General features: G+C 52.5%; 49 protein-coding genes and 1 pseudogene (1 of these 50 running past the window's edge). 12 read left to right on the forward strand and 38 right to left on the reverse strand.

Features of this window, described 5'->3' with window-relative positions; all coding sequences use genetic code 11:
- Positions 1-522: 522 nt before the first annotated feature.
- On the forward strand, positions 523-894 hold the full coding sequence (locus ACNA05_RS00005; protein WP_415809288.1) for a VOC family protein: 372 nt from the start codon (positions 523-525) through the stop codon (positions 892-894).
- Between the two features lie 196 nt (positions 895-1,090).
- Here ACNA05_RS00005 and ACNA05_RS00010 read toward each other — a convergent pair whose 3' ends face one another.
- From ACNA05_RS00010 to ACNA05_RS00025, 4 genes are all read right to left on the reverse strand, one after another.
- A complete protein-coding gene (locus ACNA05_RS00010; protein ID WP_415809290.1) occupies positions 1,091-2,362 on the reverse strand; it encodes an amidohydrolase family protein in 1,272 nt (423 codons plus the stop codon).
- Positions 2,359-3,774 (reverse strand): amidohydrolase, encoded by a 1,416-nt coding sequence (locus tag ACNA05_RS00015; protein ID WP_415809292.1) that lies wholly within the window; start codon positions 3,772-3,774, stop codon positions 2,359-2,361. Before ACNA05_RS00015 ends, ACNA05_RS00010 begins: the two co-directional genes overlap by 4 nt.
- Before the next feature lie 77 nt (positions 3,775-3,851).
- Positions 3,852-4,463, reverse strand: a complete 612-nt coding sequence (locus ACNA05_RS00020) for a 2-hydroxychromene-2-carboxylate isomerase (protein WP_415809294.1) — start codon at positions 4,461-4,463, stop codon at positions 3,852-3,854.
- A gap of 18 nt (positions 4,464-4,481) precedes the next feature.
- Positions 4,482-5,219 (reverse strand): SDR family oxidoreductase, encoded by a 738-nt coding sequence (locus tag ACNA05_RS00025; RefSeq protein ID WP_415809296.1) that lies wholly within the window; start codon positions 5,217-5,219, stop codon positions 4,482-4,484.
- A 571-nt stretch (positions 5,220-5,790) separates the two neighbouring features.
- On the opposite strand from ACNA05_RS00025, the gene ACNA05_RS00030 reads away from it, so the two are divergent.
- From ACNA05_RS00030 to ACNA05_RS00040, 3 genes are read left to right on the forward strand one after another with little or no spacing between them, the layout of a single operon-like run.
- The gene (locus ACNA05_RS00030; RefSeq protein WP_415809297.1) at positions 5,791-8,028 is read left to right on the forward strand and encodes an RHS repeat domain-containing protein; all 2,238 of its coding nucleotides are present in this window, start codon (positions 5,791-5,793) and stop codon (positions 8,026-8,028) included.
- On the forward strand, positions 8,025-8,444 hold the full coding sequence (locus ACNA05_RS00035) for a hypothetical protein (protein WP_415809298.1): 420 nt from the start codon (positions 8,025-8,027) through the stop codon (positions 8,442-8,444). The genes ACNA05_RS00030 and ACNA05_RS00035 overlap by 4 nt, the downstream gene beginning before the upstream one ends.
- Before the next feature lie 20 nt (positions 8,445-8,464).
- Complete coding sequence (locus ACNA05_RS00040; RefSeq protein WP_415809300.1) at positions 8,465-8,884, forward strand: hypothetical protein; 420 nt, start codon at positions 8,465-8,467, stop codon at positions 8,882-8,884.
- Between the two features lie 70 nt (positions 8,885-8,954).
- Here the strand turns inward: ACNA05_RS00040 and tpiA are convergent, their stop codons facing one another.
- Positions 8,955-9,686 carry a triose-phosphate isomerase gene (gene tpiA / locus ACNA05_RS00045; protein WP_415809301.1) on the reverse strand — a complete coding sequence of 244 codons (732 nt, stop codon included), beginning with the start codon at positions 9,684-9,686 and terminating at the stop codon, positions 8,955-8,957.
- 95 nt (positions 9,687-9,781) lie between these two features.
- Here tpiA and ACNA05_RS00050 point away from each other — a divergent pair, with 95 nt between their 5' ends.
- From ACNA05_RS00050 to lexA, 6 genes are all read left to right on the forward strand, one after another.
- Positions 9,782-11,707 carry a SurA N-terminal domain-containing protein gene (locus ACNA05_RS00050; RefSeq protein ID WP_415809303.1) on the forward strand — a complete coding sequence of 642 codons (1,926 nt, stop codon included), beginning with the start codon at positions 9,782-9,784 and terminating at the stop codon, positions 11,705-11,707.
- Positions 11,708-11,732: 25 nt separating this feature from the next.
- On the forward strand, positions 11,733-13,202 hold the full coding sequence (gene trpE, locus ACNA05_RS00055; RefSeq protein WP_415809305.1) for an anthranilate synthase component I: 1,470 nt from the start codon (positions 11,733-11,735) through the stop codon (positions 13,200-13,202).
- Positions 13,203-13,394: 192 nt separating this feature from the next.
- The gene (locus ACNA05_RS00060; RefSeq protein ID WP_415809307.1) at positions 13,395-13,985 is read left to right on the forward strand and encodes an anthranilate synthase component II; all 591 of its coding nucleotides are present in this window, start codon (positions 13,395-13,397) and stop codon (positions 13,983-13,985) included.
- A complete protein-coding gene (trpD, locus tag ACNA05_RS00065; RefSeq protein WP_415809308.1) occupies positions 13,982-14,998 on the forward strand; it encodes an anthranilate phosphoribosyltransferase in 1,017 nt (338 codons plus the stop codon). Before ACNA05_RS00060 ends, trpD begins: the two co-directional genes overlap by 4 nt.
- 161 nt (positions 14,999-15,159) lie before the next feature.
- Entirely contained in the window at positions 15,160-15,972 is an 813-nt protein-coding gene (gene trpC / locus ACNA05_RS00070; protein WP_415809310.1) for an indole-3-glycerol phosphate synthase TrpC, read from the forward strand.
- A gap of 325 nt (positions 15,973-16,297) precedes the next feature.
- Positions 16,298-16,966 (forward strand): transcriptional repressor LexA, encoded by a 669-nt coding sequence (gene lexA, locus ACNA05_RS00075; protein WP_415809312.1) that lies wholly within the window; start codon positions 16,298-16,300, stop codon positions 16,964-16,966.
- Positions 16,967-17,165: 199 nt separating this feature from the next.
- Here lexA and ACNA05_RS00080 read toward each other — a convergent pair whose 3' ends face one another.
- Positions 17,166-19,304 (reverse strand): ComEC/Rec2 family competence protein, encoded by a 2,139-nt coding sequence (locus tag ACNA05_RS00080; protein ID WP_415809314.1) that lies wholly within the window; start codon positions 19,302-19,304, stop codon positions 17,166-17,168.
- Positions 19,305-19,332: 28 nt separating this feature from the next.
- Here ACNA05_RS00080 and gltX point away from each other — a divergent pair, with 28 nt between their 5' ends.
- Entirely contained in the window at positions 19,333-20,733 is a 1,401-nt protein-coding gene (gltX, locus tag ACNA05_RS00085; protein WP_415809316.1) for a glutamate--tRNA ligase, read from the forward strand.
- Positions 20,734-20,790: 57 nt separating this feature from the next.
- Positions 20,791-22,092, forward strand: a complete 1,302-nt coding sequence (locus ACNA05_RS00090; protein WP_415809317.1) for a citrate synthase — start codon at positions 20,791-20,793, stop codon at positions 22,090-22,092.
- 21 nt (positions 22,093-22,113) lie between these two features.
- On the opposite strand, the gene lpxB is transcribed toward ACNA05_RS00090, so the two are convergent.
- The 32 genes and pseudogenes from lpxB to nuoG form a co-directional block, all read right to left on the reverse strand.
- The gene (gene lpxB / locus ACNA05_RS00095) at positions 22,114-23,259 is read right to left on the reverse strand and encodes a lipid-A-disaccharide synthase (RefSeq protein WP_415809319.1); all 1,146 of its coding nucleotides are present in this window, start codon (positions 23,257-23,259) and stop codon (positions 22,114-22,116) included.
- Positions 23,252-24,082: an LpxI family protein gene (locus tag ACNA05_RS00100; RefSeq protein WP_415809321.1), complete on the reverse strand. Its 831-nt coding sequence runs from the start codon at positions 24,080-24,082 to the stop codon at positions 23,252-23,254. Before ACNA05_RS00100 ends, lpxB begins: the two co-directional genes overlap by 8 nt.
- A gap of 1 nt (position 24,083) precedes the next feature.
- On the reverse strand, positions 24,084-24,881 hold the full coding sequence (lpxA, locus tag ACNA05_RS00105) for an acyl-ACP--UDP-N-acetylglucosamine O-acyltransferase (RefSeq protein WP_415809323.1): 798 nt from the start codon (positions 24,879-24,881) through the stop codon (positions 24,084-24,086).
- 12 nt (positions 24,882-24,893) lie between these two features.
- On the reverse strand, positions 24,894-25,361 hold the full coding sequence (gene fabZ, locus ACNA05_RS00110) for a 3-hydroxyacyl-ACP dehydratase FabZ (protein ID WP_415809325.1): 468 nt from the start codon (positions 25,359-25,361) through the stop codon (positions 24,894-24,896).
- Entirely contained in the window at positions 25,358-26,374 is a 1,017-nt protein-coding gene (lpxD, locus tag ACNA05_RS00115; protein ID WP_415809326.1) for a UDP-3-O-(3-hydroxymyristoyl)glucosamine N-acyltransferase, read from the reverse strand. Before lpxD ends, fabZ begins: the two co-directional genes overlap by 4 nt.
- Positions 26,375-26,428: 54 nt before the next feature.
- A complete protein-coding gene (locus ACNA05_RS00120; RefSeq protein WP_415809328.1) occupies positions 26,429-27,007 on the reverse strand; it encodes an OmpH/Skp family outer membrane protein in 579 nt (192 codons plus the stop codon).
- A gap of 2 nt (positions 27,008-27,009) precedes the next feature.
- Positions 27,010-29,574, reverse strand: a complete 2,565-nt coding sequence (gene bamA / locus ACNA05_RS00125; RefSeq protein ID WP_415809330.1) for an outer membrane protein assembly factor BamA — start codon at positions 29,572-29,574, stop codon at positions 27,010-27,012.
- Positions 29,575-29,586: 12 nt separating this feature from the next.
- A complete protein-coding gene (locus ACNA05_RS00130; RefSeq protein WP_415809332.1) occupies positions 29,587-30,783 on the reverse strand; it encodes a M50 family metallopeptidase in 1,197 nt (398 codons plus the stop codon).
- 92 nt (positions 30,784-30,875) lie between these two features.
- Complete coding sequence (gene dxr, locus ACNA05_RS00135) at positions 30,876-32,048, reverse strand: 1-deoxy-D-xylulose-5-phosphate reductoisomerase (RefSeq protein WP_415809334.1); 1,173 nt, start codon at positions 32,046-32,048, stop codon at positions 30,876-30,878.
- A 4-nt stretch (positions 32,049-32,052) separates the two neighbouring features.
- Positions 32,053-32,892: a phosphatidate cytidylyltransferase gene (locus ACNA05_RS00140; RefSeq protein WP_415809336.1), complete on the reverse strand. Its 840-nt coding sequence runs from the start codon at positions 32,890-32,892 to the stop codon at positions 32,053-32,055.
- A 17-nt stretch (positions 32,893-32,909) separates the two neighbouring features.
- Positions 32,910-33,638: an isoprenyl transferase gene (locus ACNA05_RS00145; protein WP_415809337.1), complete on the reverse strand. Its 729-nt coding sequence runs from the start codon at positions 33,636-33,638 to the stop codon at positions 32,910-32,912.
- A gap of 2 nt (positions 33,639-33,640) precedes the next feature.
- Positions 33,641-34,198: a ribosome recycling factor gene (frr, locus tag ACNA05_RS00150; protein WP_415809339.1), complete on the reverse strand. Its 558-nt coding sequence runs from the start codon at positions 34,196-34,198 to the stop codon at positions 33,641-33,643.
- 58 nt (positions 34,199-34,256) lie between these two features.
- Positions 34,257-34,973, reverse strand: coding sequence for a UMP kinase (pyrH, locus tag ACNA05_RS00155; RefSeq protein WP_415809341.1), 717 nt, complete (start codon positions 34,971-34,973; stop codon positions 34,257-34,259).
- Positions 34,974-35,179: 206 nt separating this feature from the next.
- Entirely contained in the window at positions 35,180-36,103 is a 924-nt protein-coding gene (gene tsf / locus ACNA05_RS00160; protein ID WP_415809343.1) for a translation elongation factor Ts, read from the reverse strand.
- Between the two features lie 394 nt (positions 36,104-36,497).
- A pseudogene (rpsB, locus tag ACNA05_RS00165) lies at positions 36,498-37,313 on the reverse strand (30S ribosomal protein S2); the annotation flags it as partial.
- 235 nt (positions 37,314-37,548) lie between these two features.
- On the reverse strand, positions 37,549-41,007 hold the full coding sequence (dnaE, locus tag ACNA05_RS00170; RefSeq protein ID WP_415809345.1) for a DNA polymerase III subunit alpha: 3,459 nt from the start codon (positions 41,005-41,007) through the stop codon (positions 37,549-37,551).
- Between the two features lie 339 nt (positions 41,008-41,346).
- The gene (locus ACNA05_RS00175; protein ID WP_415809347.1) at positions 41,347-42,051 is read right to left on the reverse strand and encodes an ABC transporter ATP-binding protein; all 705 of its coding nucleotides are present in this window, start codon (positions 42,049-42,051) and stop codon (positions 41,347-41,349) included.
- Positions 42,052-42,060: 9 nt separating this feature from the next.
- Positions 42,061-43,359 (reverse strand): ABC transporter permease, encoded by a 1,299-nt coding sequence (locus tag ACNA05_RS00180; protein ID WP_415809349.1) that lies wholly within the window; start codon positions 43,357-43,359, stop codon positions 42,061-42,063.
- The gene (gene proS / locus ACNA05_RS00185; protein WP_415809350.1) at positions 43,356-44,681 is read right to left on the reverse strand and encodes a proline--tRNA ligase; all 1,326 of its coding nucleotides are present in this window, start codon (positions 44,679-44,681) and stop codon (positions 43,356-43,358) included. Before proS ends, ACNA05_RS00180 begins: the two co-directional genes overlap by 4 nt.
- A 101-nt stretch (positions 44,682-44,782) precedes the next feature.
- Entirely contained in the window at positions 44,783-45,055 is a 273-nt protein-coding gene (locus ACNA05_RS00190; RefSeq protein ID WP_415809351.1) for a DUF1467 family protein, read from the reverse strand.
- A 12-nt stretch (positions 45,056-45,067) separates the two neighbouring features.
- Positions 45,068-45,472 (reverse strand): methylmalonyl-CoA epimerase, encoded by a 405-nt coding sequence (gene mce / locus ACNA05_RS00195; protein WP_415809352.1) that lies wholly within the window; start codon positions 45,470-45,472, stop codon positions 45,068-45,070.
- Positions 45,469-47,163, reverse strand: a complete 1,695-nt coding sequence (locus ACNA05_RS00200; RefSeq protein ID WP_415809353.1) for a ribonuclease J — start codon at positions 47,161-47,163, stop codon at positions 45,469-45,471. The genes mce and ACNA05_RS00200 overlap by 4 nt, the downstream gene beginning before the upstream one ends.
- Positions 47,164-47,207: 44 nt before the next feature.
- Complete coding sequence (locus tag ACNA05_RS00205) at positions 47,208-47,987, reverse strand: type III pantothenate kinase (protein ID WP_415809354.1); 780 nt, start codon at positions 47,985-47,987, stop codon at positions 47,208-47,210.
- Positions 47,988-47,995: 8 nt separating this feature from the next.
- Entirely contained in the window at positions 47,996-48,724 is a 729-nt protein-coding gene (locus tag ACNA05_RS00210) for a biotin--[acetyl-CoA-carboxylase] ligase (RefSeq protein WP_415809355.1), read from the reverse strand.
- A 12-nt stretch (positions 48,725-48,736) separates the two neighbouring features.
- Positions 48,737-50,173: an NADH-quinone oxidoreductase subunit NuoN gene (gene nuoN, locus ACNA05_RS00215; RefSeq protein ID WP_415809356.1), complete on the reverse strand. Its 1,437-nt coding sequence runs from the start codon at positions 50,171-50,173 to the stop codon at positions 48,737-48,739.
- Between the two features lie 2 nt (positions 50,174-50,175).
- Complete coding sequence (locus ACNA05_RS00220) at positions 50,176-51,720, reverse strand: NADH-quinone oxidoreductase subunit M (protein ID WP_415809357.1); 1,545 nt, start codon at positions 51,718-51,720, stop codon at positions 50,176-50,178.
- 1 nt (position 51,721) lies between these two features.
- Positions 51,722-53,794, reverse strand: a complete 2,073-nt coding sequence (gene nuoL / locus ACNA05_RS00225; RefSeq protein ID WP_415809358.1) for an NADH-quinone oxidoreductase subunit L — start codon at positions 53,792-53,794, stop codon at positions 51,722-51,724.
- Between the two features lie 4 nt (positions 53,795-53,798).
- Positions 53,799-54,125 carry an NADH-quinone oxidoreductase subunit NuoK gene (nuoK, locus tag ACNA05_RS00230; RefSeq protein ID WP_415809359.1) on the reverse strand — a complete coding sequence of 109 codons (327 nt, stop codon included), beginning with the start codon at positions 54,123-54,125 and terminating at the stop codon, positions 53,799-53,801.
- A 9-nt stretch (positions 54,126-54,134) separates the two neighbouring features.
- Positions 54,135-54,737 carry an NADH-quinone oxidoreductase subunit J gene (locus ACNA05_RS00235; RefSeq protein ID WP_415810093.1) on the reverse strand — a complete coding sequence of 201 codons (603 nt, stop codon included), beginning with the start codon at positions 54,735-54,737 and terminating at the stop codon, positions 54,135-54,137.
- Between the two features lie 50 nt (positions 54,738-54,787).
- Positions 54,788-55,276 (reverse strand): NADH-quinone oxidoreductase subunit NuoI, encoded by a 489-nt coding sequence (gene nuoI, locus ACNA05_RS00240; protein ID WP_415809360.1) that lies wholly within the window; start codon positions 55,274-55,276, stop codon positions 54,788-54,790.
- A gap of 12 nt (positions 55,277-55,288) precedes the next feature.
- On the reverse strand, positions 55,289-56,377 hold the full coding sequence (gene nuoH / locus ACNA05_RS00245; RefSeq protein WP_415810094.1) for an NADH-quinone oxidoreductase subunit NuoH: 1,089 nt from the start codon (positions 56,375-56,377) through the stop codon (positions 55,289-55,291).
- A gap of 8 nt (positions 56,378-56,385) precedes the next feature.
- Positions 56,386-57,671, reverse strand: the 3' portion of a protein-coding gene (gene nuoG, locus ACNA05_RS00250) for an NADH-quinone oxidoreductase subunit NuoG (RefSeq protein ID WP_415809361.1). The gene runs 817 nt beyond the window's last position; only the last 1,286 of its 2,103 coding nucleotides appear in the window; its start codon lies beyond the right edge, outside the window; it ends in the stop codon at positions 56,386-56,388.

Here is a 57,671-nt window from a genome sequence, read left to right on the forward strand (position 1 = left end):
TGGCGGCTTCGGAAATGGGCCTGCGAGGCCTGTATCATCCCGCGGACATGCCGCCGTAATTGGCGGGCAAGAGCAAGGGCAGCGTCCGGATGAATAATCGCGGCGAGGAGCTGCGCACAAAGAAGCGTATATTGCGTCCGTAGCGGCGCGAGGTCAGGAAGCGGCTCCCGTAGCGATATGCGGTCCTCAAAGGTCACGGAGGTGAGTATAGGCGCAATTTGCAAAGCGGGGACGGGGTTGTGGAAAGCGGCGTAAAGTCAGAAGGTTGAGCAGGAATAAACGTGAATTATTGCCTCCTCTTCTTCCTAGCGGATTTCAGTAGTGATCACGCAGCCTCAAAAACACAAACCAGGCCACCCCGTCATCCCCCGGTCAAGCCGGGTAATGACGAAGATTAAGAAGGAGAACTATGAAGAAGTCAGGGCTTCATTTTTAACTGCCAACACTCTCGAAAATTTGAGTTGAGACTGCCGCATTTAAGATTAAGCAAGGTCTACGTTAATTTTGAAAAGAGAGACGATTATGATTGGATATACAACTGTCGGCGTTGCAGACATGGAAAAGGCAAAGACATTTTATTGCAAACTTTTCGAAGATCAGGGCGCCAAAGTGCAATTGGACGGAGGCCGGATCGCCATGATCGGCGCGTCTAAATCAGAACCTATGATCGCGGTATGTAAGCCGTATGACAAGGAATTACCGACCCCAGGCAATGGCGTCATGATCGCCTTTCCCGCCAAGTCGAAAGAACATGTCAGCGAGATGTATGAAAAGGCGCTTGCGCTCGGCGCAACAAGTGAGGGCGAACCCGGACAACGCGTACCGGGCGTATTTTACGGCGCTTACGTCCGCGATCTGGATGGCAACAAGCTGGCGTTTTTTGTCTTTGAATAGGTCAGAACGAAACCCACGCCATCCTGTCATCCCCCGGCTAGACCGGGGGATCCATTCGGTGTTCTTGTCGTGTTGGGACTTTAAGCGTTAGGTATAATCTTCCAGCTTAGGGGTAATTGCGAACTGACCAAAGACTGAAAGAGCGCCGCATAGATTACCCGATTAAATCGGGTAATGACGGCTTTGAAAGGAAGCCCTACCGATATTTATGCGGCATATCGCTTTCGTTTAGCGGATTATAGCGATCACGTAAGAGCGATTGACGCGACTCGAGGCTTTGTTCCTCTCCATCAATCCAGACCTTTAGAGGCGCGGACGTGGCTTCAAGAGGATCTCCGTCCCAGACAACCAGATTGGTAATTGGGCCTGTTGCGATATCCGAGCTAGGCAAATCGAACCAGCCTGCGGGCGTTGACGTAATTGCGGCAAAGGCTTTGTCCCAGGACAGACCGTTACCCACAGCGTTCCCAGCATGTTGTCCCAGAGCGGCCGGTTTCGTGACGCGGAAGGAGGTCAGGTTTGAGATGGCGTAATCCACGCCAGCTTCGTCTAGCAAGAGCACGTTTTCATAGCGCGCGCCAAGGTCTTCGAATTTCGAAGGCAAATCCTGAACCGGGTCTACAATGACCTTGATGTCCGCCGCAGCAAGCGCGTCGGCGACTTGCCAGCCTTCTGTTGCGCCAAGAACGATTATCTCTAAGCCCGGGTATTCTTCCTTGAGGCGAACAATTCCCAATAAATCAGAGGCGCGGCTGGCCGCGATTATCATCGGCACGTCGCCTCGAACCGCCGGAGCCAAAGCCGCAGCGTCCTGACGGGAGAGCGTGTCTCCATCTGACGGAGAGCGGTATCGGCTAGGGTATCCTTGGGCATCGTCAAGAGCCGCCCGAAGCTGCGCAAGGGCCGCGCTGCGCGATCCACCGGCGCGGCTAGAGCCTGTTTCGCCCAGAGCCACATGGACAAAAGCGCTGTCATTGACAACCGATTCAAAATCACCCGTCGTGCTTACAATTAAGCCTATGCCGGCAAAAATCGACTCGCCAGAGGGAGACGGACTAACGACGGCATGAGTCACGCCGCGCCGCCGCGTATTCGCAATATGGGCTGTGCGCGGATTGAAGCTGTCTACGGCGCGCTCGCTGACGGAAGTACCGGCATCGGAGGCGCTCATATCATTTGTCGAACTCTCAGCAGCCACATCGACGAGTCCAAGCGTTGAAAAACTGGAAAACAGTCCGGGCGTCACCCACTGCCCTGCCCCGTCTAGAACGTCCATGCCGTCAGGCGCGGTAAGGTCAGATCCGATTTGCGCGATCTGGCCGCCGCGGATGAGGATGTCTGTATCGGCCTGCTGCCCTGCTTCGGTTACAACAGTTGCGTCTTGAATGAAAAGGTCTTGCGCGAAGGCGGGCGCGCACATGAGAGCAGCACTTGCGACAGAGAGAAGGATTTTTAAACGCTGACTCATAGCTCTTCTCCTGCATTTGTCGGCTGTTGTGTCATGGCTCTCGGGGCCTCTCCCTGCCCCAAACGGAAATCGCTTTTAGGCTCAAGGCCGCTTTCCCGATCAAAGACGGTTGCGCCGTCAATCATCACCGTTTCAGGCCGCGCGTAAGTTGAAAACGGATCAGCAGACCAAAGCACAATATCAGCGCGTTTGCCGACTTCCAATGTGCCGGTTTCATCCAGAATGCCCAGCGCTTTGGCGGGATTGGTCGAAAGCCATTTCCACGCTTCGGCTTTAGAGATGTTAAGTCCGGCGCGATTGCCGTCCGCCCAGGTTTTCGCCACTTCCTGATTGAGCCGCTGGATATTATTGTCATCATCGGAATGGATCATGGCGCAAGCGCCGGCGGCATGAACAAAGGGCACATTTTCCCGAATGCCGTCATAGGATTCCATTTTAAATCCGTACCAGTCGGCCCACATCGCCGCGCAGGTTCCATTTTCTGCAAGAATGTCCCCGATTTTATACGCTTCAACCGCATGATGGAATGTCGTAATTTTGTAATCAAACTCTTTGGCGATATCCAAAATCTGAACCATTTCATCGGCGCGATAGCAATGCATTTGCACCAGAATTTTACCATCTATTACGTCTGCCAGCGTTTCGAGCTGAAGATCACGTACGAAGTCGTCGCCGTCTTTTTCCCGCTTCTTTTTATACTCCGTCGCGCGAATCCAGTTTTTACGATAGCCAGCGACATTGCCCATGCGAGAACCCGGTCCGCCCTTGTCGCCGTAAACGCGTTTCGGATTTTCACCGCACGCCATTTTGAGCGTCTCAGGTGCGTCGGGGAATTTCATGCCTTGAACGGTACGAGACGCGATATTGCGCAGGGTCACGCCTTTACCGCCAAATAGGTTTGCGGAGCCCGGCAGGATATGAAGCGTCGTGATGCCGCCTTTTAGCGCTTCGTCAAAGCCGGGGTCTTGCGGCCAGACGCCGTGTTCGGCGTCGACTTCTGACGTGATAGGGCTGGTGACTTCATTCCCGTCGCTATGGGCGTTGACGCCGGGTGAGGCGTAATTGCCGAGGTGGGAGTGAATGTCGATAATGCCGGGCGTGACAAAGCGGCCCTGCGCGTCAATTGTGTTTGCCTCGCTCGGGAAGTCTTCCGGCGCGTCGCCCGCCCCAACGGCGACAATGCGGCCGCCCTGAATATAGACACTGCCCGCCGCGATCTCGCTGCCCGTGCCATCAATGAGCTGCGCATTGGTGATAACCGTCGGCTCTGACGCCAGAGGCGCGTAGGTGGACGGGAAAGCGTTTTCGACTTTCGCGTCTTTTTCAGGCTTTGCCTCCGATTTGTCAGAGGCGGCAGGATCGCAGGCCGTGAGGAGCGCTGCGGCGGAAAGGAGGAGGAGACGATATTTCATAGAAGCTTATAAGGCCTAAATTTTGTGCAAATTCAAGCGCGCAATCGTTTATCCTCGGGATAATTTTTTGCGTTCGGTCAAACAGGCTGTTTCGTTAAAGCTTCCTCGACTTCGCGCAGGCGGTCTTTCCCGAAATACATCTCATCATCCACGAAAAATGTTGGGATGCCGAAGACGCCCTGCTCCACGGCGGCGGCGGTGTTTTTGCTCAACTCCTCTTTGATGTCAGGTTCTTGCGCCGCCGCCAAGAGAGCCGGCCCGTCAAAGCCGCCTTGGGTCATCACGGATTTGAACACCTCTGAGTCATCCATTTTTTTGCTATCCTCCCACATCGCCTTCATCGCGACCTCGATATAGTCTTCGAGCCGCCCGTCGCGCTCCGCCGCAATTGCCGCGCGCATCATGATAAGCGAATTTACCGGAAAATGCTCATTCATGCGAAAGCTTTGGAGGCCATGCCTTTGAATAAAGCGCCGGATTTCCAGCATTTGGTAGTCGAGCTTTCCCTTTACATTGGAAAAGGCGACCATCGGCGCTTGATTGCCTGTCGCTTTGAATATTCCGCCGAGCAAGCACAGGCGGTAATTGATTTTCGCGTCGTGGCGTTTGGCGATTTCAGGGAGAACCTTATACGCAAAATAAGCGTTCGGGCTCGCGAAATCGAGGATGAAATCTACGGTTCTGCTCATTTTACCAACTCTCTCTTCTTACCAATTTTCTTTCCAGGGGCGCAGGTCCAATTCATGCGTCCAAGCTGTGCGGGGTTGTTTATGTAACATGACATAGCTCTGGGCGATATGTTCGGGATTGAGGAGGGCGTCCTCGTCCCGCTTCTTACCGACCTCCGGCAGGTTTTCCCGAATGAAGTTTGAGTCAATCGCGCCGTCAATAATTGTATGTGCGACGTGGATATTTTTGGGTCCCAATTCTCGCGCCATGGACTGCGCCAAAGCGCGCAGCGCGTGTTTGGCCCCAGCAAAAGCGCAGAAGCCGTCACTGCCGCGAACGCTCGCTGTGGCGCCCGTAAAGATAATCGTACCGCGCCCGCGCCCCAGCATATGTTTGGCCGCCTCCCGCCCCGTCAGAAATCCGGCAAAGGCCGCCATCTCCCAGACTTTGCGGTAAACCCGCGCGGTGGTTTCGGTGATGGAGAAACGGACATTCGCGCCGATATTGAACACGACGACGTCTATAGGCCCGATTTCGGATTCAATCTTTTCGAACAAGGCAACCATCGCCTTTTCGTCGCGCGCATCGGTCGGGAGCGCTATGGCCTTGTTCCCTTCCTCCCGGATTGAGTGCGCGAGAGCTTCCAGCGCTTCGGCCCGGGCCGAACGCCGCACCAGACAGGCGGTCAGCCCTTCGCGGGCGAAAGCACGAGCAATCGCCCCGCCCGTATCTTCCCCCGCCCCGATAACGAGGCAAACTTTTTCGGTGTCCGGCATAGTTCCTCTCCCTCATAGGAGGTTACGCATCAAGCCGGACAAATTTCCAGAGACTTTTTTGTATAGGCGTTGTTCGGGGGCTTTTTACAGTAGGAAACGGAGGGATTACTTTAAGTCTAGATATGCCCTTTTTAATCTAAGCATGGAAATTTCAAAAATGAACGTGGAATACCTCAATATGATAGGAAATAGTCCCCAGACGCTTAAATTGTCTTCAGAGCCATTTTCTCCGTTTACAAACTGTTACAAAACCATTGTTTCAATGTAACACTGAAGTGCCAGTTATATCTACCAAAACTGAGGCATTTGTTTTCTTGACAAACCTGAAGTTGTTAGACATTTCCATCTTATGTTGCAATACTTTTGAATTGAGCGCTGATCCGAAATACAACCACCTTTACATTTTAGTGATATGTCGAAGCGCCTAAAAATAGCAATTACGATCTTTTTAATGCCCCTTTTTCTGGAGATGGCTAAAACTCAGTGATGCAAGGAGGCATTCGATGAGCACAATTTATTTCACCCGACCAAAACCGCTGAATAGCGTCTTGTTGAGACGGCAGGGCTCGCTTTGACATTAACAAACCCGGCTATGGCGCAGGATACGAATACTCCCGCTTCGCCTATTACCAAACCTACCGGCGAAGGCACGGTCACTGTCATACCTCGCGATGATGGATTTGACTTTCGGTTCGAAGACCTCCGCGGCGTCGCAACTGATTATAAATACAACACATCAGGGAAACTCACCTCCGAGATCGCCCCGGAAATTGGACGGCTGGACTACCACTACGACGATGAAGGCCGAGTTTCTCGTATTAATAGAGCAAACGAACTAACTGAAAACATTTCTTATGACGCCCAAGGTCGAGTGGTGCGAAGAGCAATGAAGGAAAACGGGGAGGATAAGGTCGTAACCCGCATTCGTTACGACAATTGCGACAATGGAGAAGGCCGCGTATGCCGAACCATTCATAACAATCATGTCACGCGCTATGCTTATACAGAAAATGGTCACATCGCAAAAAAGACTGTCCGTTTGGACGACGAAGCCGGAGCGGAAACTCTACGTTATACTTATTTTTCTGACGGGAGGCTCGACCGTATCTACTATCCCTCGGGACTCGTCGTTGCTCACAATCGGACGAATAGAACCGAGGATGGGCAGACCCGTAGTTATCACTATGCCGCCAATAGCAATCGTTTAAACGCTATCGGAAATAAAGGCCTTGACTACGATTCTCGCGGCAACTTGCTCTCTGACTTGGGAGATAGACGAAATTTTGTCTATGACGCGACCAACCGTATGGTAGAATTTCATAAGAACGGCGAACTCCGCGCCACTTACGACTACGATGCTCAGGGCCACCGAATCCGCAAGCAACTCGTCCGCTCTGGGATTGATGGGGTGAAAAGCGTGAGGTTCGTTTATGACTCGGCCGGGCAGTTATTATCAGAAACATCGCGTCGCGACGACCGCAGTGCAATAAAGGCGCGTGACCTTATCTGGTTAGACGGCCTCGCTGTGGCGCAAATCGATCGTCGGATTTCTGCAGACGGCACGACCCGCAACAGTGAGGTATTGTCCCTACATACAGACCATCTCGGAGCGCCAAGGGAAGCACGCGATGCGGATGGAGAAATTGTGTGGAAATGGCGCGGTGACGCCTTTGGCGCAGGACCCGGCGGCAGGCGCGACATGGGAATAGATCGGGACCCGGATGGGGACGGAACAAATACAGACGTCAGTCTACGTTTTCCTGGCCAGTACCATGATCGCGAAAGCAACCTTTTCTACAATCATCATCGCGATTACGACCCCGCAACGGGGCGGTATATTCAGAGCGATCCAATTGGATTACAAGGGGGAGTAAACAGATACGTGTATGTAAGAGGAGACCCGATTAACAAAATTGCCCCTACCGGACTGGAGGGCGTCTTGTGTACAGGCTCTAGGCTTCGACGCAACGAAGCCACGAGTTGTGAGGATACAGTTCTTGGTAACGTTCTTTACACTGGCATTAGCTATGGAGATTTTATTTCCGGGGGCGGAGGCGGCGCTGGCGGTTTTGGCGGCGGCGGGGGCATTGCGGTCTCGACTGGAGGAGTTTGTTCCACAGCGACCAACGATTGCCTCGTAGAGGGCGTACACTACACGCCGCCTCTCTATACACCTCCCCCGACTGGCGGAGGGGGACTTGGCGGAACAGACTACGCCCAACTTCAAATTGGGGACATATTATTAGATTTCGATTGTTTCTCTAACAGCGGTTTATCCTTTTGTGAGAGAAAAAAACGATATCTCTACGACTGGATGTTCAATCCCGCTTTTTGCCAAACGACTGGGTTCGCACATGCCGCTTATAAAGCCCTTGATTTATTGGATACTCCTGGGATCATTTCGGATTATTCATCGCAATCTTTATTGATTTTGGAGCAAATTTCTGCCGCGCTTGAAGTCGAGAATAATATTCGGTTTACACAATTAATATCTGGAGCAACTATACCTGGCATTACCGACTCTCCCGACGGTATAGGTAGAGGCTTTGTGAGGTATGAACAGGCAATGGTTCAAGTGGAGCTTAATAACCTTCAAGCGAGCGACCCAATAGCTTACAACAATCTAATTTCTGAGAGTAATGACGTGCTCAATGGAATTCTTGCATCACCACAACCACATTTGGTCCAAGCTAGCGCTGAACTAGGCCCAAATGTTGACTTAGACTTTGCGGATCAATCACACCGGGAGTTAATAGGCTATGAATCCCTCGAACTGTACCAAAACCGTACCTGCCGGACACTCCTATGAATAGAACCGTGAAATTTCGCTATGGGTGGGTGATATTGCCGATATGGACTATCGGGACGGTGTTGGCGGCAAGCGTTATGAATATTGAAGAGTTCTTAGGAAAGCCGGCTTATAATCAGGACTTTTCATTTCTTATAATCATGTTGGCGGGTCTTTGGCTTCTTTCTAGAATTTATATTATCACAATATTTATTCCATCCGCGTTTTTATTCGTCAAAATAAAATCATTTTGGCTTAGATTTGCATTTGCCTTTACGGTATGTGCCTTTCTAACACGTGTAATGTGGTTCCCGATAAGCGCGGTTAAAGGACTAGTGGATATTATCGCGCTTGTCGTAGGGTTTGCTATCCTCGGACTTTTTTCATTTTTAACTGCCAGATATATCGGACTTCGAGGCAGCATAGATGAACGCTGACGATCCTGCCGGACAATCCTATGATTAATAATGCACCATTTCGGCTTGGTTGGGTCATTTTATTATCGTGGTTCGTTGCGACGGTGTTGGCGACAAGCTTTATGGATGCCGGATGGTTCTTTGGACGAGCCCCTCAGTATAGAAATCCTTCATTTGTCTTAGCGATTGCGTGGTTTTTATTGGTTGGATATAGAATTTATTTAATAACTGTATTCTTACCTGCCGCATTTTTGTTTGTCAAAATCAAGTGGTTCTGGATCAGGTTTATATTGGCCTTCGCAATATGTGCCTACCCATCTCACCATATGTGGTTCCCGATAGGGAAAGTTCAAACACCTCTCGATACTATCGGATTTGTCCTAGGGTTTGCCATCCTCGTATTTTTTTCAATTTTAACTGCCAGATATATTGGACTTCGCGGCAGCATAGATACCCGCTGACAGTGTTGAAAAATGTATTCAGCATTGCCTCCAAAGCAACCAACTTTGTCCCAACAACAACTAAGAATCCTCACCTCCTCTTCGGCGCCGCCTTTGCAATCTCCGCGAGGCTTTCCATCTCCAGTCCGGCCCCGCCGATGAGCGCGCCGTTGACGTTTTCTGTGGCCAGAATTTCTTGTGCGTTGGCGGGTTTGACGGAGCCGCCATAGAGAATTCGCGTTGTGGGCCAGACACGGCTGCGGATAAAGGCGTGCATGGATTTTATGTCTCCGGGCGTGGCTGTTTTGCCTGTGCCAATGGCCCAGACGGGTTCATAGGCAATAACGTAATCGGTCAAATCGTCAGGGAGCGATCCGGCGAGTTGTTTTTCGACAACTCCCTCCGCCTGCCCCGCTTCGCGTTGCTCGAGGCTTTCGCCGACGCAGATAATGGGGATGAGTTCGGCTTTGACCGCCGCTTCGACCCGCGCCCGCACATCCGCGTCGGTTTCGCCGGCGGCGCGGCGCTCTGAATGACCGAGTATAACATATTCGGCCCCGGCATCGGAGAGCATGTCCGCGCTCATCTCGCCTGTATGGGCGCCTGAAACCTGATCGTGACAGGTCTGCGCCCCGAGCCAGACATCCGTGCCGCCGCGCTTGTCCGCCAAAGGGGCAAGAAGAACCGCCGGCGGGCAAATCAGCACATCCAGATGTCGCCGCTCGGCTGTCGGCAGAATTTCATTAAACTCGGCAGGCTTATTTCGCCAGCTCATATTTCCGTGCATTTTCCAATTTGCGGCTATCAGGGGTTTCATCGTCATCTCTCTCACCTTATTCTTACAGCAAAACGCTTGTATGCGGGCGTCGGTCTGATATGACCTGCCCGCTTAATTAAGACTTTCAGTAGAGACCTTTCATGGCGGAATCAATCGGCGGAAAAATTCGGAATGTCCTTGTCGGCATTCTTATCGGGATGTTGGTGCTGGCCTTTGCGGTCTGGGGCGTGAACGATATGTTCACTCCGGGCGCCAGAAATGCCGTCGCGACTGTCGGTGATACTGAAATCAGCACAGCTGAATTCGATACGCTTTTTTCCCGCGAATTAGAACGCATCAATAGTGAGCGTCCCGAATCCCTGACCAATCAGCAAGCCTATGACCAAGGGCTCCAGAATCAGGTCTTGCAAGGCATGATTACCAATGCGGTCGTCAAAATTGATGCGGATGACCTTGGGGTCGGCGTGAACCAATCCATTGCGCGCCGCGAAATTGAAAATATTCCCGCCTTTCAAAACGAGCTGACAGGCAAGTTTGATGAGAATAAGCTCAACCAAGCCCTGAACCGGGCCCGTATCACGCGCGAACAATTCGAAAATGACACGCTCAGCTCTCTGCGTTCGCAGCAGACAATTCCGGCCATTACGGGCGGGCTTGTCGCTCCGGCTGATTATGCCGCCCTGCAATATAAATTCCTGACCGAGCAACGCCGCGCCAGCGTTCTGACCCTGAGCCAAAACGCTGTGGCAGAGCCGGAAATCCCGTCTGACGAAGTGCTTAAATCCTATATCGACGACAATGCAGCCCGCTATATGGCGCCTGAATATCGCCGGTTTAGCCTGATCCGGGTCGAGCCATTTGATTACACCGAGGACCTCGAAATCGAGCCGGAACAAGTCAAAGAAAGTTTCGACTACCGCGTCTCCACCGGAACCATTGGGTCGCCGGAAACCCGTTCTGTGGCTTTGATCACAACAGCGGATGAAGAGACGGCGAAAGAAGCCGTTGCCCAGTTGCAAACCGGGACAGAGCCTGAGCTCGTGGCCAGTAGTTTGGGTCTGGACGCGCCGGATGTTTATGAAAATGTGCGCAGGAACGGCCTTGTCGATCCCGCCACCTCCACTGCCGCTTTCGAGCTAAGCAAGGGTGATGCCCGCGCGGTTCTGGGCGGACTAGGCAGCTGGAACGCTGTTTATGTGCAGGACATCACCCCTGCAGTTGTGCCGGACTTTGAAGCCTCCAAAGATGAAATCGAGCAGGAATTGCTCGAAGCCAAGGCGCTGGATGCAATTTACGATCTGACGGCGGACATTGAGGACGCGCGGCTGGACAATCTGCCCCTTATTGAAATCGCTGAGCAGGTTAATGTTCCTATGTCCGAATATCCGTTTGTGGATCGTCGCGGCACGACACAAGACGGCATAAGAATGGGCGGCTTTTCCGCTATTCCTGGCATTGCCGCAGATGATAAAATTCTCCGCACGCTTTTCACCTCTGATTTGGGATATGAGACCGATTTGTTCGAAACGTCGACGGGCGGATACGCCATGATTAGGGTCGATGATATCATCGACAGTACGATGCGGCCCTTTGAAGAGGTTCGGGAACAAGCCCTGACGGCCTATCAAAACCAACAGCGTTCTGACGCGCTCCGCTCTAAGGCCACGGAACTGACGCAGCGCGTTCGCGACGGCGAGAGTCTGCAAGCCCTCAAGGACGAATTGGGCGAAGCGGCGGATATCTCACAGACAGGACTCGTCCGCACCAACCCACCGCAATTTCTCGGCCCGCAAGTCACGGTCGGATTGTTCGACGGCAGAGTCGGCGACGTGGTCAGGGGACCGGGACCAGATCAGATGACCCAGCAAATCGCCAAACTTGAGAGCATTACAGCCAGCCAAGACGGCCTTGCCGGAACCTATCTGGATGTGTTGCAACAGCAAGCCACCTCAGCCATCAGCAACGATATTCAAAACGCTTACCAAAGCGCGATCATCAAAAAGAATCCGGTTCAGCAATATCCGAACCAGATCCGTTCGGTCCTGGGTCTGACGACCGAGAATTAAGCGCAGGGTTTTAAAAACTGGACTTATGGCGTTAGAGTTTCATCCGGCCCCGGACGCGTTTAAATCTGCGGACACGCCGCAGCTCGTCTATACGCGCATTATCAATGACATGGACACGCCGGTTTCGGCGTTTCTAAAAGCTGCGCTCGGCAAGCCTTATGCGTTTTTGTTCGAATCCGTTCAAGGCGGCGAGCAGCGCGGGCGGTACAGCTTTTTCGGGTTTGACCCGGACATGATCTGGCGCGGGGTTGGCGACGAGAGCGAGGTCTCCCGCGACGGCGGCGATAGCTATGCCTCCTTGAAGGAAAAACCGCTCGACGCCCTTCGCGCCCTTCAGGCCGAGAGCCATTTCGACCTACCCGAAGGCATTCCGCCCATGGCGGCGGGTCTGTTCGGCTATCTCGGCTATGATATGATCCGGCAAGTCGAAGACATTCCCGGCGGCAATCCCGACCCCATCGGCACGCCTGATGCGATTATGGTTCGCCCGCGCATCGTCTGTATTTTTGACCAGATCGCTCAGGAAATCATTATCGCCTCGACAGTTTATCCGGGAGGTTACCCTTCGGAGGCCTATACTCGCATCGAAAGGGTTGTGGATGACCTCAGCCTGCCGATTTCCTCCCGCGGCTTTGCACCCGTTGAGGCGCCATCAATAGAGCCGCAACTCGGCACCACGGCGGAGAGCTTTGGAACGCGTGTCAAAGCCGCAAAAGATTATATCCTCGCGGGAGACATTTTTCAGGTTGTGCTAGGCCAGCGCCTCTCCGCGCCCCTCCCCGCCTCACCTTTTGCACTTTATCGGTCTTTGCGGCGAATGAACCCTTCGCCGTTTCTCTATTTTCTCGATTTCGAAGATCACCAGATTATCGGCTCCAGTCCGGAAATCCTTGTCCGTCTTCGCGACGGGGTCGTGACCGTTCGCCCCATCGCCGGAACGCGGCCGAGAGGCAAAACGGCGGCGCAGGACAGAGCCCTGGAAGCCGAGCTCCTCGCCGATCCGAAAGAATGCGCCGAACACCTCATGCTCCTTGATCTGGGGCGCAATGATGTGGGCCGCGTTGCCAAACCAGGCACGGTGCGCGTGACGGAGCGTTTTACGATCGAGCGCTACAGCCACGTTATGCACATTGTCTCGAACGTCGAAGGCGAAATTCAGGATGATATGGACGCGGTGTCAGCGCTGTTTGCAGGCTTCCCCGCCGGAACGGTCAGCGGCGCGCCGAAAGTCCGGGCTATGGAAATCATCGACGAGCTGGAAAATGAAAAGCGCGGCATCTATGCGGGCGCGGTCGGCTATATCAGCTCTAACGGCGATATGGACACGGCCATCGCGCTGCGGACGGGCATTGTGAAAGACAATGTCCTCCACGTTCGCGCAGGCGCAGGCATTGTGATGGACTCCGTGCCTCAACTCGAATTCGAAGAAACGCTTCACAAAGCGGCGGCCCTGTTCCGCGCGGCGGAAGCTAGCGTAAATTTCGAGCGGAATTGATATGGGAGTTTTAGAAACATTCTCAGTTCTCTTCTCCCCGCTTGCGGGGGGAAGTCCCCTGCGAATGCAGGGGGATGGGGGGCTACTCTCCGCATTTTGCTTCGCCCGGAACCTCCCCCCCATCGGCCTCCGCTTCGCTTCGGCCACTTCCCCCCATAAATGGGGAGAAGAGTTTTTAGGAGGTTTTTGCTAATGCTCCTCGTCATCGATAATTATGACAGTTTTACCTATAACCTCGTGCATTACGCGCAGGAGCTCGGCGCCGAGACGCGGGTTATCCGCAATGATGATATGAGCGCGGGAGAGGCCCTGAGCCTCGGCGCGGACGCTATTTTGCTCTCCCCCGGTCCGAAGACCCCGAATGAAGCGGGTATGTGCCTCGACCTGCTCCGACAGGCGCCGGACGCTCTGCCTATTCTGGGTATCTGCCTCGGCCAGCAAAGCATGGGTCAGGTGTTTGGCGGTAAAGTCATTCGCGCGAAGAACATCATGCACGGTAAGATTTCAGATGTCGAAAATGATGGGTCTGGATTGTTCGAAGGACTGCCGAAAACTTTCAAAGCCACGCGTTATCATAGCCTGTCAGTCGAGCGCGAAAGTCTGCCCGACGTGCTCCATATCAATGCTTGGACCGATGACGGCGAGATTATGGGCCTGCGCCACAAGACGCGCCCGATACACGGCCTGCAATTCCATCCGGAATCAATTGCCTCGGAATATGGTCATGATCTGGTTCGCAATTTCTTGAAATTGGCGGGCATTGACGCGAAAGTTGCCTCATGACCATCGACGCCAATATTTTCAAAAAGCTGACTATGCGCCAGCGCCCCGAACCCGAAGAGTTCGAAGCGGCGATCAAGACCATGCTGTCCGAAGACCGCGACGACGTTCAAATCGGCGCGCTCCTGCTCGGTCTGGAAATGATCGGCCTCACCTCGCAGGAAGTCCGTATCGGAACAAAGGTCATGCGCGAGAATATGACCCCCGTTCATATTGACGCCGACGTCATCGATATTGTCGGCACGGGCGGCACAGGCCTCCACACGCTCTCTATCTCGACGGCCAGTGCGATTGTTTGCGCGGGCGCGGGCGCGAAAGTTGCCAAACACGGAAACCGCGCGGCAAGCAGTCTGGCGGGCACGGCGGATGTTTTGTCAGAACTTGGGGTCAACCTCGGTATGTCGCCAGAGCTCGCGGCCAAATGCGTCATGGAGGCGGGCATCGGATTTTTGTTTGCGCCGAACCATCACCCCGCCATGCGCTATGTCGGCCCGGCGCGCAAATCGCTCGGCGTCCGGACCTTGTTCAATATTCTTGGGCCCCTTTCGAATCCGGCAGGGGCGAAACGCATGCTTCTCGGTGTATGTGAGGATCATTGGCGCCTACCCATGGCCGAAGCTCTACGGGATTTGGGCGCAACCCATGCCTGGGTCGTCTATGGCGGCGACGGCCTCGACGAAGTCACCACAACAACAGTCACCCATGTGGCCGAAGTCAAGGACGGCAAAGTCACCGAATTTGTTATCCATCCGCTCGAATACGGCATTGCCAAATCGGATATGGCGCATCTGAAAGGCGGAACGCCTGTGCAGAACGCGTCTAGCCTTCGCCGCCTTTTGGACGGAGAGACAGGGCCTTACCGCGATATCGTGCAGCTTAACAGCGGCATTGCGCTCCATATTGCCGGCCTTGCCGAGACGGTCGAGGACGGCATGAAACTCGCGGCAAAATCGATTGAAAACGGCGAGGCGAAAGCGGCCTTGGAAAGTTTGGTTGAGGTGAGTAATGGGGAGTAATGTGATATATAGTCTCTTACCCCCGCATGCGGGGGGAAGTCCCCACGCAGTGGGGGATGGGGGGTTACTCTGCTTATATAGCTCTGCCCGAAACTTCCCCCCATCGACCGTCGCTCCGCGTCGGCCACTTCCCCCCGCAGGCGGGAAGAAGAGTTAATATTATGACCGTCAATACCCTCATGGACACGCCGGACGTCTTGCGTAAAATCGCGGACTATAAAGCGGGTGAAGTCGCCGACCTCCGCGATGAAATTTCGCTTGAGGATTTACGCCTGACCGCCCGCGACCAACCCGGACCGCGCGGCTTTTTTGACGCCCTGCGCAACTCCTCTGCCCCCGCCATCATCGCCGAAGTCAAAAAGGCCAGCCCGTCCAAAGGCCTTATCCGCGAAAATTTTGACGCTGTCGCGATTGCAAAGGCGTATGAAAACGGCGGCGCGGCGTCTCTGTCTGTGCTGACCGACGGGCCCGGCTTTCAGGGCAGCAATAAGATATTTTCGCAAGTGCGCGCGGCGACCAACCTCCCTCTCCTGCGCAAGGATTTCATGCTTGACCCGATCCAGATCGCCGAGAGCCGCGCCATGGGCGCGGATTGCGTCCTCATCATTCTGGCCATGATTGACGATAAAACCGCCCGGGATTTGATGGCCGAGGCGGCGCATCTCGGCATGGACGCGCTGGTTGAGACCCATGACGAGAGAGAAATGGAACGCGCCGTGGAACTGGGCGCGACGCTGATTGGGGTGAATAACCGGGATTTGCGCACATTCGAGACATCGCTCGACACATTTGGAAAACTCGCCAAATTGGCCCCGAAAGAAGCCCTACTCGTAGCCGAGAGCGGTATCTTCACGCCTGAAGATGTAAAGACTCTGGCGGACCAAGGCGCGCAAGCCTATTTGGTAGGTGAAAGTTTGATGCGTCAGGAGGATGTGGCGGGGGCGTTAAAATCGTTGCGCGGAGCTTCTAAGTAAATATAAGTCCTATAGTGACTACGGACACCAAAATGATAATTGTCGCTGCCCCGCTGATAGTATTTATCCTCGCATACCCATTTGAATAAACCCATTCGATTAAAGGCTTGTGTTTCATTTCCGTTCACCCTTTTACTTGTTAGCTTTCTACCACAAGCTAAACTCAGAAAAACTGAACAGATAAAGAACATTATCATATTTTTGATTTCAGATTTATTTTACAAATTTGAATGTAGTCCGGTTCGCCCTTGACATATAGCAGAACAACACTAGAACAGATAGGGAATGTTTCTGATTTGTTCGAGGTGATTCCGAAAGGGTTGTTATGCTGACGCAAAAGCAAAAAGATCTTTTAATGTTGATAGATGCGCGGGTGAAAGCCGTAGGCGTCCCACCTTCATATGACGAGATGAAAGACTCTCTGGGTCTGGCAAGTAAGTCCGGGATCCACCGCCTGATTTCCGCCCTCGAAGAACGCGGCTTTATCCGCCGCCTGCCGAATAAGGCGCGGGCGCTGGAAGTTCTGAAACTGCCCGAAGACATGCAAGACAAGGTCGTGTCCTTTGCCGAGAAGAAGGCAGAGAAAAAAGCGGAGCACTATTCCGCCAATGACGGCGTTTCTATTCCCTTTGTCGGCAAGATTGCGGCGGGCCTGCCCATTGCCGCGATTGAAGACAGTTATAACACCATGATCGTGCCGCCGCATTTTGCCGGAAATGGCGATCATTTCGCGCTCGAAGTTGAAGGCGAGTCGATGAAGGATGCGGGCATTCTCGACGGCGATATCGTTATCGTCAAAAAGTCCAATACGGCGCGGAACAATCAAATCGTCGTGGCCCTTGTCGATCAGGACGAAGCCACGTTAAAACGCCTTTACAAATCCGGCCAACAGGTTGAATTGATTGCAGAAAACCCTGATTTCGAAACCAAGGTTTTTGGCCCTGACCGCGTTGAGGTTCAAGGTATTCTGGTTGGCCTGTTGCGCGAATATTAGTTGAGTTTTAGCGGGGTTATTCTCTTCTCCCCGTTTACGGGGGGAAGTGGCTGGAGACGTAGTCGGAAGTCGACGGGGGGATATTTTCAAATTTTGATTGCGTATCTCGACAGCCCCCCATCCCCCGCTTCGCGGGTACTTCCCCCCGCAAGCGGGGAGAAGAGTTATAGGACAGTTTCCAACTCAGCTATTTTATCCCTCACTCCCAAACCCGTCGTTTCTCCGGCGGTTTTTTTGTGCCTTCGCGTCTAATGCCCCGCTTCTCTAAATAGACATCCAAGGCCCCCTCTTGCCTGAGCACCTGTCCATCAATCAGCTTGGCCGCGCAGTTTCGTCTGACCTCCGGCCCGACATCGCGCTCTGTCAGTATGACGAGATCGGACGAGGCGCATTCGACTCTGGCTTCGGAAGGATGGGTCAGAATGGAAATTTGTTTTCTTCTGATTTGAAAGCGGCAAGCGAGGGCGTCGCAAGGCGCGTCAGTCTTTTCCATCGCTATGGCGTCCACCTCACCTCGTCCGGCCTTTTCGGAAAAGCGTTCCCGTCCGTAACTGTCGGCACGTTCACTTGTGACGATAAGCCTCTGTAAATCTTGACTTTCCCAGAAGGCGACGCGGCCATCCTTTGAAATACGAAGCGTTGGAACAGGTTCATACCTCCAGCCGAGAAAGCAGAGCAGAATGAGCCCTACGGCAATAAGGCGCCCTCGAAGCCTTCCTAAAAGAAGCAGGATAAAGGCGAAACCATAGGCGGCAATCACCCAGCCGGGCGCGGCTTTGACCTTCACCAGAGCGCCGTCCCAGCTCGCAATCCATGTGGAAATCGTGACAAGCCCTGTAATGGCCTGCCCCATCGCCCAGAGGGGCGCTTCTTCCAACCCAACCGGCATAAGGACGAGCGACAAAATACCCAGCGGCATAACGGCAAAGGTAAAGAGCGGCATGGCGAGAAGATTTCCGACCAGGCCAAACCGCGCTATCCGGCCAAAATGAAACAGAGCAAATCCGGCTGTGGCGAGTCCGGCGACAAAACTTGTGACGCTCAGCGAAAGCGTATCGTTTCGTAATTTTGTGAGCCAGCCTTTCGGCGAACCGCCCGGCGTAAAATCCCGCCAGCTCCGATAGACAACCACCAAAGCCAAAACGGCGGCAAAAGACATCTGGAACCCCACGGACAGAAGCGCTTCGGGATGCAAAAGCAGCGTAATGGCCGCGGCTACGCTGACTGAACGCACGGATATGGCGCGCCGGTTCAGTATCACGGCGAGGAAGACGATCACCGCCATGATATAGGCGCGCTGCGTCGCCACGGACGCGCCTGACAAGATAAGATACCCCGTCGCCGCGCCTATACCGAGTATCGCCGCAAATTTACGCACGTCATATCGCCGCGACAAAGGCGAGATATGAACCAAAAGGAAGGTGAATATCCAGTATGCCGTTCCGGCCAAAAGCCCCATATGCAGGCCCGAAATCGCCAAGATATGCGCCAGCCCCGCCGTGCGGAGCGCGTCTGTGTGCTCCGGCGGAATATAGCGGCGCACCCCGGTCAGGAGCGCAGCTTGCAATCCGGCGGTCTCAGACGGCGCAACAGTGTGGATATGGCTGGCCATGCGATACCGAAAGGCCGCAAGCCCCCGCCGCCAAGACGGCTCTCCCGCCTCCGGCCTGACCTCCGGCGCGGAAATGGCGAAGCCGAATCCGCCGACCTGTTCGAAAAACGCCCTCTGGCGCGGGCTATAGCCGCCCGGCACAACCGGCCCCGGCGGCGCGGACAGGACCGCGCGGAGGCTCACATAGTCCCCGGCGGAGGCGGCTTCGTTGTATTTCTGTCCGAGCCGAACGCGAACTTTTTCGGGTGCATCTATCCCGTCCGTCCAATTAAACTCTTCCACATTCATGATCCAGCGAACGCCTTTGCCGGAGGCGGCGATCTCTTCGATCCAGCCAGAGAGTTCATAGGCCCGTTCATAATCCGGAAGGCGCGGGCTCTGCGTTGCCTGAGTGTGCCACCCGGCGCGTCCAGCGCCCAGCAACATGGCCAGTAAAAAGGCGCCCCATACCCAGCCTGTGAAAGCCGTCTGTCGCGTCATCCACAACAGTGCGCCGACGAGGCCTATGGCCAGACCCAAGACCCAGCCAAACACGCTGAAAGGTAAGGTAAAATACAGCGCAATCCCTATCGCAAAGCAGATCACCAGTGTATCAAAACGAAAAGGCGGAACCTCTGCCCAGTTCAGGGTTTTTAAGGTAGACAGTCCTGTATAGCGCGCCAACGAAATTTGCGCCGTATCAGGGCTTTTCACCGCCCGCTCGGTATGAAATAGACCCCGCAACACATCCCTTTTTTAAAGGCCAGATGCCAGTATGACGACAAAAAAAATAATTACCCGTTTCGCGCCCTCCCCAACGGGGTTCCTGCATATCGGCGGAGCCAGAACTGCCCTGTTTAATTATTATTTTGCCAAACATGTGGGCGGAGAATTTCATCTCCGCATTGAAGACACCGACAAGGCCCGTTCGACTGACGAAGCAACACAAGCCATTCTAGACGGACTGGACTGGCTCGGCCTGTCCTATGACGGCGAGATTGTCTATCAGAGCCGCCGCGCCGCGGACCACGCCAAAGCCGCAAAGGCCTTGCTGGAGAGCGGACATGCCTATCGCTGCCCCTTAGCAGGTGACGAGCTCGACGCAGAACGCGAAAAATGCCGCAACGCCGGAACCAGCTTCCGCTCGCCTTACCGCGACAAGAACAGCGACGTTGGAGCCATACGCTTTCGCGTACCGGATGGAGAAACGCGTTTAAAAGATCATGTTCAGGGCGACATCACCTGGGACAATAACGAGCTGGATGATTTGGTGCTGATGCGCGCCGACGGCACGCCGACCTATATGCTCGCCGTGATTGTGGACGACCACGATATGGGCGTAACTCACGTCATCCGCGGGGATGATCATCTTATCAATGCCGCGCGTCAGCAGCAGATTTACAAGGCGCTGGGCTGGGATGTGCCGGAATGGGCGCATGTCCCGCTCATTCACGGGCCAGATGGGAAGAAACTTTCCAAGCGGCACGGCGCTCTCGGCGTCGAGGCTTACCGCGATATGGGCTACTTGCCCTCAAGCCTCCGTAATTATCTGGTTAAGCTCGGCTGGGCTCACGGCGATGACGAGCTATTCTTCGATGACGCAGATATCGCCAAGGTGTTCACCCTAGACGGTATTAACGCCTCTCCGGCGCGTCTTGATTTTGACAAGATGGATTACATCAATTCCCAGCATATCGCGCAAATGGAGGAGTCAGACCTATTTACAGAGGCTCTGCCGTTCATGAACGAAGTTGATAAAACTGAAGAAAAATTAAAGCGCTTCAGAGCCGCGATCCCGACTTTAAAACCGCGCGCTAAGACTCTGAAAGAGCTGATTGTCCAGGCAGACTACCTCTTGGCAGAGCGACCTCTCACTTTAGAGGGTAAAACCGCCAAACCTTTGGAGCGTGAAGGCGCTTTACAGCTCTTAGCGGCTTTGACTTTACGGCTCAAAGGGGTAGAAGATAGCGCGTGGGCTGCGGATAAACTTCAGCAGCTTTTAACAGATATTGCGACCGAGAACGACATTGGGTTCGGTCGGATTGGTCAACCCGTACGCGCAGCCTTGACGGGCGGAAAGCCATCTCCGGATTTATCGGTGGTCATGGCCCTGCTCGGAAAAGAGGAATGTGTGGGACGCCTCTCCGATTGTCTCACAGCGCTTTCGGACGATTGATTGAAAGTTGAGCAAATAATTAGAGTTGAGTAATTGAATAAAAAGGTAGAGAGAAAAATGGAAAATAAAATTACGAATACCGGCACAGCCACCATCACTATTGATGGCAAGTCCTATGACCTTCCCATTATGGAGGGCTCCATGGGTGCCCCGGGCATCGATGTCAGAGCCCTTCACAAAAAGACCGGCCACTTTACTTTCGACCCGGGTTATACCTCGACTTGCTCTACCGAGAGCCAAATCACCTTTATTAACGGCCAAGAAGGCCAACTCCTCTATCGCGGTTACGATATTGAGAGCCTCGCAGAGAACTCTTCTTTCCTTGAAGTTGCTTATCTTTTGATAAATGGCGACCTTCCAAATAAAGACCAGCACAAGAAATTTACGAGCACGATTACCCAGCACACCATGCTCCACGATCAGGTCGAGAGCTTTTTCCACGGTTTCCGCCGCGACGCTCACCCTATGGCGATGATGTGCGGCACGGTCGGCGCTCTGTCAGGCTTTTATCATGACGATGCGCACACCACAGTCGACGCCGCGCGTGACATGGCTATTCACCGCTTAATCGCCAAGATCCCGACCATTGCGGCCCGGTCTTATAAATACTCCATCGGCCAGCCAACGGTTTACCCCGACAACTCTCTGTCCTATGCCGAAAACTTCCTGAACATGTGTTTCTCTGTTCCAGCCGAGAAATACAAAATCAGCCCAACCATAGCTCGCGCCATGGACAAAATCTTCATCCTTCACGCTGATCACGAGCAAAATGCGTCCACCTCTACTGTCCGTCTGGCGGGCTCTTCCGGCGCCAATCCTTACGCCTGTATCGCGGCCGGTATTGCCTGTCTCTGGGGTCCGTCCCATGGCGGCGCAAACGAAGCTTGCCTGAATATGCTTCAGGAAATCGGCACTGTTGACAAAATCCCGGAATATATTGCCCGCGCTAAAGACAAATCTGACCCCTTCCGCCTTATGGGCTTTGGTCACCGGGTTTATAAGAACTTCGACCCGCGCTCCCGCGTTATGCAGAAAGTAGCTCACGAAGTCCTTGAAGAACTCGACCTGCAAAACCCAATTCTCGACGTCGCCATGGAGCTAGAAAAAATTGCACTTGAGGACGAATATTTCGTCGAGAAGAAACTCTATCCGAATGTCGATTTCTACTCCGGTATCGTTCTCTCGGCTCTCGGCTTCCCGACCTCTATGTTCACGGTTCTCTTTGCTCTGGCCCGGACAGTCGGCTGGATTTCTCAGTGGAATGAAATGCTCGAGGACCCAAGCCAGCGTATTGGCCGTCCGCGTCAGCTTTATTCCGGCGCAACCCCTCGCGACTATGTCCCTATCGACAAGCGCTAAGCCGCACTGAATTACTAACGTTTATAAGGCCGCCAGGATTACCTGAGCGGCCTTTTCGCTGGCCTTTTGTCCGCTAGCTGCGCCCATTAATCGCGTCTGGGCCAAAAGCGCTTGAGAGGCAAAGTCCCGCGCTTTGGCGCTGTCCAAATATTGCGAGACGGCCTTTGCCAAATTGGGCGGCGTGGCGTCACCTTGTATGAATTCCGGCATTAACTCGCGGTCTGAGGCGATATTTACGATCGAAATATAGTTAAGTTTGAAAACTTGTTTCGCCAGGAAATAGGTGATGGCGTTGACCCGGTAAGCCACCACGGTCGGCACGCCGAATCCGGCTAATTGCGAAGTCACCGTCCCTGAGCAGGCTAAAGCGGCCGTCGAAGCCGACATAACCGCCAGCTTTTCGGTTTCATCGACAATGTGTATCTCTTCCAGTCCCCTCAGATCGGCAAGGTACGGCTCTAACTGAGTTTTGATCGATTCGACGACAGGAACACAGACAACCAGGTCCGGGAAAATCTGTTTGAGGGATAATACCGTCTTTTTGAAATCCTCGGCGAGTGTTGCAATTTCCGAAGGCCGGCTGCCGAACCAAACAGATAAGAGCGGCCGGTCGCCAAGACCATATTGCGCCTTAATGTCCGCCCCCTGATGCTTAGAAAAATCCGTATCAAAAACCGGATTACCTACATAGATTGTCTCGAGACCGTGCCGCTCGAAATACGGCGCGTCCATAGGCTGAATACTCAGCAACAAATCTACAGACTGAGCGAGTGTCTTTGAGCGTCCAGACCGCATGGCCCAGACCTGCGGCGCAACATATTTAATAATTTTGCCTTTAAATCCTGCTGCTTTAAGCCGCCGGGCGACACGCACCATAAAGCCCCAGCTATCAATCAGAACAACAGCGTCCGGAGACTTTCGGAGAATTATATCTACGCATTCTTTGACTTTCCGTAGTACCAAAGGATAGTTTTTAAGGGCCTCTACAAACCCCAAAATATTCAACCCTGTCATGTCCATCAATGACGGCGTCCCGGCAAGCGCCATAGACGCGCCTCCTATCCCTTCAATAGAGAGGGCTTCATCACGGGCTTTAAGGTCGCGTATCAGGGCCGCGCCCAGCTCATCGCCGGAGCGTTCTGCGGCTACGATAAAAAGCTCAGTCATTCTCTGAAGGGGGAAGTCCGAGCACGAATATTCCGTGCTTGTTTGCGGCTTCCACAACAGATTCTTCGTCCAGAACAAAGGCGCGTCCAGCTTCGGCGACAATGCCCGCTAACCCGGCGGCGGCGGCGTTTTCAACTGTCGCTAGGCCGATCACAGGAAGGTCTACACGTTGATCTTGTCGGGGTTTCACCATTTTCGCCAAAACTCCAACACGTTCACCAGCTGTACCTCGTAAATCCTGCGGCAGAGACGCCACGCGGCGCAGCATAGCGTCTGTGCCTTCCTGAGCTTCAACAGCCAGTGTTACGCCCCTCGCAACAACAGCTCCTTGTCCGATATCCAAGCTTCCTATGACCTGAGCAATATGGCAGGCTGTCAGAGCGTCTTCGCGATGCGCCCGAGGAAGATTGACAGCGCCAAGAGCGCCCTCCTGTAACAACAAATCAACACACACCTCTTGGGGAGACATAATCTCAAAGCCCTCTTTCTCAAAAAGCCCCAAGATGTGCCGGAGGAGCGCATCATCGCCATTTGTCGCGGCTTTCATCGCGCCTGGCATGAGGAATAAAGCTCGTAAATCAGGCTTCATATTCTTGAAATTCGGACGGTCAACATAGCCGACAAAGCAGACATGCGTACACGCGGACTTTTTGAGCGTTTTGACAATTTTTCCGAATCGCGCCAATCTAATCACGGCGGCGTTCGGAAAGTCATCTGGATGGCCAAATCCATCCAGAACTATCACCTGTCCCAGCTCTTCGCCGGCGGCATAGGCAACATGTTTTGGAAGGTCACCGCCCCCTGCAATCAGGCCGAGTTTCATTTTACCAACCCGTGTGCGGCATACAGATTCGCCGTTTGTCCTGGTCCCGGACGAAGCTTACAATATCCAAGACGAGCTCGTGGTCGGGATAGGCCTCTTGCGCATATTCCAATCGTTCCGCAAATGTGCCCTCCTCTGCAAATAACAGACGGTAGGCAGATCGAAGATCACGGATTTTTTCTCTGGAGAATCCGCGACGTTTCAGACCGATTACGTTCAATCCGGCCAAATGCGCTGAGTTGCCAATAACTGAGCCGTAAGGAATCACGTCAAGGGTCACGAGTGCGCCTCCGCCAACGAAAGCATGATCTCCGATGCGGGTATTCTGGTGGATAGCTGACATGCCGCCTAGAATGACATGGTTCCCAATATTGACGTTGCCGCCAATTTGAACGCCGTTAGAGACGACGCAATTATTTCCCATTTGACCTTCATGGGCCAAATGGGTCCCGACCATAAAATAGCACTCATTTCCTATTCGGGTGACGGGGTTTCCGGCGTCCGTGCCGGGATGCACGTTTGAATTTTCCCGAAACGTACATCGGTCTCCGATTTCAATAGAAACGGCTCCGCCCTTATGTTTAAAATCCTGCGGAGGATGGCCCATGGAAACATAGGGATAGAGTACGCAGTCTTTACCGAGCGTGGTCGTGCCTGTCAGGCTCACATGGCTAATAAGCCTTGTGTTGTCACCTAGAGTGACATTGTCCTCGACGATACAGAATGGCCCAATAGAAACATTATTCCCAAGTTGAGCTTTGGGGCTAACAATTGCGGTTGGGTGAATTTGAGACGTCATGACTAATCCTTATCAGTCATTTTGGTCAAAGACCATTTGAGTCGCAGAAAACTGCAATTGTGCGGCCAAAGCCTCTCCGACATAGGCTTCTCCCGAGAATTTGTAGAATCCCCGGCGGTGACGGTCTATTCGGGCTTTAATTGAAAGGGTTTCGCCGGGGTAAACCGGGCGTCTAAATTTCGCCTGTTCCACACCCGAAAATGCGATAAAGCTCCCCTCTTGCAAGCCCGAACTCAATGAAACAATTAAGGCACCTGCCTGCGCGACAGTTTCAATAATCATAACGCCGGGTAGAATCGGTAAATCTGGAAAGTGACCTTTGAAGAAAGGGGCTTGGCCGTCGATATCCGATTCGGCTCTTATGGAGGTTTCATCCGCTTCTAGAACTCTGTCGATGAAAAGCATCGGGTCTCGGTGGGGCAAATAGTTTTTGACGGCGTCCCGATCCAAGGGAAAATTCATTTTGTCCAGGTCGCTCATGAATCATCCTTTTTGGAAGCATTCTTTTTAGGGCGTTGAGCTAGTTTCCGGGTCGCGTTTACTACCCTCATATGTTCTCTGATGGGCATAGCCGGAATTCCGCTCCACGCTTCCCCGGCTGGAATATCATGCATGACCCCGGCTCTGGCCGCAATCATCACGTTATCGCCAATGTTCAAATGATCGGCCAACCCCACATTTCCGCCCATCTGAACATTTTTGCCAATTATGCAGGAACCGGAAACGCCGACATGACCTGCCAGCATGGAACCGTCACCGATTTCCACATTATGCGCAATTTGGACGAGGTTATCGACTTTCACATCGTCGCCAAGGACAGTATCGCCGAGCTGTCCCCGGTCTATACAAGTCTGGGAACCGACGCTCACCCTGTCGCCCAAGAGAACGCGGCCGAAATGTGGAATATTGATTAGACCCAGCTCGTCTTTCGCAACGCCAAACCCGGACCCGCCAATGACCGCCCCGGCTTTGATACGACAGTTCTTACCGATCTCGCAGAAAGATAAAGTGACGTGAGGATCGACTTCGGTGTTTTCTCCGACGCTCACGCCGTGACCTATTACAGAAAAAGGTCCAATTTTAACGCCTTTGGCCAGATGAACCCCCGGGCCAATAATCGCCGTGGGGTGCACTTCCGCCTCAGATGAAATGTTCTGGTCTTTATTTTGAGTCTCTACTGAAACAAGTTTTTCACACATGCGGGCGAAATGGGCTCGGGGAGACGCGCTGAGAATTGGGATAATCTTACGCTCGCCAATGGCCGGGGCCAAACGGTGTGTCACGAGGCAGGCTGTCGCTTTTGACCCTTCCAGGTCAGATTTTCGGCGTTTATCGTGCAGAAATGACAAAGCCCCGGCCTCAGCATTTGCCAGAGCGGACGGGGCTTTAATTTCTTCATCATAAAAATGAGGCTCAAGCTCTACGTCCAATCCTTCAATGAGATCGGCGAGGCTTAGAGGGCCTGTAAGTGTGTAAAAACGTGGGTCAAACATAGGAATTGATAGCGCAGTTTGACCCCGTTTCACAAATTTATAATCGGAAACCGATTACTGGGTCGGTTGGTTGGGCAAACGCTCTCTGACAACAGGTGTCGTGGTCATTTGCTGATCAAGTTTCGTCAGCACCGTCTGCGTGATGTCCGCCGTCGGGCTAAAGTAAAGAGCCGAATTGATATCAACAACGACGTCTGCATTACGTTGCGCGCCGACAGTATTCACGATTTCTGAGAATTTCTTCATCACAGGAATAATCGCTTTCTGGCGAGTAATCTGCATTTCTTTGTTTATCTTTTGGTACTCTGCTTGAAAGGCCTGTTGATCCTTTTGAAGTTGCGTGTACTGGGCTTTGAAAGCTGGGTCGTTAATAAGGTCAGCCTGCTTTTTGCCGTCATACTGAGTGCCCAACGTCTTCGCTTTGTTTTCAAGGCTGGACTGCTTGCCTTTGACTTCGGTTGAAGCGGTCGATTCGATGGATTTTATCTGAGAAGCGACATATTTGCCGACTTTAGATTCGCTGATCACTTTTTGAGAATCAACGACCAAAACGGTTTGAGCAAAGGCAGATGTGCTCATGGAAGCCAGAGCAAATAAACCAAGTGCAGAAGCGCGAGTGATTTTTTTAAACATGATTAGAACCTTGTACGGGTTGTGAACTGAAATGACTTACGATCATCGTAGTCAAACTGTCGAAGTGGTTTGGTAAAGTCGAAACGGATCGGACCGAATGGACTTTCCCAGAAAATAGACGCACCGAGCATGGCACGAATAGAGAGGTCATCGATACTACGCTGGCACGTAACAAACGTTGCATCGTTCCCATCATCCGTAACGGCGCCACAGGCATCTCCTACTTCAACGCCGGGCGTGTTACTGGCAGAGACAAAATCAGATTTGAAACTGTCATCCAATAGACCCACGGTTCCGGCTTCTAAGAATAGACTACCCAACAAATTGGGCACGCCAACCGGAAAACTCACCTCGGCTGAAGCCAAACCAAAGGCGTTCCCGCCTAGGGCATTAAGGCGCTGAGTAACTTGTCCTGTTTCGCCGTCAACTTGCACCAAACGAGGACCGATACCGGCGTTATCATAGCCGCGGAAGTCAAAGTTACCTTTGAAGTAACGGTCGTTAATGGTGACGTCATCGCCGCCCCAGCCGCGGATATAACCGCCAGCCAGTGTCGCACTTGCGATAACATTTTTGTAAAGACCTTTATAAGCATTCGCCCGAACATCTGTACGGAGATATTTTACATCGCCGCCAACACCCGCCACGTCTTGGCTGAAGTTTACATCAAACCCGCCAGTGGGAGTAATCGGGTCATTTCGGCGGTCCCAGGAGAATGTGTATCCGACAATCGAGGAAATACGTCCCCCTGACTGCTCACACAGGGAAAGCAATTGCAAGTCCTGAGGCCGAGCGCCGCCTGCTTGTGAGGTCGCGTTCAGAGCCGCACACTGATTTTGCTGTGGGAATTCAATATCTTCCTGACGCAGTGAATAACGAGTCGATAGGGATGTATTTTCCGTCAGCGGAAAGGCGAGAGAGAGCTGTCCACCTGTTCTGGATTGACGGAAGCCCGCCTCCTCTAGGAAGTCGATAGTAACGTCAAATAACTGCACACCGGCCGCAAGGTTTCGTCCCAAAAAGCGCGGTTCAGTAAATCGAAGGTCGATCTCACGGCGGTTAGATGAAGCCCGTATGACGAAACGTAGCAATTGTCCCCGACCGCGAAGGTTACGCTGCGTAATAGACATGTCCACGAGGAAGGCATCTGCTGAGGAGAAACCGGCCGAGAAGCTGAGTTCCCCTGTCGGCTGTTCTTTAACTTTTACCTCAACAACGGCGCGATCAGGCGAGCTACCTTGCGTCTCAGTAATTTCAACTTCCTCAAAGAAACGCAAAGCACGGACGCGGTTGCGGGACCGATCAAGCAAAATTCTGTTAAAGGCGTCGCCTTCGACCAATTCCATTTCACGGCGAATAACATAGTCCAATGTCGTCGTGTTACCGACAATATCAATACGCTCGATATAGACGCGGGGGCCTTCGACAACATTGAAAACGAGATCAACGGTCTTGGTATCGCGATTGCGGCGAATATCAGGCTGAATATCAACAAACGCGTATCCGGTCGTGCCGGCGGCGAAGTTCAGCGTATCAATCGCAGTTTCAACTTGGCTGGCATTATAAATCTCGCCGGTTTGGATACGAATCAAACGCTCCAAAAACTCCGGGTCCAATTCATCCAGTTGCGTTTCAACGGAAATGTCACCCCACCGATATTCCTCGCCCTCGTCCATCGTAAAGGTGATGTAGAAATCTTCCTGATCAGGGGTCAGCTCGGCAACGGCAGACACGACACGGAAGTCGGCAAAGCCACGGTTTGTGTAATATGTCCGCAATTGCTCGCGGTCATACTCCAGACGACCCGGGTCATAATTGTCGTTTGAGCTGAAGAATTTATACCAACGGGATTCGGCGGTCACAATTTGTTTGCGAAGCTCACGGTCGGCATACTCTGCGTTCCCGATAAAGTTGATCCGCTTTACGCCTGTGACAGGGCCTTCCGCAATTTCAAAAATCAAATCGACACGGTTCTGGGGTTGTTGAACAACTTTTGGAGAGACGGTCGCGGCGAAACGGCCAGATTGACGATAAAGCTCAATAATGCGTTGCACGTCTTCTTGAATATCTGAACGGGTGAAAATCGAACGAGGCTCGGCCTCAATCTCATCTGTGATTTTGTCCGTTTTTAAAGACTTGTTCCCCTCGAAAATAACGCGGTTGATAATTGGGTTTTCAATCACCTGAATCAGAACATTCCCGTCGCGCGGGTCGATCGCTACATCCGCAAAAAGCCCCGTCGCATAAAGGGTTTTAAGAGACGTATCGATTCTTGACTCGCTATAAGGATCGCCCGGCGCAAACAAAAGATAAGAGGCGACGGTATTGGCTTCGACCCGCTGATTTCCAGAAACCTGAATGGATTTGATAACGGTTGGCGCTTGAACGGCTTCCGGCGCAGGATTTCCGGCCTGAGGCGTCTGCGTTTGAGGAATTGGCGTCTGAGCTTCCTGCGCATAGGCCGAAAAGCCGATGAGCAGCACAAAAGCAACTAGAACAGCCTGAAGCCCCCTAAAGAGAGGAACAGGGTTTAAATCTGTTTGGCGATGTCTCGCAAGTGAAAGCATGAACACGTCCATTTAGGAAAAGAAACTACTGACGTAGCCGATATCGTTGATCGTAAGGATGACGAAGAGTGTAAGCAAAACTGCAAAGCCTATCCGGAACCCGTACTCCTGTTTTTTTTGACTAAGCGGACGACCCGCTACGGCTTCATAAGCGTAGTAAACCAAATGTCCACCGTCGAGCACGGGAATAGGCATTAAATTTGCTACACCCAGTCCGATTGAAATTGCTGCCGCCAGCTGCACCATACGGAGAAGGAGGTCCTCCATACGTTGCCCAAAAGGCTTATCCGCCTTTGCGGCGTCGACAGCGGATTTCCCTGTAATTGTTGCAATTTTAACGACGCTGCCCAATTGCCGGCCGTCTTCTTTGCCTTGAAACATACGGCCCACATAAGTACCTGTCATGGCAAGAGTTTCGCCGACTTTAGAGACGCCAAACCCTACGGATTGAAGCGGTCCGTATTCAAGGTGAATAAGTTCGGCTTCAGTGCTATTTATATAAACACCAATTTTGCCCGAAGAGGACTTTCCTCCAACAAAATCACGCTCTTCCACGCGTTTTGGCGCAAGATTAAGCTGGATAACCTCGCCGTCTCGCTGAATTTCAGTCTCAATGTCCGTATCGCTTCGCAAAGTGACATAACGGGTAAGTTTCGTGAAAGTTGAAACATCTTCGCCGTCCATTGTCAGAATTTCATCGCCCGGCAGGATTCCGGCCTGTTCAGCGGCACTGCCTTCTTGGACACTTCCCACCAGAGAGGCGCGATCATAGCTGCCATAAGTAAAGCCGATACCCGCAAAAATAATGGCGGCGAGCAGGAAATTGGCCAAGGGTCCGGCTAAGACGACCAGAGCCCTTTGCCAGACAGGGCGGAAATGGAAGATATTCTCGATGCCCGGGCCGCCTTCACGTTCCGCTTTTGCCTTCATAGCGGCCAAAGCTTCGGCGTCGGGATTACTGGCGCCAGAGGCATCTCCGGCAAATTTGACATATCCGCCCAATGGAATCCGGGCAATCATCCACTCTGTTCCGCTTTTGGCTTTCCATTTGGCAATTGGCCGTCCGAACCCAATTGAGAACCGGTCAACAGCAATCCCGAAAAAGCGGCCTACACTGTAATGACCTAACTCGTGAAAAAAGACGAGAAAGGACAGAACAAGAATAAAACTGCTCAAGAAAATGGCGATATCAATCAAGCCTGAAAGCATGTCGGCCCATTTGTCCCCTTCAAGTTTTGTCGAATGTGAGGTTAATCACGCTCAACTCTTACACTGGCGCAGGGTTTGCCTGTTTTTTCGGGCTATAACAAGTTTACAATCTGCTCATGTGCAGTGCGGCGGGCCTGTGCATCCGAGGCGAGTATTTCATCGATTGAAGCGGCCGGACGAGAAAAATCAGAATCGCGGCTTAAGTGGCTTAATGTGCGTTCAACCATTTGAGAAATATCCAGAAACCCGATTTTTTCAGATAGGAAGGCTTCCACGGCAACTTCATTCGCCGCATTGAGCGTATTGGGCGCTTTGCCGCCTGCTTCCAGCGCTTCTCTCGCAAGTCTCAGAGCTGGAAAGGTCTCTAAATCAGGCTCGAAAAAAGTAAGTTCGCTGATTTTAGCAAAATCAAGCCGCTCAACCGGGGCGGCAATCCGGGCGGGCCAGCCCATGGCGTAGGCAATGGGGGTTCGCATATCGGGTGAGCCCATTTGGGCCAAAACAGACCCGTCAATATATTCGACCATTGAATGGATAATGGATTGCGGATGGACGATCACGTCAATTTCCGCAGACGGACGGTCAAAAAGGTAGCTCGCCTCTATCAACTCAAGCCCTTTATTCATCAAACTCGCCGAATCAATACTGATTTTCGCGCCCATATTCCAAATAGGGTGAGCTAAAGCGTCCTGACACGTAACCGTTTTTAGCGCGTCGCGGCTGAGCGTTCGGAACGGGCCGCCGCTAGCCGTCAAAATCAGGCGTCTTACCCCTTTTGTTTCCTCTTCCAGAACCTGAAATATAGCATTATGTTCGCTGTCTACTGGCAGAAGCGTTGCCCCGTGCCTTTTCACTTCGGACATAAAGTGGTCGCCCGCGCAAACAAGGCATTCCTTGTTCGCCAGCCCGACATGACGCCCTTGCCTGACAGCAGCGAGCGTAGGCTCTAGCCCCGCAGCTCCCATAATGGCCGCCATCGTGAAATCCGCCTCCAAAGCGGCGGCGTCTACCAAGGCCTCACACCCCAACCCGATTTCGATATTCGTGCCTGACAAAGCCGACTTTAATATGTGTCCCTGACTTTCGTCTGCCAGAGCTACAAATTCGGCGTCAAATTTGATGGCTTGCTCCGCCAATTTCTGGGCTGAACGGCATGCCGTCAAAGCAACAATTTTATAGGTTCCCGGCTCTGCGCGGGCCACAATATCAAGTGTGTTTTCGCCAATAGATCCTGTGGACCCCAGAACCGTCAATCGCTTCGTCATGGATCTAAATCGGCCAGAGAGCAGGGAAAACGAGAATGAGAAGCCCGGATCCGACACTCGCCGCCATCAAGCTGTCTAGCCGGTCTAGCAATCCCCCATGCCCAGGTAAAAGCTCGCCCGTGTCTTTCACCTGCAAGCGGCGTTTCAGACCGCTTTCAAAAAGGTCTCCGCCGACAGAGAGAAGCACGACAGGAACAGCCATAAGCAAACCTAAGAGAAGCCCCTCTTGTATGATTAAGGTAACTAACGCGCCCACAAGAATAGCAAGAACAAGTCCGCTAAAAAATCCTGACCAGGTTTTGTTGGGAGAAAGTTTTGGCGAAAGCTTCGGCCCCTTAAAATAGCTCCCGCCGAAATAAGCCCCCACATCTGCGGCGACCACGACAGCAATAATGAAAAAAAGCGTTTTGAAACCGCTCGTATCAAATCCAACCGCATTTCCGCGAAGGCCAATAATCGTCAGACAAGGTATGAGGATATATAATAGCCCCATCCCGGCCCATTTCCATCCACCGCTGCGCCGCATACGCTCCGCCGCGCAGAGCCAAGCCGTCACCACAGTGGCAATAGCTGCATATATCCAGAGGCCCTGAACCGCATAAATACAGCCCACAAGAATTCCAAGAATAGGCAGGATATAAGACAGCCGAGTGGCTGTCAGATCCGACATGCGAACCCATTCATAACTTACACGGATAGTAAAAAGCGCCGCCAGAGCCGCCCAGAGCCAGCCGCCAAAATAAAACGGCGCCATACAAACAAGTGCAAGCGCCACAGCTGACGTGACCCGAATTCCCAGATTTTTCCAAGTCTTTTTCGACTCTGGCAGAATGGACGGGCTCATGACAACACGCTCATCACTTACGCCACTTCCGAAGCCGATAGATTACCAAATCGGCGATCCCTACTTTGAAACTCGTCGATACATGCTTCCAGATCGGATTTGGTAAAGTCCGGCCAGAGAGTATCCGTAAATACAAATTCTGCATAGGCCGCCTGCCAAAGCAGAAAGTTGCTAATCCGTTTTTCACCGCTCGTGCGGATAACAAGATCCGGATCAGGCAGACCCGCCGTATCGAGAAATGACTCCAGGACCTCAGAAGTCAGAGTGTCTTCGGTATGTCCCGCCGCGATAGCGCGCTTCGTCGCGCGGAGAAATTCATCCCGTCCGCCATAGTTAAACGCAATATTGAGTTCAAATTGTGAATTATCCGCCGTAGTGGATTGCACCCGGTTAATAAGAGCCAAGAGGTCGGGTTTTAATCCCTCACGAGACCCCAAGATACGAATTCTTACGCCCCGATCATGCAGGGTTTGTAAGTCTTGCTCGACATATTCGCGTAGCAGGTTAAAAAGCGCCGCAATTTCAGCTTTTGGCCGAGACCAATTTTCTGTCGAAAAGCTATAAAGCGTCAGACACTTCACCCCTATCTCCGACGCGGCTTCGACAATGCGGCGAACGGTTTTGACCCCCGCCTGATGCCCAAAGACGCGCGGACGATGTCGGGCTTGCGCCCAACGTCCGTTCCCGTCCATAATAATGGCTATATGGGCCGGAAAACGGTCGTGATATGTCGACGTAAGCCCCAAATTTAGACCTGCATAATCTCTTTGGATTTGTGTTCTAGCGCGCTGTCAATTTCACCAATCACCGCGTCTGTTGCTTTTTGAACGTCACTGGAATGCGCCTTGTGCTCATCCTCAGAAATTTCCGAAGCTTTTTCCAGCTTTTTGAGCGTGTCCATCGCATCCCGGCGAACATTTCGGACCGCGATTTTCGCGTTCTCGGAATAGGTTCCGGCAACCTTGGTCAAGTCCCGGCGGCGTTCTTCCGTCAAAGGCGGCATAGGGATACGCAGGGTTTGACCGTCTGTGATTGGGTTGAGTCCTAGCGTGCTTTGACGCAGCGCTTTTTCGACGGCAGTAACCATGGTTTTGTCCCAGACACTGACCATCAACATACGCGCCTCTGGAACGCTGACAGACCCGACCTGATTGAGCGGCACTTCAGACCCATAGGCATTAACATGAATCCCGTCCAAAAGTCCGGCGTTGGCGCGGCCCGTTCTCAGCCCGCTAAATTCATTTCTGAGAGACGCGAGTGCGCCGTCCATTCTTTTGCGGTAATCCGCCATTTTAAAATCAGCCATTTGGCGTCTCCAAATTCTATTTCGTCTAACCCTTACGCTAGGCTAAATTAAGCCCGGATCACGTTCGTATTGTGGTGCAGGTTCCCTTGCCCGACATGACTTTGTCAAATCCGCCCTGCTCATGCAATGAAAACACGATAATCGGGATGTCATTCTCTCTCATCAAAGTCACAGCCGCTGCGTCCATCACTTTCAAATCATCCGTCAGAACTTTTTGATAAGTCAGCGTGTCATAACGTTTAGCCTCCGGATTGAGTTTGGGGTCGCTGTCATAAACTCCGTCAACCTGCGTGCCTTTAAGCAAAGCCCCGCACCGCATTTCCGCCGCCCGAAGCGCCGCCGCTGTGTCGGTTGTAAAATAAGGGTTCCCTGTGCCTGCAGCGAAGATAACAACCCGTCCCTTTTCCATGTGACGAACTGCGCGGCGGCGGATATAAGGCTCGCAGACAGTCTGCATAGGAATGGCGGACAGCACGCGCGTATCCACGCCTTGCTGTTCCAGCGCGCTTTGCATCGCCAAAGAGTTCATAACAGTCGCCAACATGCCCATATAGTCGGCGGTAGAACGCTCAATTCCGCCTGCCGCCGCGCTTAATCCGCGAAAGATATTGCCGGCACCGATGACAAGCGCAATTTGGAGGCCTTTGGCATGGGCCTCTGCCACTTCTTTGGCAATCCTAGCCGTCATTTTGGTATCAATTCCGTACTCTTGATCCCCCATTAGGGCTTCACCGGAAAGTTTTAAAAGAACGCGGTTATAGTTATATGTCGTCATGGCCTACCTGTCATGCCCCAGTCAGAAAAGACTCGGTTTTTAAGGGTTATAACGTTTGAGACGAGTGATGCCAGTGGTGATTGTCCGTTATGCTCCAAGAGTATCACAGACATAGGCAAATTCCGGGCAAGAAAAAACCGCACCTCAAACGAGACGCGGTTTTCTAATCTTACCCGAAACCGTTTGGTTCCGAAGTTTATGCGAAGTTACGCACCTTTAACAGCGGCCGCGACTTCTGCAGCGAAGTCTTCTTCTTTCTTTTCGATACCGTCGCCGACGCCCATGCGGACATAGCCAGTCATTTTGATATCTGCGCCAAGGGCTTTGGATTCATCAGCAATGACCTGCTCGATGGACCGCTCGCCGTCCATGACAAAGATCTGTGTCATAAGAACAGATTCCTTGAAGAATTTGACCATGCGGCCTTCGACCATTTTATCAACAATGGATTCCGGCTTGCCGGATTCCAAAGCTTCCGCTTTGAGCATTTCACGCTCTTTTGCCACCAAATCCTGATTCAAATCATCAACTGTCAGAGCCAGCGGGTTTGTCGCGGCAATGTGCATAGCGATTTTTTTGCCAAGCTCTTCCAGCTTTGCGACATCACCGGCAGATTCGAGCGCGACCAAAACACCGATTTTACCCATGCCTTCTGTCGCGGCGTTATGGATATATCCAGCTACGGCGCCTTCTGAAACAGTCAGACGCTCCATGCGGCGCAGAGACATGTTCTCACCAATTTTGCCAACAAGTGTGGTCAAATGGTCTTTCACACTCTCGCCAGAAGCTGTTTTCGCTGCAGCCAATTCTTCTGTGCTGTCGACTGTAACAGCCAATTCAGCGATTTCAGAAACGGCAGTTTGAAAAGCTTCGTTCCGGGCGACAAAGTCTGTCTCGGAATTGACTTCGACGACGGCGCCGGTCTTTGGCGCAAGCGCAACCGCGACAAGGCCTTCTGCGGCAACGCGGCCGGCTTTTTTGCCGGCTTTAGCGATACCTTTGGTGCGAAGCCAATCCGCCGCCGCTTCGAGGTCGCCGTCTGTTTCGTTCAATGCTTTTTTACAATCCATCATACCGGCGGATGTTTGATCACGCAGGCTTTTCACCATTGCGGCTGTAATCTGTGCCATGGGAGGTCTCCTTATGGGTCAATCAATAAATAGGTTCGGCCCCTATTTGGGGCGCGAAAAGAAAAATGGAAGGGGCGAAGTTTCCGCCCCTAAATTTCAAAGTCGAAGCTTAGGACTTCTTACCTGAAACCATAGCTTTGGCTTGCTCAACCCAGTCACCCGCCGCAAGCTTGCCGCCAAGGTCATGAGCTTCTTCTAGCTCTTCAATCTGCTTTTCAGTCAGCTCTGACATAACTTGCAAAGATGTGATGCCGGCGTCTTCAAGCACTTTCTTGTACTTCGGGCCAATGCCGTCAATGTCGGCAATATCGCTGAGATCAGGCTTCACGTCTGCTTTCTGCTCTGGCGTAGCAGGCTGAGCCGTTGTCGCTTCTTGTGCTGGAGATGGAGCCGCTTCTTCTTTAGCCGGAGCGGCCTCTTTGGCAGGAGCTTCTTCTTTAGCTGGCTCCATATTCATGGCTAGCTCTTCCGGATTTTCGGACGCGCCGAGGTCAGCTCCGACAGAGGCCGCGGCTTCTGTCATGCCGTCAAGAATAGCGTCAGCAACCAATTCGCAATAAAGTTGGATGGCGCGAGCCGCGTCGTCATTGCCTGGGATTGGCATGTCGGCAGATTCAGGATCACAATTTGAATCTAGAACGGCGACGACAGGAATGCCCAGACGGCGGGCTTCCAAGATAGCGATGCCTTCCTTGTTTGTGTCGATGACAAACATCAAATCAGGCTTGCCGCCCATGTCTTTGATACCGCCGAGAGCTTTTTCGAGCTTTTCCATTTCGCGGGCAAGCTTGAGGTTTTCTTTCTTGGTCAAGCCAGTATCTGCGTCTGCGCCTTCGTCGCCGAGCATGGCTTCAAGCTCTTTCAGACGTGTGATGGATTTCGTTACAGTCTGCCAGTTTGTCAGCATTCCGCCGAGCCAGCGGTGGTTGACGTAATATTGAGCAGAGCGCTTCGCCGCAGCCGCAACAGGCTCTGACGCCGCGCGCTTTGTACCCACAAAAAGGACACGACCGCCCTTGGCGGCAACGTCACGGACTTCTTTCAAAGCCTGGTGCAAAAGAGGAACTGTCTGGGACAGGTCAAGAATATGAATGTTTGAACGGGCACCGAAAATATACGGGGCCATTTTTGGGTTCCAGCGATGTGTCTGGTGACCAAAGTGAACGCCAGCTTCGAGCAATTGACGCATTGAAAATTCAGGTAGGGCCATGGATATCTCCTTGTTCCGGTTGACCATATGCAGGGTGTGAAGTCTCCCCACCACGGGGCCACTCACCGGAATGGACGAAAGGCTATATGCCGGACGCCCGCACCTGCATGCGAATTAGTGGGGGCGACATAGCGTAAATAGGCCGGGATGCAAGGGATTTATTCGGATGGCTGATATATTAAACAGTTTACCGGCCTCTAAAACCGTAGCGGCCGGTGAATCGGGCTAAAGCGCGTTAAGCCGCGATCTCGCGGATGATTTCGACGGCCTGATTGACTCTTATCGCCTTCTGAATTTTCAAATCGATTCCCCAGCTTCCGGCGAGCTTCCAACTGGCCTCACGAGTTTTATCCAAAGGCGCCGTAATCTTGATATAGCCGGCATTTTGATAGGGCGCGTTTTTGAGCTGATGAAGAAGCGTCTCCAGAGAATCCAGCGTCTCTGCCGTGGCGTTTCTGAGGCGGATATCGATACCGACAATTTTGGCTTCGGGCGGTTTCGCATCCAAGGCCGTCATGGCTTCGGCGAAAAGGCGTACATCCCCGTCTCCGCCCTCAGCCTTGACCTTGACCTGCACCAGATTTCCGGGACTGAGATAATCCCGATTGGCCAATAGGATCTTCTCCGTAAATAAGACCTCATATTCTCCGGTCGGATCAGACAAAGCAACGAAAGCAAACTTCTTACCGCGTTTGGACAGACGCTCTTGTTTGCGCAAGACGACACCCGCGAGGTTAAGTTTACACTCCTTGCCGCTTTTGGCAAAGCGCTCACCAATATCAACAGCGCTCGTGCATTTATTGAGACTACCTTTTTCCAGATGTTCATCCAATGGATGCCCGCCCAGGTAAAATCCGACTGCGCCGAGTTCATGATTTAGCGTTTCTATCGAGCCCCACGGCGGAGCATATTCCAGATCAGGGTCTTCCATGGGCACGGCGTCGCCGAACAAGCTTACCTGATCGCTGGAGCGCTCGCGCGCAGCCAAGGTGCCTATATCTTGTAATATTGAAGAAGAGGCCAAAACGCTGGCCCGGTTCAGGTCGAGACAATCAAACGCGCCGGCCCGCGCCAGATTTTCTATAGCGCGTTTGTTGACAAGGCGCATATCAACGCGGTGGGCAAAATCGTATAAATCCTTGAACGGACCGCCCTCCTCCCGAACGCTGATGACATGGCGCATCGCGTCCAGTCCAACATTTTTGAGCGCCCCCAAAGCGTAAAGGACCTTACCGTCTTTCACATCGAAATCCGCCTGAGACCGGTTCACGCAGGGCGGCTCAATCTCGAGCCCCATGCGTTTACCCTCTTGATAAAACTGCGCCAATTTTTCGACATTGGCGAGATCAAGAGACATAATCGCGGCGATGAATTCCGCCGGATAGAGCGCTTTCAAATACGCAGTCTGAAAAGAGATCATGGCATAGGCAGCGGCGTGGGATTTGTTAAACCCGTAACCCGCAAATTCATTGACGAGTTCAAAAATTTCGCCCGCCAAACGGCCGTCCACATCGCGCTGAACGGCGCCGTCGATAAATTTCGACTTTTGCCGATCCATTTCCGCTTGGTCTTTTTTACCCATGGCGCGGCGCAGCAAATCCGCATCCCCCAAAGAGAACCCGGACAGGGTTTTCGCGATCTCCATCACCTGTTCCTGATAGATGATAATCCCGTAAGTCTCTTGCAGGATAGATTCCAGTTTGGGATGGGGAAAGGTAATTTCCTGACGTTCAAACTTTCGGTCAATATAATCCGGAATGTTCCTCATCGGGCCCGGACGGTAGAGCGAAATCAAGGCGGTTAGCTCTTCGATTGAGCCCGGCGCCATTTTCCGGAGCACGTCGCGCATCCCGGAACTTTCAAGCTGGAACACGCCCGCCGAGAGACCTTCGGAGAGAGGAGCGTAGGCCTCGGGCGTGTTGGTGCTGATTTTCGACCAGTCGACAGTAATGTCGCGTTTGGAAAGATATTTCAAACAGCGGTCGATCACCGTCAGGGTTTTCAAACCCAGAAAGTCGAATTTCACCATGCCGGCTTTTTCGGCCCACTTCATGGTAAACTGTGTGGCCGGAATATCAGAGCGGGGGTCGCGGTAGAGCGGGACAAGCTGTTGCAGAGGACGATCGCCAATGACAACACCCGCCGCATGGGTCGACGCGTTACGATACAGCCCTTCGAGTTGCAGCGCCGTATCCAAAAGCGCGCGGACGGACGGCTCCGCTTTGCGGGCGTCCTGTAGAGCTGGCTCCATGTTAATGGCCTGCGCCAGAGAGACGGGGTTGGCCGGATTGGACGGCACGAGCTTCGCCAGGCGGTCAACTTGACCGAGCGGCATTTGCATCACCCGACCGACATCGCGCACGACGGCGCGGGCCTGCAAGGTTCCAAAGGTGATAATCTGCGCCACCTGCCCGTCGCCATATTTCCGGCGCACATAATCAATAACTTCGCCGCGGCGCTCCTGGCAAAAGTCGATATCGAAATCGGGCATGGAGACCCGTTCCGGATTGAGAAAACGTTCAAACAGGAGACCGTATCGCAGCGGGTCCAAATCCGTAATTGTCAGCGCCCAAGCCACAACGGATCCCGCGCCGGAGCCGCGCCCCGGTCCGACGGGAATGCCGTGATCCTTGGCCCATTTGATGAAATCGGCAACGATCAGGAAATACCCCGGGAATCCCATATTTTCGATAATGCCGAGTTCGAAATCGAGCCGTTCGAAATAGGCCTCTTCCGTATCGGCCATATCAACGACCTCAAGCCGTTTGCGAAGGCCGTCTTTCGCCTGCTGCGCCAGAATATCTGCCTCTGACAAAGAGCCGTCACCAAAGTTAGGCAAAATAGGTTTACGTTTTTCGGATTTCACGGAGCAGCGACGCGCGATATTTAAAGTGTTCTCAATCGCGTCTGGTAAGTCTGCAAAGAGCTCCAGCATCTGCTCGGGCGATTTTAAATAATGATGCCCCGTTAGCTTGCGCCGGTTCTTTTCCAAAACATAAGAGCCTTCCGACATAGCGAGCAGAACGTCATGAGCTTCGTGCATTTCAGGATCGAGATAATAAGGCTCATTGGTTGCCACGAGCGGGAGAGCTTTATCATAAGCAAAATCAAGAAGGACTGGTTCGGCCTTTTCCTCCTCAGGCGTATTATGGCGCTGTAGCTCAACATAAAGCCGGTCCGAAAAAAGAGACATTAAGCGGTCAAGCCAGCTTTCCGCCTCTGCCATTCGGTCTTGGACAATCAGCTTGTTTAGCACGCCATCAGGCCCGCCCGTCAACGCGATGACGCCTTCAGTTCGGCCCGTCAGAAAGTCTGCTTTCACATGTGCCAAATCCGTCGGCTCAACATCCAGAAAGGCCGAGGAAGACAGAGCCATGAGGTTCTCATAGCCTTTTTCATTCTGAGCAAAAAGAACGAGCGTACCGTCCGGGTCTTTACGAATTTGGCCAGGCTGCAGCGGCACGCCGATATCCATAGATAACGTGACCCCGATAATCGGCTGCAGACCAAAGCCCGCCATCGTGTCGGAGAATTCAAGCGCGCCGCAGAGGTTATTCGTATCAGTCAGACCGACAGCCGGAAAATTCCAATCCGCGCACCGCGCGCCAAGCGGCTTCATTTTTAGGGCGCCCTCCAACATAGAATAAGGCGAGCGCGTTCGAAGAGGTACAAAATCAAGACGACGAACAGCCATGCCCTCTCCTTTCAATCAGCCCTAATTTACTCAGGGCATCTCTTATATCAATCGAGGGCTATCCCCCCAAGACCATCATCCACATCGTCATTACGCCGACGAACCCTGCCAGAACGGCGCCTGAAACGATATCCATTGCGAGTTGTTTTGCCATTTTTATCCCCAATAAAACTGTTGATGTTCTGTCTTTGTTCTATACGTCTTTGCACAAGAGTCAAACTGATTCTGGGGATATATTCCTGCTCTTCTGTGGATAAGTGATTCCAGAGCATGCGGAAAGGACCGGCGAGGTGTACCCGTCCCGCAAGATGAGTTGTCTGAGGTTTAAGCTGCGGCGGGTTAGACTCTGCCTGACGCTTTCAGCGGAACGACAAGGCCATCACGTACCGTAAAGACACGATCCATATATTGCGTCAGTTCCATATTATGCGTCGCGACGAGAGCGGCGACCCCTTCCCTGCGGGTCAGGTCAAACAGGCTTTGGAACACCGAAGAGGACGTGGCCGGATCAAGATTTCCGGTCGGCTCATCCGCCAATAGGATTTTCGGCTTATTCGCCAAAGCCCGAGCAATAGCGACGCGCTGCTGCTCTCCGCCCGACATTTGAGACGGCTTGTGATGCATTCGGGCCTCTAGCCCCAAGAGCGTTAAAAGCCGCCGCGCCTCAGCTATGGCATTGCGCTCGGTCTTGCCGGCAATCATTTGCGGAATGACGACATTGTCCTCGGCCGAGAACTCTTTTTGCAAATGGTGGAATTGATAGACAACGCCGATGGTTTCGCGGCGGATGGCCGTGCGTTTATCGTCAGAGAGTTTCAGACATTCCCGTCCGCCAATATAGACTTCTCCGGCATTAGGTTTTTCGAGTAGTCCGGCAGCGTGAAGCAGCGTAGATTTCCCTGAGCCGGAAGGCCCGATCAGGCCGACCATTTCGCCAGGAAAAATATCTATATCCGCGCCGGACAGAACGTTCAGCATGGACGGGCCGGACTCATAAGAACGGTGCAGGTTCCGCACAGACAGGATGGGTCGGGTATGGCTCATGTCATCCCCCTATTCATATCTCAGGCCTTCGACCGGATCGACTTTCGACGCGCTGAGAGCCGGAAAGAAGGTGGCGGCGGCAGAAATAAGGAACCCCCAAAACGCGACGCCAAAGACTTCTGTCCAGACGATCTTGGCCGGGATGCCGCCAGAGAGCTGATAGACATCTTCAGGAAACAATTCTGTCCCCGTCACAAATTCAATCGCGGCCTGAACAGCGCCAATATTCAAGCAGAACAGGATGCCGAAAATCAGCCCGGCAAGAGTGCCGAGAATTCCGATCATTGCGCCCGACATGAAAAAGATGCGCAGAACCCCTGCGCGCGACGCCCCGATTGTTCTGAGGATTGCGATATCCTTCGACTTGTTTTTCACCAACATTATCATCGAGGCCAAAACGGGGAACGCCGCGATAATCACCACAATCATAAAAATAAAGCGCATGGCGATTTGTTCGGTGCGCAGGGCAGTCGCCGTTGTGGCGTTCCGGTCTTTCCACGTCGTGATGAAAACTGGCTCTTGAGCCGCATTTCCGACAGGCTTTTTCAATACGTCAATCATATCCGGATTATCCAGTCTGAGCTGAATCTCGCCGGAGAGTTTGCCCCCGTCAAAGAGAAGCGTCGCTTCGTTGTAATCCATATAAATATAGGTTTGATCTGTAACCAAGAGTCCGACCTCGAAAACGGCTCCAATCGTGTAGACCTTTTTAATCGGTTGCGGGCCTGTGACAGTTGTGCGTGTGCGGGGCGAGAAAACCATTAGCTTGTCCCCTGCCCGAAGGCCGAGTCCCGCTGCCAAGCGCGCGCCGATCGCTATGGTCTGATCAGACCCTGCGCCCAGTCCGAATGTCTCCAGGCTGCCTTGCGTTACGGAGTCCGAGATGAGATCGTATTCTTTTAAATTTTCGGGCCGAATACCGATCACTTGGGCCAAGGAAAACTGCCCGTTGGCCTGCACGCCGGTATAGCTCTGATTGAATTGAAAGGCTTCATCCACGCCCGGTACTTCGGCAAGGCGCTGCTCCATTTCTTTCATGCTTTCTGGCGTCGGTTGCGGCGAGGAACTCGCGACATACATGTGGCCTTCGCTTCCGACTGTCAGGCGGATCATATCATCACGAAAACCGTTCATGATTGACATAATGATGATCATCGCGGCAATCGCCAGCATGATACAAGTAAAGGAGATGGCGGCGATCAAGCCCACGCCGCCTTGGGATTTCTTCGCCCGTAAATAGCGCATGGCGATACGGCGCTCAATCGCGCCGAAGGGTTTGTTTTGCTTTATGGGAACGTCTTGGCTCAAGAGCCGAGTTCCGTTTGCAAGAACACTATAGCCGCCGCCGGGCTGAGTTCATGGCGTTCACCGGAGCGGCGGTTTTTAATCTCCACTACGCCCTTTTTGAGTCCCCGCGGGCCAATTGTCACTTGATAAGGCAAGCCGATGAGGTCCATACGAGAGAACTTGACCCCGCCCCGGTCAGATGTGTCGTCGTAAAGAGGATCGCATCCTGCATCTGAGAGTTGATTGTAAAGGTCTTCGCACGCTGCATCCGCTTCGGCGTCCCCTGCTTTCAGGTTAATGATGCCGACCCCAAATGGCGCGACCGATTTTGGCCATATAATGCCGGCTTCGTCGTGGCTGGCTTCGATAATGCCGCCAACCAAACGCGACACACCGACACCGTAAGAGCCCATCATGGCGACATGCTCTTTGCCGTCAGGGCCCATAACTTTGGCCTTCATCGGCCCGGAATATTTGTCACCGAAATAGAAAATATGTCCGACTTCGATGCCGCGCGCCGTGAGCTGCTTGTCTTCGGGAATTTTTGCAAATTCGTCCGCGTCGTGCATCTCGTCCGCTGCGGCATAGAGAGCCGTTCTCTCGTCCACATAGTTTGAAAGGTCGCCGGAGAAATCAACGTCCCCGGGTGCGTCCATTTCGACCAGGTCTTTGTGACAGAAGACTTCGCTTTCGCCGGTCTCAGCCAAGATAACAAATTCATGGGACAAGTCCCCGCCAATCGGGCCTGTATCCGCTTTGACCGGAATAGCCTTGAGGCCCAGACGCGAGAACGTATTGAGGTAAGCCACAAACATTTTGTTGTATGACAGACGAGCCGCTTCCTTATCGATATCAAAGCTATAAGTGTCTTTCATCAGAAATTCGCGGCCGCGCATAACGCCAAATCGCGGACGTGTTTCATCGCGGAACTTCCACTGAATATGATAAAGAAGCTTGGGTAAGTCTTTGTAAGAGCGGACATAACTGCGGAAGATATCCGTGATCATATCTTCATTGGTCGGCCCATAAAGCATCTCGCGGTCGCCGCGATCTGTGATGCGGAGCATTTCAGGCCCGTAAGCATCATAGCGCCCTGTCTCTTTCCAGAGGTCTGCGCTCTGAATTGTCGGCATGAGCATTTCGACCGCGCCGGCTTTGTTCTGCTCTTCGCGGACAATGCGTTCGATATTTCGGAGAACCTTCAGGCCAAGCGGCAGCCAGCTATAAATACCGGCGCTGTTTTGCTTAATCATCCCCGCCCGCAACATATATTGGTGCGAGGCAATAGTGGCTTCAGCCGGTGTCTCTTTCAGAAGCGGCAGGAAGTAATTGGAAAGACGCATAAAAGACTCGATTTAATAAAGGTTCGGCATAGCCCGACTTTTCCAAGGCAACAAGTCAAAGCCTCTGCTAGCGGGAAGATTTTATTCGTCAGCCGGAGAGACTAATAATCGTTTTGCTTAACCAGCGCCCCAAACATGTCCCAACTCAACCAACCCGAGACGATCAGGCCGCAAGCGATAATCCAGAGAACCGTTGCGACAGCTGAGGTGATTAGAAACTTCTTCTTTATCTGGCTGTCTACAGGCGCTCCGGGTTCTGAGCCCTGAACAACGTCGTCAGATTCTGCCTGTCCTTTCACGCCGATGGGTAAAACGGCAAACAGCACGACCCACCAAATGATCAAATACATAACCAGTAAAGAGAACCAATTCATGAGAGCTAGTCCTTAGTGACTTTCCATCAATTCGATTAGCACGCCGCCCGCATCTCCGGGATGGAGAAAGACAACGGGCGTGCCATGTGCGCCAATTCGAGGTTCGCCCAAAACGCGCATACCGCGTTTTTCCATCAAGGCCTTGGCCTCGTGAATATCACCGACTTCAAAGCAGATGTGATGCTGTCCGCCCTTAGGGTTTTTCTCCAAGAACTTGATAATAGGTGATTTTTCACCGTAAGGTTCAATCAACTCAACCTGCCCGCTCGGGAGGTTGACGAAGGCAAATTTCACGCCCTGCGGCGCCAGAACCTCGGGCTCTGTGCAATCTGTTGCGCCAAGAATATCGCGATAAAAATCGAGTGCTTTTTCAATATCCGGGACGGCAACACCGACATGGTTTAAAGGGCCAATCATGTTTTCACCTTATGAGCTATAACTTCAACAATTGTGCGTTTATCTGTTCGTTCTCTGACGCGGCGCTTGATCCGTGAGGTCAGCTTCTCTTCGATCAGTTCCTCATCCTTGAGCGCTCTTTGCGACAGCTCGTCATAAGCCTCCATCGCGGCGTCTTCAACAATATCCAGAAGCACTTCCAAAATCTCGCCGTCTTTCCCTTCAGGGAAACCGCTAATACGGGGCTCGGGGCCACTGACAATCCGGCCTTTCTGGTCGACCACAAGGCTGACACTAACATGCCCTGCATAAGCCATTTTGCGGCGGAGGCGGAGACCTTCATCCAAAGAGGAAACAATCGCCGTTCCGTCCTGATGCAGGCGTCCTGATGGCGTTATATCTACAACTTCCGGGCCACTCGGGGCAATCCGTATCATTTCGCCGTTCTTCGGCGGGTAAGCTTTTTTAATGCCAAGAGATTTTGCAAGCCGCGCATGTTCCAGTAAGTGACGACGCTCCCCGTGGACGGGTATGGCAATTTCCGGCTGCACCCAGTCATACATACGGGTCAACTCATCTCGGCAAGGGTGACCCGACACGTGGATCGGGCGGTCTTTTTCCGTCACGATATGCACGCCGTCATCAGCCAGGGCATTTTGCAGGGCGAAAATATTTTTATCATTGCCGGGAATGATTTTGGACGAGAAGATAACAACATCATCTTCGCCAAATTTTACATTGCGGTGCAGTCCGGCAGCGATACGCGACAAGGCCGCGCGCGGCTCCCCTTGGCTACCTGTACACAGATAAAGAACGTGCGCCGCCGGCATTGAGGAGGCTTCCTCCTCACTGATCAAAGCGCCGACATCTTTTAGCAAGCCGACTGACTTGGCCGCGCCGACCATGCGTTTCATGGAGCGTCCAACAAGACAGACAGATCGGTTATTTTCTTTGGCCGCCATCATGACGGATTCCAAGCGGGCCACATTAGACGCGAAAGCTGCGACGGCGACGCCGACGCCTTTATATTCGCGGATGACTTTCTCCAGTTCTTCGCGAACGCCCTCTTCAGATCCGGCTTCGCCTGGGGTGAAGACATTGGTTGAGTCGCAAATCATAGCGGTCACGCCTGCTTTGCCTAATTCACGCAATGCTTGTTCATCAACAGGTTCACCGATTTGCGGCGACGGATCAATTTTCCAGTCACCCGTATGTAAAACGGTGCCTAAGGCAGTCTTGATAACGAGCGCGTTCGGTTCTGGAATTGAGTGTGTCAGAGTAATCATGTCGAAATCAAACGGGCCGAGACTAAATGAGCCTTTCAGGGGCACGTCCCGAAGTTCGACGCTGTCGAGCAAACCGAACTCGCTCAGGCGATCTTTAACCAGGTACATTGTGAACGGCGTCGCATAGACCGGGCAGCGCAGACGCGGCCAGAGACGGGCCAATGCGCCCATATGATCTTCATGGGCATGGGTCAGCACAATGCCGAGAATATTGCCGCGCTGTTCCTCTAGGAAGGAAATATCGGGCATAATGATTTCAACGCCGGGTGTATCCGGGCCGCCAAATGTCACGCCGATATCAACAATAACCCATTGGCGGTTATCTTCCGGGCCGAAGCCGAAGGCATTGAGGTTCATTCCGATTTCGCCGCTTCCACCCAAAGGCAGAAAGACGAATTCATCGCCCTGTTTTTTACTTTTTTTCATAAATTATCTTTGTTCTGACGAAAGTGTCAGTGTGTCTTTTACTTCTAAGATGGCTTTTGCCTGTTCAGGCGCCAAATCTCATATAGTCCATCAATCGTCAATTTCGAGTCGTAATGCTGAATTGTCGCGGATGCGCCTTCGAAAAGGGACGCTACCCCGCCCGTGCCGATGACGGTAAAGTCCCGGCCGTCTTCTTCGATTATTTGTGTCACAAGACCGTCAATCAATCCGATATAGCCCCAGAAAATACCGGATTGCATCGCGCCAACCGTATCTTTGCCTATGACCCTCGCAGGCTTTTTAATTTCGATGCGGGGGAGCCGCGCCGCTGCCTCATGTAAAGCCTTTACGGAGAGATTTATCCCCGGCGCGATAATACCGCCTTCGAAATGGCGATCTCCTGAAACGACGTCAAAGGTGGTCGCCGTCCCGCTATCGACGATAATGAGCGGGCCATCATATCGCTGCACCCCGCCAAGTGCCGTGACCAATCTATCCGCCCCGACTTGTTCCGGATTATCAATCCGAACGCCGATTCCGATATCAACCCCCTCCTCTCCCACAATGATGGGATCTATATTAAGGTGGCGACGCGCGAGGTTGCGCATATTGAACAGGCCTTGCGGAACAACGGTGGAAATCACGCAGTCCGAAATATCTTTAAAGCTCAGCCCCTGCATTTCCAAAAGCTGGTGAAACCAGACTGCATATTCATCCGCCGTTCGGGTGGAATCCGTCGCAATGCGCCATTCGATAATCCAGTCCTTGCCATCGTGGATCGCAAAAAGTGTGTTGGTATTTCCGGTATCAATGGCCAGCAGCATAGAAATTCCTAGAGCAGGACATCGCCCGCGAGTATATTTCGCAGAGTGCCATCCCCGAGGCGGAGCTGCAATGCTCCATTTTCCCCGAGCGTTTCAAACGTTCCTGTAATTTGTTCGCTATCCAAATTAACTGTGATCGTTTCACCAAGGCGAGCGGCGCGGGAGAGCCAGGCTTCACGTATGGGAGCAAACCCTTTGGTTTGGAGAGTTTCGAGTCCTTCAGTAATGAACTTACTCAGTTGCGCTAGGATCGGGTCAGCTCCGGCAAAGACAGGCTCTGCCCCCGCCATATCTGCCTCCGGGATATGCGCCAATAAATGGGTAACCGGATAGGGCTGGTCTTCGGGGTGGTGCTGTAGGTTCAAGCCAATCCCGATAGTCAGCCAGCCTTCCCCGGCTTCCAGCAAGATGCCCCCAATTTTTGCGCCCGCCACCAGAACGTCATTGGGCCATTTCAAGCTGATCAAAACGGGGTTGATATAGCTTTCGAAAGTTTTCGCCACCGCCAAGGCCACAACGAAGCTCGCCAATGGTTTTAATGTTGGGTCAGCTTTCCAAGGGTATAAGCCGCTGGCAAAAAGGTTTCCGTCTCTGGAAACCCATTCCCGGCTACGGCGTCCGCGCCCTTTTGTTTGACGGTCCGCCATGACCCATGTCGGTTCAATTTCATCTGCTTGAGCCAGATCCTTCACAATGTCTTGCGTGGATCCGACCTGATCAAAATAGAGAAACTTCAAAGTGTCAAACCTCTAGAAAAGGCTCTCGGCGGCTCGTGTGATGAGGCCCTGCGCTCCGGTTGAAATTCCGGGGAGTAGTAATATCGGCAGAATCAACAAAGCGCTGACCAAGCTGATAAAGCGAAGGCTTTGCGGAGCTTCAACAAATTCGTGACGTTCTTCATCAAACCACATCGTTTTAATGACGCGCAGATAATAAAACGCGCCAATCACAGACGCGATAAGAGCGATCACTACTAGAGGCATCAGGCCTGCATCTGCCGCCGGAAGGAAGGCAAAGAGCTTACCAAAGAAACCAAGCAGAGGTGGAATGCCCATTAGCGAGAACATGAACATTGTCATCAATATCGCCATACCGCGATTGGAGGTCGACAGACCGGCCAGATCGGAAATCTGCTCTACCATACCGTTGCGAATACGCATCTGCAGGATAAGTGCGAAAATACCGATAACCGAGATGACATAAATACTCATAAAGACGAGCATCCCCTGAACCCCGGCCATGGTTCCCGCAGCGAGCGGCACCAAAGCGTAGCCCATATTCGCAATCGAGGAATAAGCCATGAGACGTTTGATATTGGTTTGTTGCAAAGCGCCGAGCGCGCCGACCACCATGGACAACACTGAAATGACGATAATGACTTGCTGCCAGCTTTCAGTGATGCCTTCAAATGGGCCAACCAAGATGCGAGCGATCAAAGCCATTGCCGCAAATTTTGGCGCGGCGGAGAAGAAGCCTGTCACGGGCGTCGGAGCGCCCTCATAGACGTCGGGCGTCCACATATGGAACGGCGCCGCCGAAATTTTAAACGCCAGTCCGCAGAGCAAGAAAACCATACCGGCAATAATGCCTGGTGTTGTGCCATTCTCGTTTACGGCGAGAGCGATTTCCGCAAATTCGAGAGATCCGGTGAACCCATAAATAAGCGAGGCCCCGTAAAGGAGGAGACCGGACGATAAAGCGCCCAGCACGAAATATTTCAGGCCCGCCTCAGAGGCGCGCAAGCTATCGCGGTTAAACGCCGCCATGACGTAAAGCGCCAGAGACTGCATTTCGATACCAATATAAAGCGATAGGAGCGTGTTGGCAGATGCCATGATGGACATGCCCAATACGCAGTAAAGCGTCAAAACGGAATACTCATAGCGCTCTAGCTTTTCACTCTCGAAATAGGATTTTGAAAACAGCAAAGCCGCCGCCGCAGAGAGACCCAGAATTAGCTTCACATAATGGCTGAACCCATCGACGATGAGAGATCCTTCAAAGGCAGTCCCTTCCGGGCGTCCCAGAATAAAGCTGCTGAAAGCAAAAATAACCAGCATGGTGATGGCGTAATACCGCGCAAAACCGGAGCGGTCTTCACCGCCCCAATAGCCAAAGCCAAGCAGAAGCGAGGCCGAGACAGCGAGCAAAAGCTCGGGCGCAAAAAGTGAGAGTGTTTGCAACATTGTTACGGCACCTCCGCCAGAGCCACTTGGCTCGTAGCTGCATTAAAATTGGCAATCAGGTTTTCAACTGACGCGCCGGTGATATCGGTAATTAGAGACGGATAGACCCCCAATAGGATAGTCAAGACAGCCAGAGGCGTCAGGATAATCCATTCGCGTTTTGTCATATCCGCAATGTCTTCAAGCTTGTCATTGACGGTCTCCCCGAAAATGATCTCGCGGTAGAGATAGAGCGCATAGACCGCCGAGAGGATCATACCGAAGGCGGCGCCAAAGGCGATCCAAGGGCTAACCTGATAGGCCCCGACCATAGACAGGATTTCGCCAACGAAGCCAGACGTTCCCGGCAGGCCAACATTGGCCATCGTAAAGAGCAGGAAGAAAGCCGCATAGACGGGCATCTTGCTGACCAAACCGCCATAAAAGGCAATCTCGCGTGTGTGCATCCGGTCATAGACCACACCGACGAGAAAGAAGAGCGCGCCTGAGACAACACCATGTGAAAGCATCTGGAAAATACCGCCCTGAATGCCTTGCAGGTTAAAAGCAAAAATACCCATGGTCACAAACCCCATATGGGCCACAGAGGAATAGGCGATCAGCTTTTTCATATCTTTCTGACGATAGGCGACAAGCGAGGTGTAGATAATCGCGATGACGCTGAGCCAGTAAATGATCGGCGCCAATTGAAGGCTCGCATTTGGAAATAACGGTAGCGAGAAGCGAAGGAAGCCGTAGCCCCCGAGCTTCAACAAAATACCCGCTAGGATAACGGAGCCTGCCGTCGGCGCTTCAACGTGGGCGTCGGGCAACCAAGTATGGACCGGCCACATCGGCATCTTGACCGCAAAGGAGGCAAAGAAGGCCAACCAAAGCCAAGTTTGAACGCCGCCCGGAATGTCCAAATCGTTGATAAGAACCCGCATATCCGTCGTCGGCGCGCCAAATTGTTGAGCGCTGAAATTATAGATATAAATAATGGCTGCCAGCATGAGCACAGAGCCGAGCAGCGTATACAGGAAGAACTTGTAAGACGCGTATACCCGGTTTTTACCGCCCCAAACGCCGATGATAATAAACATCGGAATGAGAACCGCTTCGAAGAACAGATAGAAGAGCACAAGATCAAGCGCGCAGAAGACGCCGATGACAAGGCTTTCCAGTATCAGAAACGCGACCATATATTCCAGAACGCGGTCTTTGATGGAGGTCTGGCTCGCAAATATACAAAGCGGGGTTAGAAATGCGGTCAACAGGATAAACAGGATAGAGATACCATCCACGCCCATGCGGTATTCAATACCGCCGCCTAGCCAAGGCGTATCTTCGACGAATTGGAAGCCGGCCTTGGTCGTGTCAAAATCAAGCACCAGGATGATCGACAAGAAGAACACGACGCCTGACACCAGTAAGGCCACGAGGACGGAGTTTTTCGCGAGTTGTTCCTGAGCTTCCGGTTTGGAAATTTTGGAAATGAACATCAACAAGACGCCCACGACAAGCGGGGCAAATGTGATGAATGAGAGAATAGGATAACCTTCAAACATATCAGCCTCCTACCCCGCGGAATGCCACGACAATAAGCACAGCGACTCCCAACAACATGATAAAGGCATAATGATAGAGATAGCCTGTTTGAATTTTCGATAAACGTTTTGAGGTATTGGACGCGAATTTAGCAATCCCGTTCGGGCCGTAGCCGTCAATGATCTTTTCGTCGCCGACTTTCCAGAATTTATCGCCCAGGAACTTGGTCAGTTTCACCACAGTGACGTCATAAAGTTCGTCAATATACCACTTGTTCAAAAGGAAGTTATAGAGCACGCCGCCGCCTGTTTCCTGAACGTGGTTGATCTTCTCTTCGACAGATCCGCGCATATACATGAACCAAGCGATGACAAACCCTGTTACGGACATAACCAGTGGCAAAAGAAGAACCCAGAACGGGTAGCCATGCACATTCGCGTAAAGCCATCCGAACAGCCCCCCTGGAGTCGGCTCATTGTGATGGGCGTCAGAAGTTTGCGGCGCCATGGCATGTAATGTCTCCGGCGCAATGGCAGCATGATGCTCGCCCGCAGACACTGGAAGCGCGCCGTGCCAGAAGTCCCCTGCATTCCCCATAAAGCGGGAGTAGAAAACAGCCCCGGCAAAAACGGCGCCAATGCTGAGGAGAACAAGCGGGAGACGCATCACCCAAGGGCTCTCATGGGCATGGTCCAATGTATGATGGTCGCCCCGGAACTTCCCGTGGAAGGTCATAAAGATAAGACGCCAGCTATAGAAACTTGTCATCAGCGCGGCAATCAAACCGATCCAGAACGCAAAAGCGGCTGCATTGCTTTCTCCGGAGCCCGTATAGGCCGCTTCAATGATAGCATCTTTAGAGAAGAAGCCTGCAAACCCAATAGACGTGCCCGGAATACCAATACCGGTAATCGCGAGCGTGCCGATGATCATAGCGATATAAGTCCAAGGCACCTTCTTACGGATGCCGCCCATGCGGCGCATATCCTGCTCGTGATGGAGCGCGTGGATTACGGACCCAGCGCATAGGAATAAAAGCGCCTTGAAGAAAGCGTGGGTAAAGAGATGGAACATTGCCGCATTGTAAGCGCCGACGCCTGCCGCGAAGAACATATAGCCAAGCTGCGAACAGGTCGAATAGGCAATAACCCGTTTGATATCGTTTTGAACCAGAGCCACAGTCGCGGCAAAGAATGCCGTAAAGGCACCAATAGCAGTAATAAATCCGGCCGTAATCGGCGCAGCTTCGTAAATCGAGTGCGCGCGGCAAACAAGGAACACACCGGCGGTAACCATAGTCGCAGCATGGATAAGCGCAGACACTGGGGTTGGGCCTTCCATCGCATCGGGCAACCAAACGTGGAGGATAAATTGAGCAGATTTACCCATCGCGCCAATAAACAGAAGCATGGCAATGAGTTCCATCGCGTTGATTTCCATTCCGAGGAAAGGAAGAATGCGCGCGGAGTTGTCCCCTATGGCTGCGAAAACAGTATCAAATTCGACAGAGCCGAACACCAAAAAGATCGTCATGACGCCCAAAGCGAGGCCTACATCACCGACGCGGTTGGTCACAAAGGCTTTGATCGCCGCTGCATTGGCAGAAGGTTTTTTGTAGTAATACCCAATGAGGAGGTAAGAGGCTAAGCCGACACCTTCCCAGCCGAAGAAGAGCTGGATGAAGTTATCAGATGTCACCAACATCAACATGGCGAAGGTAAAAAGCGAGAGATAGGCAAAGAAACGAGGCTTATACTGGTCATCTTCCATATAGCCCCAGCTATAAAGATGGACGAGTGAAGAGACCGAATTGACAACGACGAGCATGACAGCGGTCAGCGTATCGATTTTAAACGCCCAATTGGCCTGGAGTCCGCCAACATCCATCCAGCGCAGGACGGTAACTTCCAGCTCTTTATGGCCCAAGCCGACTTGAACCAGAGAAACCCAAGACAAGATAGCCGCCACAAAGAGAAGCCCTGTCGTTATGATCATAGACGGTTTTTCTGGCAGGAATTGTTTCCCGAGCCGTGTGCCCATTAAGCCCGCAAGAGCCGCGCCTAAAAGCGGCAAAAAGACAATTAGATGATACATGTCCCTAGCCCTTCATCAGGTCGATATTTTCGACCGCGATGTTCCCTCTGTTTCGGAAATAGACCACCAATATGGCCAGCCCCACCGCAGCTTCCGCCGCGGCAACCGTTAGGATGAACAAGGCAAAAATCTGCCCTGCCATTGGATTACTCGTCGCGGTCTCTACCATATGGGTCGAGAAGGCGACAAAATTAATATTCACCGCAAGCAGAATAAGCTCGACACACATCAAGATAATGATGACATTTTTACGGTTCACGAAAATGCCGAACACACCAATGGTGAATAATATCGCGGCAACAATAAGATAATGGGATAGGCCGATTGTCATAATGCTCTCCTATCCTAAGCCTTGGCCAGGTTCGATATCGACCAATTCCACGCCGTCTTCTCTTGTCCGGGCCATTTGGTCCATTGCGTTTTGTTTGCGGACGCCTTCACGCTCGCGCAAAGTGAGGACAATTGCGCCTATCATCGCTACGAGTAGAACGATACCCGCTGCTTCGAAAAGGCCGCCATATTGTGTGTACAGAACAGCTCCGAAACGCTCCAAGTTAGAGAGTTCCTGTCCGCGCTCGACGACGGTTTGCGTCTCTCCGGCCACATACGCCCCGCCAACGAGAATCATCTCAAGAAGGAGGACAATCGCGACAACAGCGCCGATTGGAAGATAGCTGAGAAAGCCCTGCTTCAACTCAACGAAATCGACGTCGAGCATCATCACCACAAAGAGGAACAAAACCGCGACAGCCCCGACATAAACCAGAACTAAAAGAAGCGCCAAGAACTCCGCGCCCATAAGGATGAATAATCCTGCCGCTGAGAAAAAGGTCAGGATGAGATACATCACGGAATGCACCGGGTTGCGGGCGGCGACGACCATAAAGGCGGCCGCAACGGCGACAGCCGAGAGCAAATAAAATGAAAGGGCAGTTAACACGATGACAAGTCCTTTAGCAGAGTGAGACTCAGCTGAGTTCCTTTTGGGCGGCTTTAACGATAGGGAGCGTCTAAGGCCAGATTTTTTGCGATTTGATGCTCCCAGCGATCCCCATTCGCCAGCAACTTCTCTTTGTTGTAGTAAAGCTCTTCGCGCGTTTCGGTCGCGAATTCATAATTCGGGCCTTCAACAATCGCGTCGACCGGGCAGGCTTCCTGACACAGGCCGCAATAGATGCACTTGACCATATCGATATCATAAATCGTCGTCCGGCGGGATCCGTCCGGGCGAGGTTCAGCTTCGATTGTAATCGCCTGAGCCGGGCAAATTGCTTCGCAGAGCTTACAGGCGATGCAGCGCTCTTCTCCACTGGGATAGCGGCGAAGGGCGTGTTCACCCCGAAAGCGCGGACTAATGGGCCCTTTCTCAAACGGGTAATTGATTGTCACTTTCGGACTGAAAAAATATTTCACCGCCAAAATAAACGCACTGCTGAATTCCATCAACAAAGCGCCGCGAATGGCTTGCTTAATACGAGACATACGAGCCACTCCTTAAATCTTATCGCCGATAAAAACGACGATGGTGGATACAAACACGACCGCCACAAGCGAGGTCGGGAGGAATACTTTCCATCCCAAACGCATCAACTGATCATAGCGGTAACGGGGCACAATGGCTTTCACCATGGCAAACATAAAGAAGAGAAAGGCCGTTTTCAGAAGGAACCACAAAATAGGTGGTACAAATTGAAAGCCTACATCCAGAGGCGCGTGCCAGCCGCCAAAGAATAGAACGGTCATAACTGAGCAAAGCAGCATGATATTCACATATTCGCCGAAGAAATACATCAGGAAGGGTGTCGAGGAATATTCGACTTGATACCCGGCCACGAGCTCGGATTCCGCTTCCGGAAGGTCAAAAGGCGGACGGTTCGTCTCAGCCAAAGCAGAGATGAAGAACAGGATGCCCATATAAAACATGACGGGAAATAGCAGAAGATTCCAAATTCCAAACTCGCCGACGGGGTTTAGACGGAACATATTCCAATTAAAGAAACCGCCCGCTTGATAATTTACAATTTCCGTCAAATTCATGGAACCGGTGATGAAGATAACCGTCAGAATAATAAAGCCGATTGAGACCTCATAAGAGACCATTTGCGCGGCAGACCGCAGCGCGCCCATGAAGGGGTATTTGGAGTTAGAGGCCCAACCGCCGATGATAATGCCGTAAACGCCAAGCGAACTAATCGCCAGAATATAGAGAATGCCGATATTGATATCGGACATGACCCATCCAGGCGCAACAGGCACCACGGCCCAGGCGAGAAACGCCATAACAAGCGTTAAAACCGGCGCTAGAATAAATAAGAATTTGTCAGATCCCGCAGGCACGACAATCTCTTTGAAGAAGAATTTTAAAGCGTCGGCAATTGTCTGTAAAAGGCCAAAAGCCCCCACCACATTCGGCCCGCGGCGCATTTGAACCGCGGCCCAAATCTTGCGGTCAGCCAGAACGAGCGCGGCCACAAGCAACGCCAAAACAAGAACAAATCCAAGGACTTGCAGGAATTTTAGCCCAAACCAAACTAAGGGGGATAAGTCCCCCCAAAACGGGCCGGTCGCCAATATTGTCATCATATCAGCCATTATTCCGCCGCCACTTTAATATCTTCATCTGCAATCACAGCAGAGCACTCCGCCATCACATTAGACGCCCGGGCTATCGGGTTCGTCATATAAAAATCGGAAATCGGGTTTTTCAAAGCCTCACTCGAAAGCTCGCCCTTTACGCCCAATTTGCTGGTGTCAAAGGCCCCAGCATCAGTTGCCCCGGGGGCCACGTCCAGACTTATGAAAGTTGGGTGATCGGCAAAGAGCTTTTCACGTAGGGCGTGAATATTGTCGTACGGAAGCACTTTGTTCAAATGCCCTGACAAAGCCCGGAGGATGGCCCAATCTTCTTTGGCATCGCCTTTCGGCGCGATAGCGCGGGAGCCGAGCTGTACCCGGCCTTCCATATTTACATAAATACCGTCTTTTTCAGTATAGGCCGCACCGGGCAAGATGATGTCTGCGACATGCGCGCCTGCATCGCCGTGGTGGCCCTGATAAATTACGAAAGCGTCTTTTAGCTTGGACGTGTCCAGCTCATCCGCGCCCATCAAATAGACGGTTTCAATTTCGCCGGAGGCTGCGCCGTCAAGAATCGCGTCCGTCGACTTACCGTTCTCGCCTGGAACAAATCCCATATCCAGACCCGCCACGCGGGACGCGGCTGTGTGAAGGACATTAAATCCATTCCAATCGTCACGGACAATCTTGGAAGACATCGCGCCAACCGCGTTTAAAAGAGCTGCGCCGTCTTTTCCGCATAAGGCCGCAGCGCCAACAATGACAACAGGGTTTTTCGCCGCTTTAAACGTTTTTGCAAAACCGGAGCGCGACTTCGCAAATTTAGCCACATCCGCCGCAGAGCTGCCGACATGCTCAAACTCATAAGTTAAATCAGCGGCTTCTCCGATAACGCCGACTTCTGTATTGCCGGTCAGCCAAGCTTTACGGATACGCGTGTTCACCAAAGGCGCTTCATGGCGCGGATTGGTTCCGATGAGTAAGATAGCGTCTGCTTTTTCGACTCCGGCAATAGTCGTATTGAAGAGATATTCCTGACGAGCGCCGGTCCCCAAAATAGAGCCATCCTGACGGCAATCAATATTCTTAATCTCAAGCGTTTCAGCGAGATCTTTCATCGCTTTCATAGACTCGGCATCACATAAATCGCCAGCGATAACGCCAATTTTTTCGGGCGCGCCGGACATTTTTTCTGCGACCAAAGCAAGAGTTTCATCCCATCCTGCCGCGCGGAGCTTGCCGTTTTCGCGAATATAAGGTTTATCTAATCGCTGACGCCCAAGGCCATCCCAAACAAAAC

The organism is Litorimonas haliclonae, from assembly GCF_965138505.1.
In the GTDB taxonomy this organism is placed as follows: domain Bacteria; phylum Pseudomonadota; class Alphaproteobacteria; order Caulobacterales; family Maricaulaceae; genus Litorimonas; species Litorimonas haliclonae.

Coding starts and splice junctions, on each gene's coding strand:
- ACNA05_RS00005 (WP_415809288.1), top strand. CDS start 523: ATGATTGGATATACAACTGTCGGCGTTGCAGACATGGAAAAGGCAAAG.
- ACNA05_RS00010 (WP_415809290.1), bottom strand. CDS start 2,362: ATGAGTCAGCGTTTAAAAATCCTTCTCTCTGTCGCAAGTGCTGCTCTC.
- ACNA05_RS00015 (WP_415809292.1), bottom strand. CDS start 3,774: ATGAAATATCGTCTCCTCCTCCTTTCCGCCGCAGCGCTCCTCACGGCC.
- ACNA05_RS00020 (WP_415809294.1), bottom strand. CDS start 4,463: ATGAGCAGAACCGTAGATTTCATCCTCGATTTCGCGAGCCCGAACGCT.
- ACNA05_RS00025 (WP_415809296.1), bottom strand. CDS start 5,219: ATGCCGGACACCGAAAAAGTTTGCCTCGTTATCGGGGCGGGGGAAGAT.
- ACNA05_RS00035 (WP_415809298.1), top strand. CDS start 8,025: ATGAATAGAACCGTGAAATTTCGCTATGGGTGGGTGATATTGCCGATA.
- ACNA05_RS00040 (WP_415809300.1), top strand. CDS start 8,465: ATGATTAATAATGCACCATTTCGGCTTGGTTGGGTCATTTTATTATCG.
- tpiA (WP_415809301.1), bottom strand. CDS start 9,686: ATGACGATGAAACCCCTGATAGCCGCAAATTGGAAAATGCACGGAAAT.
- ACNA05_RS00050 (WP_415809303.1), top strand. CDS start 9,782: ATGGCGGAATCAATCGGCGGAAAAATTCGGAATGTCCTTGTCGGCATT.
- trpE (WP_415809305.1), top strand. CDS start 11,733: ATGGCGTTAGAGTTTCATCCGGCCCCGGACGCGTTTAAATCTGCGGAC.
- ACNA05_RS00060 (WP_415809307.1), top strand. CDS start 13,395: ATGCTCCTCGTCATCGATAATTATGACAGTTTTACCTATAACCTCGTG.
- trpD (WP_415809308.1), top strand. CDS start 13,982: ATGACCATCGACGCCAATATTTTCAAAAAGCTGACTATGCGCCAGCGC.
- trpC (WP_415809310.1), top strand. CDS start 15,160: ATGACCGTCAATACCCTCATGGACACGCCGGACGTCTTGCGTAAAATC.
- lexA (WP_415809312.1), top strand. CDS start 16,298: ATGCTGACGCAAAAGCAAAAAGATCTTTTAATGTTGATAGATGCGCGG.
- gltX (WP_415809316.1), top strand. CDS start 19,333: ATGACGACAAAAAAAATAATTACCCGTTTCGCGCCCTCCCCAACGGGG.
- ACNA05_RS00090 (WP_415809317.1), top strand. CDS start 20,791: ATGGAAAATAAAATTACGAATACCGGCACAGCCACCATCACTATTGAT.
- lpxB (WP_415809319.1), bottom strand. CDS start 23,259: ATGACTGAGCTTTTTATCGTAGCCGCAGAACGCTCCGGCGATGAGCTG.
- ACNA05_RS00100 (WP_415809321.1), bottom strand. CDS start 24,082: ATGAAACTCGGCCTGATTGCAGGGGGCGGTGACCTTCCAAAACATGTT.
- lpxA (WP_415809323.1), bottom strand. CDS start 24,881: ATGACGTCTCAAATTCACCCAACCGCAATTGTTAGCCCCAAAGCTCAA.
- fabZ (WP_415809325.1), bottom strand. CDS start 25,361: ATGAGCGACCTGGACAAAATGAATTTTCCCTTGGATCGGGACGCCGTC.
- lpxD (WP_415809326.1), bottom strand. CDS start 26,374: ATGTTTGACCCACGTTTTTACACACTTACAGGCCCTCTAAGCCTCGCC.
- ACNA05_RS00120 (WP_415809328.1), bottom strand. CDS start 27,007: ATGTTTAAAAAAATCACTCGCGCTTCTGCACTTGGTTTATTTGCTCTG.
- bamA (WP_415809330.1), bottom strand. CDS start 29,574: ATGCTTTCACTTGCGAGACATCGCCAAACAGATTTAAACCCTGTTCCT.
- ACNA05_RS00130 (WP_415809332.1), bottom strand. CDS start 30,783: ATGCTTTCAGGCTTGATTGATATCGCCATTTTCTTGAGCAGTTTTATT.
- dxr (WP_415809334.1), bottom strand. CDS start 32,048: ATGACGAAGCGATTGACGGTTCTGGGGTCCACAGGATCTATTGGCGAA.
- ACNA05_RS00140 (WP_415809336.1), bottom strand. CDS start 32,892: ATGAGCCCGTCCATTCTGCCAGAGTCGAAAAAGACTTGGAAAAATCTG.
- frr (WP_415809339.1), bottom strand. CDS start 34,198: ATGGCTGATTTTAAAATGGCGGATTACCGCAAAAGAATGGACGGCGCA.
- pyrH (WP_415809341.1), bottom strand. CDS start 34,973: ATGACGACATATAACTATAACCGCGTTCTTTTAAAACTTTCCGGTGAA.
- tsf (WP_415809343.1), bottom strand. CDS start 36,103: ATGGCACAGATTACAGCCGCAATGGTGAAAAGCCTGCGTGATCAAACA.
- dnaE (WP_415809345.1), bottom strand. CDS start 41,007: ATGGCTGTTCGTCGTCTTGATTTTGTACCTCTTCGAACGCGCTCGCCT.
- ACNA05_RS00175 (WP_415809347.1), bottom strand. CDS start 42,051: ATGAGCCATACCCGACCCATCCTGTCTGTGCGGAACCTGCACCGTTCT.
- proS (WP_415809350.1), bottom strand. CDS start 44,681: ATGCGTCTTTCCAATTACTTCCTGCCGCTTCTGAAAGAGACACCGGCT.
- ACNA05_RS00190 (WP_415809351.1), bottom strand. CDS start 45,055: ATGAATTGGTTCTCTTTACTGGTTATGTATTTGATCATTTGGTGGGTC.
- mce (WP_415809352.1), bottom strand. CDS start 45,472: ATGATTGGCCCTTTAAACCATGTCGGTGTTGCCGTCCCGGATATTGAA.
- ACNA05_RS00200 (WP_415809353.1), bottom strand. CDS start 47,163: ATGAAAAAAAGTAAAAAACAGGGCGATGAATTCGTCTTTCTGCCTTTG.
- ACNA05_RS00205 (WP_415809354.1), bottom strand. CDS start 47,987: ATGCTGCTGGCCATTGATACCGGAAATACCAACACACTTTTTGCGATC.
- nuoN (WP_415809356.1), bottom strand. CDS start 50,173: ATGTTGCAAACACTCTCACTTTTTGCGCCCGAGCTTTTGCTCGCTGTC.
- ACNA05_RS00220 (WP_415809357.1), bottom strand. CDS start 51,720: ATGTTTGAAGGTTATCCTATTCTCTCATTCATCACATTTGCCCCGCTT.
- nuoL (WP_415809358.1), bottom strand. CDS start 53,794: ATGTATCATCTAATTGTCTTTTTGCCGCTTTTAGGCGCGGCTCTTGCG.
- nuoK (WP_415809359.1), bottom strand. CDS start 54,125: ATGACAATCGGCCTATCCCATTATCTTATTGTTGCCGCGATATTATTC.
- nuoI (WP_415809360.1), bottom strand. CDS start 55,276: ATGTCTCGTATTAAGCAAGCCATTCGCGGCGCTTTGTTGATGGAATTC.
- nuoH (WP_415810094.1), bottom strand. CDS start 56,377: ATGATGACAATATTGGCGACCGGCCCGTTTTGGGGGGACTTATCCCCC.